The sequence below is a fragment of the Halobacillus karajensis genome (assembly GCF_900108515.1).
GTDB classification, from domain to species: Bacteria; Bacillota; Bacilli; order Bacillales; family Halobacillaceae; genus Halobacillus; species Halobacillus karajensis.
In genome coordinates, this window is sequence record NZ_FNWW01000002.1 from 1 (window position 1) to 57,671 (window position 57,671).

Annotated in this window: 56 protein-coding genes, 2 tRNA genes and 1 other annotated feature (1 of these 59 running past the window's edge); of the genes, 42 read left to right on the plus strand and 16 right to left on the minus strand. The window is 40.5% G+C overall.

All coding sequences use genetic code 11. The features are described from left to right. Positions 1 to 306 (minus strand): transposase (locus BLW54_RS04980; RefSeq protein WP_139254121.1); only part of this gene is annotated, 306 nt, incomplete at its 3' end. Between the two features lie 176 nt (positions 307 to 482). Continuing rightward, complete coding sequence (sspI, locus tag BLW54_RS04985) at positions 483 to 698, minus strand: small acid-soluble spore protein SspI (RefSeq protein WP_035509556.1); 216 nt, start codon at positions 696 to 698, stop codon at positions 483 to 485. 118 nt (positions 699 to 816) lie between these two features. Here sspI and BLW54_RS04990 point away from each other — a divergent pair, with 118 nt between their 5' ends. The 3 genes from BLW54_RS04990 (at position 817) to pheT (ending at position 5,418) form a co-directional block, all read left to right on the plus strand. Continuing rightward, positions 817 to 1,551, plus strand: a complete 735-nt coding sequence (locus tag BLW54_RS04990) for a TrmH family RNA methyltransferase (RefSeq protein ID WP_035509554.1) — start codon at positions 817 to 819, stop codon at positions 1,549 to 1,551. A 52-nt stretch (positions 1,552 to 1,603) separates the two neighbouring features. After that, positions 1,604 to 1,821: a binding site (T-box leader), on the plus strand. Positions 1,822 to 1,939: 118 nt separating this feature from the next. Continuing rightward, the gene (gene pheS, locus BLW54_RS04995) at positions 1,940 to 2,974 is read left to right on the plus strand and encodes a phenylalanine--tRNA ligase subunit alpha (RefSeq protein ID WP_074733399.1); all 1,035 of its coding nucleotides are present in this window, start codon (positions 1,940 to 1,942) and stop codon (positions 2,972 to 2,974) included. Positions 2,975 to 2,991: 17 nt separating this feature from the next. Then, the gene (gene pheT, locus BLW54_RS05000; protein WP_074733400.1) at positions 2,992 to 5,418 is read left to right on the plus strand and encodes a phenylalanine--tRNA ligase subunit beta; all 2,427 of its coding nucleotides are present in this window, start codon (positions 2,992 to 2,994) and stop codon (positions 5,416 to 5,418) included. 167 nt (positions 5,419 to 5,585) lie between these two features. On the opposite strand, the gene rnhC is transcribed toward pheT, so the two are convergent. Beyond that, positions 5,586 to 6,518, minus strand: coding sequence for a ribonuclease HIII (rnhC, locus tag BLW54_RS05005; RefSeq protein ID WP_035509830.1), 933 nt, complete (start codon positions 6,516 to 6,518; stop codon positions 5,586 to 5,588). A 148-nt stretch (positions 6,519 to 6,666) separates the two neighbouring features. Between rnhC and zapA the strand changes: the two genes are divergently transcribed. From zapA to uvrC, 12 genes are all read left to right on the plus strand, one after another. Then, entirely contained in the window at positions 6,667 to 6,960 is a 294-nt protein-coding gene (zapA, locus tag BLW54_RS05010; protein WP_035509547.1) for a cell division protein ZapA, read from the plus strand. Further along, entirely contained in the window at positions 6,953 to 7,495 is a 543-nt protein-coding gene (locus BLW54_RS05015; protein WP_035509545.1) for a CvpA family protein, read from the plus strand. Before zapA ends, BLW54_RS05015 begins: the two co-directional genes overlap by 8 nt. Before the next feature lie 107 nt (positions 7,496 to 7,602). Next, positions 7,603 to 9,327, plus strand: a complete 1,725-nt coding sequence (gene polX, locus BLW54_RS05020) for a DNA polymerase/3'-5' exonuclease PolX (RefSeq protein ID WP_074733401.1) — start codon at positions 7,603 to 7,605, stop codon at positions 9,325 to 9,327. A 15-nt stretch (positions 9,328 to 9,342) separates the two neighbouring features. Further along, positions 9,343 to 11,688 (plus strand): endonuclease MutS2, encoded by a 2,346-nt coding sequence (locus tag BLW54_RS05025; RefSeq protein WP_074733402.1) that lies wholly within the window; start codon positions 9,343 to 9,345, stop codon positions 11,686 to 11,688. 24 nt (positions 11,689 to 11,712) lie between these two features. Further along, positions 11,713 to 12,120 (plus strand): DUF350 domain-containing protein, encoded by a 408-nt coding sequence (locus BLW54_RS05030; protein ID WP_035509538.1) that lies wholly within the window; start codon positions 11,713 to 11,715, stop codon positions 12,118 to 12,120. 358 nt (positions 12,121 to 12,478) lie between these two features. Further along, positions 12,479 to 14,182, plus strand: coding sequence for a long-chain-fatty-acid--CoA ligase (locus BLW54_RS05035; protein ID WP_035509537.1), 1,704 nt, complete (start codon positions 12,479 to 12,481; stop codon positions 14,180 to 14,182). Positions 14,183 to 14,284: 102 nt separating this feature from the next. Beyond that, on the plus strand, positions 14,285 to 14,872 hold the full coding sequence (gene fadR / locus BLW54_RS05040; protein WP_035509535.1) for a fatty acid metabolism transcriptional regulator FadR: 588 nt from the start codon (positions 14,285 to 14,287) through the stop codon (positions 14,870 to 14,872). A 17-nt stretch (positions 14,873 to 14,889) separates the two neighbouring features. Beyond that, positions 14,890 to 15,663: an enoyl-CoA hydratase gene (locus BLW54_RS05045; protein ID WP_035509534.1), complete on the plus strand. Its 774-nt coding sequence runs from the start codon at positions 14,890 to 14,892 to the stop codon at positions 15,661 to 15,663. Between the two features lie 16 nt (positions 15,664 to 15,679). Continuing rightward, on the plus strand, positions 15,680 to 16,453 hold the full coding sequence (locus BLW54_RS05050) for an electron transfer flavoprotein subunit beta/FixA family protein (protein WP_035509532.1): 774 nt from the start codon (positions 15,680 to 15,682) through the stop codon (positions 16,451 to 16,453). 26 nt (positions 16,454 to 16,479) lie between these two features. Then, positions 16,480 to 17,460, plus strand: a complete 981-nt coding sequence (locus BLW54_RS05055; RefSeq protein WP_035509530.1) for an electron transfer flavoprotein subunit alpha/FixB family protein — start codon at positions 16,480 to 16,482, stop codon at positions 17,458 to 17,460. A 109-nt stretch (positions 17,461 to 17,569) separates the two neighbouring features. Next, the gene (trxA, locus tag BLW54_RS05060) at positions 17,570 to 17,908 is read left to right on the plus strand and encodes a thioredoxin (RefSeq protein ID WP_316245373.1); all 339 of its coding nucleotides are present in this window, start codon (positions 17,570 to 17,572) and stop codon (positions 17,906 to 17,908) included. A gap of 221 nt (positions 17,909 to 18,129) precedes the next feature. Next, positions 18,130 to 19,926, plus strand: coding sequence for an excinuclease ABC subunit UvrC (gene uvrC / locus BLW54_RS05065; RefSeq protein ID WP_035509525.1), 1,797 nt, complete (start codon positions 18,130 to 18,132; stop codon positions 19,924 to 19,926). Positions 19,927 to 20,098: 172 nt separating this feature from the next. On the opposite strand, the gene BLW54_RS05070 is transcribed toward uvrC, so the two are convergent. Continuing rightward, a complete protein-coding gene (locus BLW54_RS05070; RefSeq protein ID WP_035509522.1) occupies positions 20,099 to 20,542 on the minus strand; it encodes a YslB family protein in 444 nt (147 codons plus the stop codon). Between the two features lie 281 nt (positions 20,543 to 20,823). On the opposite strand from BLW54_RS05070, the gene BLW54_RS05075 reads away from it, so the two are divergent. The 17 genes from BLW54_RS05075 to BLW54_RS05150 all read left to right on the plus strand — a co-directional run bounded on the left by BLW54_RS05075 (position 20,824) and on the right by BLW54_RS05150 (position 34,948). After that, a complete protein-coding gene (locus tag BLW54_RS05075; RefSeq protein ID WP_035509519.1) occupies positions 20,824 to 21,444 on the plus strand; it encodes a succinate dehydrogenase cytochrome b558 subunit in 621 nt (206 codons plus the stop codon). Between the two features lie 62 nt (positions 21,445 to 21,506). After that, positions 21,507 to 23,258, plus strand: coding sequence for a succinate dehydrogenase flavoprotein subunit (sdhA, locus tag BLW54_RS05080; RefSeq protein WP_074733403.1), 1,752 nt, complete (start codon positions 21,507 to 21,509; stop codon positions 23,256 to 23,258). A gap of 14 nt (positions 23,259 to 23,272) precedes the next feature. Continuing rightward, the gene (gene sdhB, locus BLW54_RS05085) at positions 23,273 to 24,037 is read left to right on the plus strand and encodes a succinate dehydrogenase iron-sulfur subunit (protein ID WP_035509514.1); all 765 of its coding nucleotides are present in this window, start codon (positions 23,273 to 23,275) and stop codon (positions 24,035 to 24,037) included. A gap of 219 nt (positions 24,038 to 24,256) precedes the next feature. Then, positions 24,257 to 26,581: a sensor histidine kinase gene (locus BLW54_RS05090; RefSeq protein ID WP_035518852.1), complete on the plus strand. Its 2,325-nt coding sequence runs from the start codon at positions 24,257 to 24,259 to the stop codon at positions 26,579 to 26,581. Beyond that, positions 26,578 to 27,228: a response regulator transcription factor gene (locus BLW54_RS05095; protein ID WP_074733404.1), complete on the plus strand. Its 651-nt coding sequence runs from the start codon at positions 26,578 to 26,580 to the stop codon at positions 27,226 to 27,228. Before BLW54_RS05090 ends, BLW54_RS05095 begins: the two co-directional genes overlap by 4 nt. A gap of 94 nt (positions 27,229 to 27,322) precedes the next feature. Next, on the plus strand, positions 27,323 to 27,547 hold the full coding sequence (locus BLW54_RS05100; protein ID WP_008635211.1) for a helix-turn-helix domain-containing protein: 225 nt from the start codon (positions 27,323 to 27,325) through the stop codon (positions 27,545 to 27,547). A gap of 198 nt (positions 27,548 to 27,745) precedes the next feature. Next, entirely contained in the window at positions 27,746 to 28,174 is a 429-nt protein-coding gene (locus tag BLW54_RS05105) for a MarR family winged helix-turn-helix transcriptional regulator (RefSeq protein ID WP_051744302.1), read from the plus strand. Positions 28,175 to 28,204: 30 nt separating this feature from the next. Further along, entirely contained in the window at positions 28,205 to 29,026 is an 822-nt protein-coding gene (racE, locus tag BLW54_RS05110; RefSeq protein WP_035509506.1) for a glutamate racemase, read from the plus strand. Positions 29,027 to 29,296: 270 nt separating this feature from the next. Beyond that, positions 29,297 to 30,397 (plus strand): GerMN domain-containing protein, encoded by a 1,101-nt coding sequence (locus BLW54_RS05115; RefSeq protein ID WP_035509504.1) that lies wholly within the window; start codon positions 29,297 to 29,299, stop codon positions 30,395 to 30,397. A 142-nt stretch (positions 30,398 to 30,539) separates the two neighbouring features. Continuing rightward, on the plus strand, positions 30,540 to 31,298 hold the full coding sequence (rph, locus tag BLW54_RS05120) for a ribonuclease PH (RefSeq protein ID WP_035509503.1): 759 nt from the start codon (positions 30,540 to 30,542) through the stop codon (positions 31,296 to 31,298). A 2-nt stretch (positions 31,299 to 31,300) separates the two neighbouring features. Continuing rightward, on the plus strand, positions 31,301 to 31,894 hold the full coding sequence (locus BLW54_RS05125; RefSeq protein ID WP_035509502.1) for an XTP/dITP diphosphatase: 594 nt from the start codon (positions 31,301 to 31,303) through the stop codon (positions 31,892 to 31,894). A 16-nt stretch (positions 31,895 to 31,910) separates the two neighbouring features. Then, on the plus strand, positions 31,911 to 32,435 hold the full coding sequence (locus tag BLW54_RS05130) for a metallophosphoesterase (protein ID WP_035509501.1): 525 nt from the start codon (positions 31,911 to 31,913) through the stop codon (positions 32,433 to 32,435). A 114-nt stretch (positions 32,436 to 32,549) separates the two neighbouring features. Then, positions 32,550 to 32,623: transfer RNA gene (locus BLW54_RS05135), tRNA-Gly, on the plus strand. A gap of 23 nt (positions 32,624 to 32,646) precedes the next feature. Further along, positions 32,647 to 32,720, plus strand: a tRNA-Arg gene (locus BLW54_RS05140). 484 nt (positions 32,721 to 33,204) lie between these two features. Continuing rightward, positions 33,205 to 33,306 carry a putative holin-like toxin gene (locus BLW54_RS20930; RefSeq protein WP_222928632.1) on the plus strand — a complete coding sequence of 34 codons (102 nt, stop codon included), beginning with the start codon at positions 33,205 to 33,207 and terminating at the stop codon, positions 33,304 to 33,306. A gap of 603 nt (positions 33,307 to 33,909) precedes the next feature. Further along, entirely contained in the window at positions 33,910 to 34,173 is a 264-nt protein-coding gene (locus tag BLW54_RS05145) for a CD3324 family protein (RefSeq protein WP_035509500.1), read from the plus strand. A 139-nt stretch (positions 34,174 to 34,312) separates the two neighbouring features. Then, positions 34,313 to 34,948 (plus strand): FusB/FusC family EF-G-binding protein, encoded by a 636-nt coding sequence (locus tag BLW54_RS05150; RefSeq protein WP_035509498.1) that lies wholly within the window; start codon positions 34,313 to 34,315, stop codon positions 34,946 to 34,948. Between the two features lie 737 nt (positions 34,949 to 35,685). On the opposite strand, the gene BLW54_RS05155 is transcribed toward BLW54_RS05150, so the two are convergent. From BLW54_RS05155 to BLW54_RS20395, 3 genes are all read right to left on the minus strand, one after another. Then, positions 35,686 to 36,060: an ArsI/CadI family heavy metal resistance metalloenzyme gene (locus BLW54_RS05155; protein WP_139254104.1), complete on the minus strand. Its 375-nt coding sequence runs from the start codon at positions 36,058 to 36,060 to the stop codon at positions 35,686 to 35,688. A gap of 47 nt (positions 36,061 to 36,107) precedes the next feature. After that, positions 36,108 to 36,428, minus strand: coding sequence for an ArsR/SmtB family transcription factor (locus BLW54_RS05160; RefSeq protein ID WP_051744261.1), 321 nt, complete (start codon positions 36,426 to 36,428; stop codon positions 36,108 to 36,110). A 474-nt stretch (positions 36,429 to 36,902) separates the two neighbouring features. Then, complete coding sequence (locus tag BLW54_RS20395) at positions 36,903 to 37,049, minus strand: BA3454 family stress response protein (RefSeq protein ID WP_139254106.1); 147 nt, start codon at positions 37,047 to 37,049, stop codon at positions 36,903 to 36,905. 402 nt (positions 37,050 to 37,451) lie between these two features. On the opposite strand from BLW54_RS20395, the gene BLW54_RS05165 reads away from it, so the two are divergent. From BLW54_RS05165 to lpdA, 5 genes are all read left to right on the plus strand, one after another. Beyond that, positions 37,452 to 39,266, plus strand: coding sequence for a sigma-54-dependent Fis family transcriptional regulator (locus tag BLW54_RS05165; RefSeq protein WP_035509497.1), 1,815 nt, complete (start codon positions 37,452 to 37,454; stop codon positions 39,264 to 39,266). 178 nt (positions 39,267 to 39,444) lie between these two features. Then, positions 39,445 to 40,455: a thiamine pyrophosphate-dependent dehydrogenase E1 component subunit alpha gene (locus BLW54_RS05170; protein ID WP_074733405.1), complete on the plus strand. Its 1,011-nt coding sequence runs from the start codon at positions 39,445 to 39,447 to the stop codon at positions 40,453 to 40,455. 3 nt (positions 40,456 to 40,458) lie between these two features. Beyond that, positions 40,459 to 41,493 carry an alpha-ketoacid dehydrogenase subunit beta gene (locus BLW54_RS05175; protein WP_035509493.1) on the plus strand — a complete coding sequence of 345 codons (1,035 nt, stop codon included), beginning with the start codon at positions 40,459 to 40,461 and terminating at the stop codon, positions 41,491 to 41,493. Positions 41,494 to 41,550: 57 nt separating this feature from the next. After that, positions 41,551 to 42,777, plus strand: coding sequence for a dihydrolipoamide acetyltransferase family protein (locus tag BLW54_RS05180; RefSeq protein WP_035518850.1), 1,227 nt, complete (start codon positions 41,551 to 41,553; stop codon positions 42,775 to 42,777). Positions 42,778 to 42,792: 15 nt separating this feature from the next. Further along, positions 42,793 to 44,181, plus strand: a complete 1,389-nt coding sequence (lpdA, locus tag BLW54_RS05185) for a dihydrolipoyl dehydrogenase (protein WP_244153480.1) — start codon at positions 42,793 to 42,795, stop codon at positions 44,179 to 44,181. A 557-nt stretch (positions 44,182 to 44,738) separates the two neighbouring features. Here lpdA and BLW54_RS05190 read toward each other — a convergent pair. The 6 genes from BLW54_RS05190 to bioA all read right to left on the minus strand — a co-directional run bounded on the left by BLW54_RS05190 (position 44,739) and on the right by bioA (position 50,924). Next, complete coding sequence (locus tag BLW54_RS05190) at positions 44,739 to 45,173, minus strand: CHRD domain-containing protein (RefSeq protein WP_035509485.1); 435 nt, start codon at positions 45,171 to 45,173, stop codon at positions 44,739 to 44,741. Between the two features lie 674 nt (positions 45,174 to 45,847). Continuing rightward, positions 45,848 to 46,474, minus strand: a complete 627-nt coding sequence (locus BLW54_RS05195) for a biotin transporter BioY (RefSeq protein WP_074733407.1) — start codon at positions 46,472 to 46,474, stop codon at positions 45,848 to 45,850. A 106-nt stretch (positions 46,475 to 46,580) separates the two neighbouring features. Then, the gene (bioB, locus tag BLW54_RS05200) at positions 46,581 to 47,567 is read right to left on the minus strand and encodes a biotin synthase BioB (protein WP_035509481.1); all 987 of its coding nucleotides are present in this window, start codon (positions 47,565 to 47,567) and stop codon (positions 46,581 to 46,583) included. A 129-nt stretch (positions 47,568 to 47,696) separates the two neighbouring features. Then, positions 47,697 to 48,401, minus strand: coding sequence for a dethiobiotin synthase (gene bioD, locus BLW54_RS05205; protein WP_035509478.1), 705 nt, complete (start codon positions 48,399 to 48,401; stop codon positions 47,697 to 47,699). Next, on the minus strand, positions 48,401 to 49,579 hold the full coding sequence (bioF, locus tag BLW54_RS05210; protein ID WP_244153481.1) for an 8-amino-7-oxononanoate synthase: 1,179 nt from the start codon (positions 49,577 to 49,579) through the stop codon (positions 48,401 to 48,403). The genes bioD and bioF overlap by 1 nt, the downstream gene beginning before the upstream one ends. Continuing rightward, positions 49,548 to 50,924, minus strand: a complete 1,377-nt coding sequence (gene bioA, locus BLW54_RS05215) for an adenosylmethionine--8-amino-7-oxononanoate transaminase (RefSeq protein WP_074733408.1) — start codon at positions 50,922 to 50,924, stop codon at positions 49,548 to 49,550. Before bioA ends, bioF begins: the two co-directional genes overlap by 32 nt. A 533-nt stretch (positions 50,925 to 51,457) precedes the next feature. Here bioA and BLW54_RS21275 point away from each other — a divergent pair. Further along, on the plus strand, positions 51,458 to 51,592 hold the full coding sequence (locus BLW54_RS21275; protein WP_139254123.1) for a low temperature requirement protein A: 135 nt from the start codon (positions 51,458 to 51,460) through the stop codon (positions 51,590 to 51,592). Positions 51,593 to 51,874: 282 nt separating this feature from the next. Here the strand turns inward: BLW54_RS21275 and BLW54_RS05225 are convergent, their stop codons facing one another. Continuing rightward, positions 51,875 to 52,207, minus strand: coding sequence for a 2Fe-2S iron-sulfur cluster-binding protein (locus BLW54_RS05225; RefSeq protein ID WP_035509476.1), 333 nt, complete (start codon positions 52,205 to 52,207; stop codon positions 51,875 to 51,877). Positions 52,208 to 52,381: 174 nt separating this feature from the next. Further along, a complete protein-coding gene (locus BLW54_RS05230) occupies positions 52,382 to 52,771 on the minus strand; it encodes a thiol-disulfide oxidoreductase DCC family protein (protein ID WP_035509474.1) in 390 nt (129 codons plus the stop codon). Between the two features lie 387 nt (positions 52,772 to 53,158). Here BLW54_RS05230 and BLW54_RS20630 point away from each other — a divergent pair, with 387 nt between their 5' ends. Then, the gene (locus tag BLW54_RS20630) at positions 53,159 to 53,332 is read left to right on the plus strand and encodes a hypothetical protein (protein WP_155996932.1); all 174 of its coding nucleotides are present in this window, start codon (positions 53,159 to 53,161) and stop codon (positions 53,330 to 53,332) included. Positions 53,333 to 53,422: 90 nt separating this feature from the next. On the opposite strand, the gene sda is transcribed toward BLW54_RS20630, so the two are convergent. Continuing rightward, positions 53,423 to 53,560, minus strand: a complete 138-nt coding sequence (gene sda / locus BLW54_RS05235; protein WP_231622395.1) for a sporulation histidine kinase inhibitor Sda — start codon at positions 53,558 to 53,560, stop codon at positions 53,423 to 53,425. 352 nt (positions 53,561 to 53,912) lie between these two features. Here sda and BLW54_RS05240 point away from each other — a divergent pair, with 352 nt between their 5' ends. The 3 genes from BLW54_RS05240 to clpX form a co-directional block, all read left to right on the plus strand. Continuing rightward, positions 53,913 to 54,893 (plus strand): tetratricopeptide repeat protein, encoded by a 981-nt coding sequence (locus tag BLW54_RS05240; protein WP_035509471.1) that lies wholly within the window; start codon positions 53,913 to 53,915, stop codon positions 54,891 to 54,893. A 155-nt stretch (positions 54,894 to 55,048) separates the two neighbouring features. Continuing rightward, positions 55,049 to 56,335, plus strand: coding sequence for a trigger factor (tig, locus tag BLW54_RS05245; protein WP_035509469.1), 1,287 nt, complete (start codon positions 55,049 to 55,051; stop codon positions 56,333 to 56,335). 331 nt (positions 56,336 to 56,666) lie between these two features. Then, positions 56,667 to 57,671, plus strand: partial view of an ATP-dependent protease ATP-binding subunit ClpX gene (clpX, locus tag BLW54_RS05250; RefSeq protein ID WP_035509465.1) — the 5' portion only. Its footprint extends 273 nt past the window's final position; the window shows 1,005 of its 1,278 coding nt (coding positions 1–1,005); the start codon lies at positions 56,667 to 56,669; its stop codon lies off the right edge, out of view.

Consider the following 57,671-nt stretch of genomic DNA (forward strand, 5'->3'; position numbering starts at 1 on the left):
GAAACGCGTTCGGCGGTTCCAACTAATCGTGGAATGATGAGGCACTTTGTCGGTTAGGTTCACCCCTAAAAACCAACGATAAGCCACATTCGTTTGAATTTGCCGTTCCAATTCACGCTCAGAACGAATGCCATAAATATAACCGATAAACATCATCTTAAATAAAACCAGAGGGTCCAACGATGGACGACCGTTATCTTCCGAATAGAAGGGACGGACTTTTTCAGGAATAAAGGAGAAATCTATGTATTGATCAATCTTACGAAGTAAGTGGTCTTCAGGCACAAGCTCTTCAATAGTCACCATTTCCAGCTCATTTTGTCGATCTTTCCTTGATTGAAACAAATCATCACCGCCTAAAAGGATTTCTATCTTTAGGGTAACAAACAACAAAAGGTAAATTGAGACCAAAATCAAAAAAATAAGGCTGTCGAGAACTTTCTCGACAGCCTGAGCCAACCTTTTAAAAGGTTGGCTTTTTATTATTGGTTTTGTTTGAGACCTTGTTCTAATGTATCTAGGATTTCCTGTCTTTCTTGTTCATCGGACTCTTTCCATAACATTTCAAAGAAGACACCAAGTCCTGGAAGCATTTTTTCTTCTCCCTTTTGCAAGGCGTCATCAATTGTTGCTTCTAACTGTTCGGCATTATGACCACTGACGTTAGAGAGAATTGCTGCTCTTAAGTTTAAGTTCATCAGTCATCCACCCTCCTTTTCTGCAAAGCTTCGCAATTTATTCTTCTTTAGTTTGACCAACCATGCAGTCGCTATGTATGATGAATAAGAAATAAACACGCAAATGAGGGACTATAATATGCTGACTTCCTTACAAAATGCAAAGGTGAAGGAATGGAAGAAATTACATAAACGTAAATATAGAAATCAAATGGGGATGTTCATTGTTGAAGGATTCCACCTGGTGGAAGAAGTGTTAAATAGTGATTGGGAAATCATTGAGTTAATTATTCGGGATGGAACTGATTTCACAATTCCTGAGGGATTGCCATCTGTCTTAGTAAGTGACACTGTCTTTCGTGCAATAGCTGAAACAGAAACTCCACAAGGTATAGCGGCAGTCGTGAAGCAGAAAGATCACACGTACAACCCAGCCCGATTAACATTGATGCTTGATGCTGTTCAAGATCCTGGTAATGTTGGTACGCTCATCCGCACCGCTGACGCTGCTGGATTTGACCAAGTGGTTCTTGGGACTGGGACGGTTGATGCATATAATGACAAGGTGATAAGAGCCACTCAAGGTTCTATCTTTCATATTCCAGTAAGCACAGGGGATTTGAATGAATTCGTTCAGCAATCGATTGAAGCTGGAATTGAAATTTGGGCATCTGCACTTCAAGATGCTGTACCATTCCAACAACTGGAGTCTCCATCTAATGCTGCTTTGATTGTTGGCAATGAAGGACAGGGGATAAAGGAAAAGTTATTGGAGAAAGCAGATAAGCGTGTTTACATTCCAATTTATGGCCAGGCCGAATCATTGAATGTAGGCATCGCGGGTGCTGTTTTAATGTACCATTTAAGGGGATGAGGTTGCATCCATAGGCTTCTTTGACTATAATATATTCAGTTGAATAAAATCTTTAAAAGCGTTGAAAGAGCTAAGTAAATGCATGTAAATCGTTTACAGGGAGGAAGCATCTGAGACTGTAAGTGCTTCTAGCGTGGCATTCATTGAAATTTCACTCGGGAGCTGACCATTAGGTCCGGGTTTTAACCCGTTATTTCATCGAAGTGGGCACATGTAAATGTGTCAACAAGGGTGGTACCGCGAAACGACCATACAAGTCTCGTCCCTTTCTTAGGGAGGGGGCTTTTTTATTTTTCGGCTGTGTTAAAAAATCAAGATGAAGTCTGGGGTAATTCATCCAAGACCAAGGAGATATTCTAACAAAGCCTAATTTAAAGGAGGAACTAGCATGAAGGAACGTTTGGAGCAACTGAAACAGGAAGCTTTAACGAAAGTAGAAGAAGCTGACTCTGTTCAAGGCTTAAAAGATGTCAGAGTTGAGTACTTAGGTAAAAAAGGCCCGATCACAGAGGTTCTCAGAGGAATGGGAAAATTATCTAAAGAAGAGCGTCCGGTTATTGGTCAATTAGCGAATGATGTTCGGGAGAGCATTGCTAAAGCTATTGAAACGAAGCAAACAACATTGGAGGACGAGGCGTTAGAAAAACAACTGGAGGAAGAAAGTATTGATGTGACACTTCCAGGACGACCTGTTCAAGTAGGAGGTCCTCACTTACTCACAAGTATTGTGGAAGAAATAGAAGACCTCTTTATCGGTATGGGCTTTGAAATTAAAGAAGGGCCTGAAGTCGAAACTGATTATTACAACTTTGAAGCGCTGAACTTACCGAAAGGGCATCCGGCACGGGATATGCAGGATTCCTTTTATATCACAGAAGAGCTATTAATGCGTACACATACATCGCCTGTACAGGCACGAACGATGGGAACGAGAAATGGGAAGGAACCTGTCAAAATGATTTGTCCCGGAAAAGTGTATCGTCGTGATACGGATGATGCGACACACTCTCACCAATTCACACAAATTGAGGGGTTGTTGGTGGATAAAAACGTACGAATGAGTGATCTAAAAGGCGTTCTGAATGCATTTGCGAAACAAATGTTTGGCGAAGAGCGAGAAATCCGCTTGCGCCCAAGCTTCTTCCCGTTTACAGAACCGTCAGTAGAAATGGATATTTCCTGTAAAGTGTGTGGGGGAGCAGGATGTTCTGTCTGCAAAAAAACAGGTTGGATTGAGATTCTCGGTGGCGGCATGGTCCATCCAAACGTTTTGGAGATGGCTGGCTATGATCCGAAAGAGTATTCCGGTTTTGCATTTGGCATGGGACCTGAACGAATTGCCATGTTGAAATATGGAGTGGACGATATCCGCCACTTCTACACAAACGATATTCGATTCTTAGAACAATATCATAAGGCCTAAAAGGGAGGAATGGAACAATGCTCGTATCATTAAATTGGTTGCAGGAATATGTAGATGTCAGTGAATATACACCAGAAGAGCTGGCAGAAATTATTACAAAAACAGGGATTGAAGTTGAAAGCGTCGAACCGGTGGCAGAAGAAATAAAAGGTGTCGTTGTTGGTTACGTCCGGTCCTGCGAACAGCACCCGAATGCGGATAAATTAAATTTGTGTCAAGTAGAGGTAGGGAAAGAGACTCTGCAAATCGTTTGTGGAGCTCACAATGTTGCTCAAGGTCAAAAGGTAGCAGTTGCAACACCAGGGGCTGTACTTCCAGGTAATTTCAAGATTAAGAAGACGAAATTACGCGGAGAAGAATCTAATGGAATGATTTGTTCCTTACAAGAACTAGGTATTGATGAAAAAGATGTGCCAAAAGAGTTTTCTGATGGGATCTTTGTTTTCCCTGAAGACGTGAAAGTAGGCGAAAATGCCGTTTCTCTACTAAACCTTGATGACATCATTATTGAGCTTGGCTTGACACCTAACCGGTCTGACGCCCTTAGTATGGCAGGAGTTGCTTATGAGGTAGCTGCAGCCATTGATGGTACGTATGAGTTGGCAGAGGAAATGGTGCAAACCTCTGATAAGAGAGCTTCAAACTACCTATCTGTAGTAGTAGACGATGAAGAAGCCAATCCTTATTACGGGGCTTTTGTTATTGAAAATATCCATGTTGGACCATCCCCGCTATGGATGCGGAATCGCCTAACAGCTGCAGGTATTCGCCCGATTAACAATGTAGTAGATATTACGAATTATGTGTTGATGGAATATGGACAGCCATTACATGCCTTCGACTATGACCGTTTTGGTTCCCAAACCATAGTGACCCGTCGAGCTAAAGATGGAGAGAAAATAACAACACTGGATGATCAGGAACGTGTGCTGAATGCTGACCACCTCGTTATAACGAATGGAGAGAAAGCTCATGCTATTGCAGGTGTCATGGGTGGTGCAGAATCAGAAGTCCAAACGGATACAACGACGGTTATCCTAGAGGCCGCTTATTTCAGTCCTACCGTTGTCCGTGAAGCATCTAAGAATCATGGGTTACGCAGTGAGTCCAGTACCCGCTTTGAAAAAGGGGTGGATCCAAACCGGGTGGAACGTGCAGGCCTTAGAGCTTGTGAACTTCTGTCTAAATATGCTGGGGGAACAGTTCTAGAGGGTGTCGTTTCTCATGATAACCTGGATCGTTCTGAAAAACAGGTGGCTGTAAATATAAACACCATCAATGACCGTTTAGGTACAAAAATTTCTAACGAAGATATGTCAGATATTTTCCGTCGGCTGCAATTCACCTATGAACAAGAAGGTGATGTATTCGACGTTTCCGTTCCGACGCGTCGAGGAGATATTGCAATTTTTGAAGATATGCTTGAAGAAGTTGCACGGATCTATGGGTACGATAACCTTCCTTATACGCTGCCTGAGGGGGCTTCCCAAGCAGGAGGTCTGACACAGAACCAAGAGTTGAAACGCAAAGTGAAGAGTTACTTTGAAGGTGCTGGCCTTTATGAAACCATTACGTACTCTCTTACAAGTGAAGATAAAGCTCAGATGCTTGTAAGCCCTGAGGTGGCAGAAAAAGCGGTTAGTCCTGTTTCGTTGGCGATGCCAATGAGTGAAGATCATGGGACACTTCGTCTAAGCATGCTTCCTGAATTGTTATCCTCGTTATCGTATAATGTTGCCCGAAAACAAGAGAACCTGGCCTATTATGAAGTGGGAACGGTCTTTATCAGTGAAGAAGAACAAGTAACAAAACAACCGGAAGAAGTCCTTCGTGCATCAGGGGCTTTAACAGGAGAATGGGTAACCCATCCTTGGCAACAAGAGAAAAAGCCGATAGACTTCTTCGTTGCAAAAGGCATTTTGGAAGGCCTCAGCCAACAGCTGGATCTATCTTTCGGTTATGAAAAAGCTAAGCTTGATTACATGCATCCGGGTCGTACAGCCGTTGTGTCGGTTGACGATGAAACAGTTGGCTTCATTGGACAGGTTCACCCTAAGCTTCAGAAACAGCTTGGACTGAAAGAAACATATGTTTTTGATATTAATTTAGAAGTATTGTTTAAAAAGTATCAGAAAGAAGAAAAGTTCCAAGCTATTCCGCGACATCCTTCCGTTTCCAGGGACATCGCTCTCGTTGTAGATGAGGAAGTGACCTCTGGAACTATTGAAAAGACGATTGCTGATGCCGGAGATCCACTTGTGAAAGATGTGCAAGTCTTCGATCTTTATCAAGGTGAACACTTGGATAAGGGGAAAAAATCACTGGCCTTCCGTTTGCTTTACTTGGATCCAGTACGTACGCTTAAAGATCAAGAAGTAGAAGAAGCGCACAACCGTATATTAAATGCAGTTAAAGAAAAACATCAAGCTGAACTTCGAGGCTGATAACTAAATATGAAGGAAGAAAAAAGCTCAGAGTTAAATAAAACTCTGAGCTTTTTCAGGACTTAGAGAGTTTCTCAGCCGTCTTTTTTGTTTTTTATCGATATTCAATCTGAAAAAAGAGGTAACCTTAAAAGGTAACCTCTCACGTTTTCAAAAGCATAGGCTTTCTAATTGACAAGTTTTTTTGCTTTTTGAGTGTTGGCAAAGTGGACTTTTGCTATTTCTTCTAGTTTTGGTTCCCCATATGCTTCTAAAATAGCTGCTGCGGCACGGTCGACTTTGCCGGAAGCCCCTTTTGGTATCGGAAGTCCTGTATCGAATTCTATTTGGTCCATAGCTTTTACAAAAGAAGACCGTGCGATAATGGATGCTGTAGCCACAGCGATGGAATAACTTTCAGCTTTTGTCATAAAGTAAACATGTTCTTGAAGTTGTTGATTTTCACTTTGCAGGTGTTTCTGATATACGTGTGGTTCCGAGAATTGGTCAATCAAAAGGCCCTCGGGCTTTTCAGGGGCGATTTTTTTAAGCAGGCGATTTAAAGCCTGATGGTGAAGAAGAGTTTTTATCTTTCCTTGACTCCATCCCTTTCTCTGCCATTGGTTATATTTTTTATTGGGCAGACGGAGAAGGCTGTATGGAATCTTCATGGCTACAATATCTTTGGCGAGGTTGGTGATTTGCGCATCGGAAAGGTTTTTCGAGTCTTTGATACCGATAGCTTTTAACTGCGGGATTTGTTCTTTCGTAACAAAAGCAGCTGCAACCGTAATCGGACCAAAGTAATCTCCTGTCCCAGCTTCATCAGACCCTATATGAGAGCTTGTGAATAATGTATCATCAGGATAATAAGCATGACGTTTGCCAGAATTTTTCTTCTGAGGAGAATCTGATGAAGACTTTCCCCACTTTTCTGCTTCTACTTCTGGTTTCTGCCCTTGAAAGAGGACTTTTCCTGATCTGTAGGCAGTGATTGTACAATTGTTCGTTTTTGCAGCAAAAAGGGCGCTCGCTGGGGGAGTTGCTTTTTGTTGAGCGGCATAATAAGTTTTCATCTTCGCTATAGTAGGACTGGGTAATTTTAAAACAACTTGAGGCATATTGGATTCCTTTCTGTCTAAAAATGATAGGAACAGTATAGCAAACTGGATGACAAAAGAGAACATTTGCGAAAAACATCCATATTGGTTTCCTATTTGTCAACCTTCGTGTTAATATAAAGTTTAGGATTGAGAGAAACTAGGGGGTATGAATGTGTCGCAGTCAGACCAAGAGAAAAAAAGAATTACAGTGGAGATCAATAAACGGTCTTACACTATAGTTGGTCATGAAGAGCCCCATCATATCCGTATGGTATCTAGTCTAGTGGATCAGAAGATGCGTGAGATTCATGAAGCAAACCCTAGTCTGGATACAGCAAAGCTCGCCGTTTTGACCGCTGTGAATACTATGAATGAATATATAAAATTGAAAGAAGAATGTACAGAACTTATGAATTATATCGAGAAGAAAGAAAAAGAGGACAGAGGGAATCATGATTGATTTATTATTGTTGTTTATTTTGTTTATAGGTGTAATGACAGGACTAAAAAGAGGTTTTATCCTTCAGCTTTTCCATTTAATTGGTTTTATAATAGCTTTTGTGCTTGCCGTCATCTATTATGACGATTTATCTCCGAAGCTAACGCTGTGGGTACCTTATCCTGAATTGCCCCAGGATTCCTCCTGGGCGGTCTTTTTAGAGAATTTACCTTTAGAACAAGCTTTTTATAATGCTATAGCTTTTGCCATCATATTCTTTGGAGCTAAAATTATCCTCCATATTATTGCGTCCATGCTGGATTTTGTTTCGGAACTTCCAATCCTCCATTCTTTAAATACATTGTTAGGTGGAATTTTAGGCTTTATTGAAAACTATGTCATCTTATTCGTAGTGCTGTACATAGCGGCGCTTGTGCCTCTTGCGGGAGTGCAAAGTGCTTTGGATGGGTCGATTCTTGCACAGCTGATCATTGAACATACTCCAGTATTTTCAGAACAATTGAAAACACTGTGGATTGAGCATGTAGGCGGCTGAGCAAGGAGTTAGGATGAAGATGCAGATGGAGCCGCTATGATTATGATCATGGCGGCTCTTTTTTCATCTTCTGGAAATTTTGATAGGTAAGAAGGAGTAGATGCGAAGTGACGGTTGATAAAAAACAAGTAATCAAATTATTAGAGAAAATAGCGGTCTATTTAGAATTAAAAGGGGAGAATCCTTTTAAAATCTCTGCTTATCGAAAGGCAGCTCAGGCACTTGAACGCGATGATCGATCCCTTAATGAAATTGATGATTTCACTAAGATGAAGGGGATTGGCAAAGGGACAGCTACTGTGATTGATGAATACTTAGAAAATGAAGAATCCGATACCTTAAAGCAATTGCAGGCTGAAGTTCCCGCTGGTCTGGTGCCATTACTGGATCTTCCAGGCCTTGGCGGAAAAAAATTAGCTAAACTGTACCAACAGTTAGAAGTGACAGATGCCGAGTCATTAAAGGACTCCTTAGAATCTGGGAAAGTTGAGGAGCTCGAGGGATTTGGGAAGAAATCAGCAGAAAAAATCTTGAAAGCATTGGAAGAGGCAGACTCACGACCGGAACGTCTCCCTATTTCTCTTATGCTTCCACTGGCAGAGAAAATCGAATCATTTCTTCAAAAAGCAACGACCCTCAAGCGTTATTCAAGGGCAGGAAGTTTGAGAAGAATGCGGGAGACCATTAAGGATTTAGACTTTATTATTGCTTCAGACAATCCGGGCTTGACAAGAGACGAATTGCTTGCCTATCCAGATATAAAAGATATCATTGCATCTGGAGAGACGAAAGTTTCTATTGTTGTAAATGAAGGGTACGATATTGGTATTGATTTTCGTATTGTAGCTCCAGAAGAATTTGCTACGACACTCCATCATTTTACAGGTTCCAAGGACCATAATGTGGCGATGAGGCAGTTGGCAAAGAAAAATAATGAAAAAATTAGTGAGTATGGCATAGAAAATATAGATACAGGTGAAATGTATACGTTTGAATCGGAAGAGGAGTTTTTCAAACATTTCGGTCTGCATTTTATACCCCCTGAAGCACGTGAAAATCAAGGGGAAGTAGAAAAGTTCAAAGAGCCAATAGAACTCGTAGAAGAGCAAGATATTCGCGGGGATCTTCACATGCACTCGACTTGGAGTGATGGGGCCCAATCGATCAGAGAAATGGCAGAGAGAGCAAAAGAAAAAGGATATGAGTACATTGCGATCACAGACCACTCTAAATATTTGCGTGTAGCGAATGGGTTGAATGAGAAACGTCTGCGTTTGCAAAGAGAAGAGATTAATAAAGTCAATGCCGAAATTGATGATTTTCACATTTTTGCAGGCGTTGAAATGGACATCCTTCCAGATGGAACATTGGATTTTGATGATGAATTTTTAGAGGAAATGGACTTTGTTATTGCATCGATACATTCAAGTTTTAACCAGGCAGAGGAAAAAATAATGAAGCGATTAACCACCGCTCTTGAAAACCCACATGTAAACATGATTGCCCATCCAACTGGCCGATTAATTGGGCGGCGTAAAGGGTACGATGTGGATCTTGAGGCATTGATTGAAGGGGCGAAAAGGACGGGGACCATTCTTGAACTAAATGCGAACCCCAATCGTCTTGACCTAAGCTGGGAATGGTTGATGGAAGCACAAGAGCAAGGCGTTCAAATTGCTATTAATACTGATGCACATAGCTACCCTATGTTAGATCATATGAGAATTGGAGTCGGAGCAGCACGAAAAGGATGGCTGAGAAGAGAAACAGTCATTAACACATGGACGAAACAACAGTTGATGGATAAATTCAATATCCGTATGGAGCAATAAAGGAGACGGTTACACATGAATCAGCGCATCCTTCATGTACTAGAATTCAAAAAAATTACCGAACAATTAAATGAGCATGCAGCATCATCTTTGGGGAAAGAAAAAACATCTTCATTAAAGCCTTCCTCTGACTTGGAGGAAATCCGCCAATGGCAAAAAGAAACGGATGAAGCAGGTCAAGTGCTTCGTTTGAAAGGTCACGTCCCTCTTGGAGGGATTTTTGATATTAAGTCCAGCTTGAAGCGGACAACAATAGGAGGCACACTCAGCGCTCTGGAATGCCTGGATGTAGCCAGTACGATATATGGAGGCAGGCAGTTAAAACGATTCATAGAGGATATGGAAGAACCGGAAATGCCTATTTTAAGAGATATGGTCTCCCACATACATCCACTCAAGGAAGTGGAAACTGAAATTAGAAATTGTATTGATGACCATGGGGGAGTGATGGATGGAGCTTCCGAAAAACTCCGATCTATCCGTTCTAAAATCAGAACCTATGAAAGTCGTGTTAGAGATAAAATGGACTCCTTCACAAAATCGAAGACAAAAATGCTCTCCGATGCGATTGTTACAATTAGGAATGAGCGTTATGTACTCCCTGTAAAGCAGGAGTATAGGGGATCAATTGGTGGGATTGTTCATGACCAGTCCTCCTCAGGGGCCACTCTTTTTATTGAACCACAGACAGTTGTTGATTTGAATAATCAGTTGCAGGAAGCAAGAGTTCAAGAAAAGAATGAAATTGAAAAAATCCTGAAGGAGCTATCAGATTCGATAGCTGAAAACAATGAACCATTATATGAAAATGTGAATGTGTTAGGGAACATTGATTTTATGTTTGCCAGGGCGAAGTTAGGTAAGCAAATGAAAGCAGCCATGCCGGCTATGAATGATGAAGGACGTATTAAAATGAAACAAGCAAGACATCCGTTAATCCCTGTGGATGAGGTAGTTCCAAATGATATTGAAATAGGAACAGATTATACTTCCATCGTCATAACAGGTCCAAATACAGGTGGTAAGACAGTCACTTTGAAATTAGTCGGCTTATGTACGCTTATGGCTCAATCAGGACTCCAGGTTCCTGCTCTTGATGGATGTGAAATGGCTGTCTTTGATGAAGTCTATGCTGATATAGGAGATGAACAGTCCATTGAACAGAGTTTATCAACCTTCTCCTCCCACATGACGAATATTGTGGATATATTAGATAAAGTGGATGGGCAGTCCCTTGTCCTGTTCGATGAACTTGGAGCAGGCACGGATCCTCAGGAAGGGGCAGCACTTGCGATGTCTATACTTGATGAAGTCGTCAATCGTAAAGCACGTGTCATTGCTACAACTCACTATCCAGAACTGAAAGCCTACGGCTATAACCGACCGGATGTCATTAATGCTTCTGTAGAGTTTGATATTCATACTTTAAAACCAACCTATAGGTTGTTAATCGGAGTACCCGGACGCAGTAACGCTTTTGAAATTTCAAGGCGCCTTGGTTTAAACGAAGGGGTCATTGAATCTGCGAAAAGTCATATAGGTGTCGACTCTCAAAGTGTTGAGAATATGATCGCATCATTAGAAGAATCCAAGCGGGGAGCTGAACAGGATTACGAGGAAGCTGAACGTCTCCTTGCTGAAGCTGAAGAGTTGCGAAATGAGCTAAAACAGAAATGGGACCAATTTGAAAACCAACGTGAGAAGTTGTATGAAAAAGCAGAACAAAAAGCAGAAAAAGCTATACGGCAGGCAAAAGAAGAGGCTGAAACAATTGTGGGTGAGATTAGAAATATGAAATCTCAGGCACAAATGAAAGAGCATGAGTGGATCGAAGCCCGCAAGATGTTTGAGGAAGCACAACCTGAGCTTGTCCAAAAGAAACCAAAGAAAACCCCAGCTCCTAAAAAAGAAACAAAAGAACTTAATCCTGGGGATGAAGTGAAGCTGCTGACCTTGAATCAGCAGGGCACGATTGTTGAACAAACCGGTAAAAATGAATATCAAGTACAAGTCGGGGTCATGAAAGTAAAAGCGAAACGAAAAGAGCTGGAATTCGTTAAGGCGAAACAGCCATATAAAGAAAAACCCATGGCCACTGTGAAAGGTAAAAATTTCCACGTAAAGACTGAGCTCGACTTACGTGGTGAAAGGTATGAGGAGGCGTTAAATCGATTGGAGAAGTATGTTGATGATGCTTTATTAGCAGGGTACCCTCGTGTATCTATCATTCATGGAAAAGGAACTGGAGCTCTTCGTACAGCGGTCCAGAATTTCGCTAAGAACCATCGAAGTATCTCCAGTCATCGTGCTGGAGGAATGAACGAAGGGGGAAGCGGGGTAACGGTTCTGGAACTTCGTTAATTCAATGAAAAAGGGGGAGGAGTTATGAGTAGTTTTTGGGAAAATACGTTAATAGAAACCGCTGCCCGCTACAGCGTTGTGGTCTTGTGCCTTGTCTTGTTCATGGCCATTTTTGAAATTGTGACGTCTTATAATAATTGGCAGGAAATAAAAAAAGGAAATATGGCTGTAGCGATGGCTACGGGAGGAAAGCTTTTTGGAATTGCGAACATCTTCCGGTTCTCCATAGAACATAATGATTCACTTACACAAACGATGGGGTGGGGAGTGTATGGATTCCTCCTCCTCCTTTGTGGTTACTTTATTTTTGAATTCTTAACCCCATCCTTCAAAATTGATGAGGAAATTACAAACGATAACAGGGCGGTAGGATTCATTTCCCTTGTAATTTCTATCGGACTTTCATATGTGATAGGAGCTAATATTATTTAAGGAGAGAGTGTGTGGAAACATTAGCGAAAATACTAATGATCGTGGCCGCAGCCTTTTTAATCATAGGTGTTTTATTTTTTATGATTTAAGGATTCTTTTAGATATGTAGATCTCTTTAAAAAAGTTCAGAGAAATAACTCTGAGCTTTTTTTCATTTGCAAACCATACTTTTGGGATGCTTTCTTCTGAATAAGTATCAGGGAACACAGGTGTAAAAAAGGAGAACTATTCATAGTGAGGAGGAAGTGTCTTACAGCAGTTTTGCGCGAAATATTTCCAATTTTTCAAATTATAATTTGAATGTAATCCTTTAGTCGTTATAATAGGAGAGAAGACAATAATTAGGGAGGTCTGTCAAATGAGTGATTTTCAACGTCCTTGGCACAAGCTGTATCCACCAGAAGTCCCTGTTACCATTGATTATGAAGAGCGCCCACTCCATAATTACTTAAAGACTAGTGCTGAAGTTTATGGTGAAAAGAAAGCGCTTTATTTTATGGGGAAAGAGATGACTTTCAAAGAAGTGTATACACAGGCGAAAGCCTTAGCTAGTTACCTCCAGGATCTTGGTTTGGAAAAAGGAGATAGAGTTTCTGTCATGCTGCCAAACTGCCCTCAATCAGTCGTTTCTTATTATGGTGTGCTCATGGCAGGAGGGATTGTCGTTCAAACAAATCCTTTATATATGGAAAGGGAATTAGAGTATCAATTGAAAGACTCAGGTGCCAAGATGATTATTTGCCTGGATATCCTTTATCCTAAGGCTGCCAATATTAAACCTGAAACCTCCCTTGAACATATCATCGTAACAGGTATTAAAGATTATCTGCCATTCCCTAAAAATAAAATCTACCCTTTCATTCAGAAACGTCAATATCAAGTACTCGTCAAGCCTGAACAATCGACAGACACACATTTATGGACGCATATGTTGAAAAAAGCGAGCGGAGATGTTAAGGAAGTATCTATATATCCTAAAGAAGATTTAGCCCTATTACAATATACAGGCGGCACTACTGGTTTTCCAAAAGGGGTTATGCTTACCCATTTCAATTTAATCGTAAATACTCAAATGTCGAAGAAATGGTTGTATAAGTGTAAAGATGGGGAAGAAACGGTTCTTGCTATCCTGCCATTTTTTCATGTATATGGGATGACATCCGTGATGAACTTGTCTGTAATGATGGGGAACAAAATGATTCTTATGCCTAAATTTGAGCCGGAGGATGTATTAAAAATAATTGAAAAACAACGACCGACCCTGTTCCCAGGTGCCCCAACGATTTATATCGGCTTATTAAATCATCCTGATTTGATGAAGTATGATTTATCTTCTATAGAAGCATGCATTAGTGGCTCTGCTCCGCTACCTGTAGAAGTGCAAGAACGATTTGAAGCGGTCACTGGTGGGCGTTTGGTAGAAGGATATGGGCTTACTGAAACATCACCGGTCACTCACTCTAATTTAGTCTGGGGTCAGCGTATGAGCGGAAGTATTGGTATACCTTGGCCTGATACTGATGCAAAAATATTTAAAATGGATACAAAGGAAGAAGCGGAAAACGGGGAGATTGGAGAAATAGTTATCAAAGGCCCCCAAGTGATGAGAGGCTATTGGAACAGACATGAGGAAACAGCTCAAGTATTAAGTGAAGATGGCTGGTTCCATACAGGTGATATGGGTTATATGGATGATGCCGGTTATTTTTATATTGTGGATCGGAAAAAAGATATGATTATTGCGGGAGGATATAACATTTACCCACGAGAAGTAGAAGAAGTGCTATATGAACATTCTGAAATTCAAGAAGCTGTGGTGGTTGGGGTGCCGGATCCCTATCGAGGTGAAACAGTCAAGGCTTTCATTGTGAAGAAACAGGGAAGTGAAATTACGGAAGAGGAGTTAAATGAATATTGTCGAAAGAATATAGCAGCGTATAAAGTTCCGAGGTTATATGAATTCCGAAAAGAACTGCCGAAAACAGCTGTGGGTAAAATTCTCAGAAGAAATTTAATTGAAGAAGAAAGGCGGAAATATGAGGAATCTGAAAGTATGCAGTAAACTCTTTAAAAAGAAAGTTGACAGAATATTCCCTTGATTGTAGAATAATATATGAATGATGATTCATTCATTTTCAGTATGTAACAACAAGGGGACATAACAATGAAGAAAAACAAACCGAAATTTAAACAAATCATCGATGCAGCCGTTGAAGTTATTGCTGAAAATGGCTACCACTCCTCACAGGTTTCTAAGATTGCTAAAAAGGCTGGAGTGGCTGATGGAACCATCTACCTTTATTTCAAGAATAAGGAAGATATCCTTGTCTCATTGTTTCAGGAAAAAATGGGGCAGTTCATAGAAAAAATTGAACAAGAAACAACCGCTAAACAGACGGCTGAACAAAAGTTATTGACATTGATACAAACGCATTTTAAACAGCTTTCAGCTGATCATCATTTAGCGATTGTGACACAGCTGGAATTGCGCCAATCAAATAAAGAGTTGAGACAGAAAATTAATTTTGTATTAAAACGCTATTTAAACATTATTGACCAAATCGTTGACGAAGGTGTGGAAGAGGAGCTGTTCCGTAAGAACCTAGATCGCCGTCTTGTGCGTCAAATGATTTTTGGAACGATGGATGAGACGGTGACTAACTGGGTGATGAAAGAACAGCGTTATAACATAGAAGACCAGGCAAAAGAAGTCCATAGCTTGATTGTGAATGGATTAGCCAGAAATGTGTAACGAGAGGAGAGGTCATGTTGTCAACTTTAACTTCACAGCTAAAAGGAAATGTAGTTGAAATTACGATTCAGAGTCCGCCTGCTAATGCTTTATCAAGTACGATTCTTCAAGACTTATCGGACCAATTAGATAAGATTGAAAAGGATGCAGCGATTAAGGCCGTTCTTTTAAAAGGGGAAGGCCGATTTTTCTCAGCGGGCGCTGATATTAAAGAATTTACGTCTTTACAAGGAGAAGAGGATTACAAGGCCTTAGCCTCTAAAGGACAGCAGTTGTTCAATAGAATTGAAAACTTCCATGTACCGGTTATTGCCGCGATACATGGCGCTGCACTTGGAGGTGGACTTGAACTTGCGATGTCCTGTCATATTCGTTATGTAGCGGAAGACGCTAAGTTGGGTCTCCCTGAACTGAACCTGGGTATAATTCCTGGGTTTGCAGGAACTCAAAGACTACCTCGCTATGTGGGAACAGCACGTGCTTATGAAATGATTCTCTCAGGAGTTCCAATCACTGGTAAGGAAGCCGTTCAGATAGGGCTTGCTAATCAGAGTTTTTCCAATGAAGAGCTCTTTGCCCAGGCTGAGAAGTTAGCGTCTGCAATCGCTCAAAAGAGCGGTCCTACAATACATCACGTGATGAAGTTGATTCCATATGCTCATACATCTCAATTTGAATCAGGCATTAACGCAGAGGCGAATGCATTTGGAGAAGTATTTGGAAATACCGATGCTAAAGAAGGAATCCAGGCGTTTATTGAAAAAAGAAACCCAGAATTTAAAAATCAATAGTCCAGGAGGTATACACATGAATATCTATGTTTTGCTTAAAAGAACATTTGACACAGAGGAAAAAATCTCAGTAAATAATGGAGTTATTACTGATGATGGCGCTGAATATATTATCAACCCTTATGATGAATACGCGGTAGAAGAAGCGATTAACCTTCGTGATGAACACGGTGGAGAAGTAACTGTAGTCACCATTGGAGAAGAAGAGGCAGAGAAACAGCTAAGAACTGCTCTAGCCATGGGCGCGGATAAAGCTGTCTTAATTAATACGGAAGATGACCTTGAAGAAGGGGATCAGTTTACAACAGTTAAAATTCTCGAAGCCTTCTTTGAAGATAAAGAAGTTGACATTATATTAGGTGGGAATGTCGCTATAGATGAGGCAAGTGGTCAAGTAGGACCTCGTCTTGCAGAACGATTAGACATCGCTTGTGTAACAACCATTACAGACATTAAAGTTGATGGAACTACCGTGAATATAGAACGAGATGTGGAAGGGGATGTCGAGAAAGTTGAAACATCACTGCCATTGCTCGTAACTTGTCAGCAGGGACTAAACGAGCCGAGATATCCATCGTTACCTGGGATCATGAAAGCGAAAAAGAAACCGCTCGATGAATTGGAAATCGATGACCTAGATCTCGATGAAGATGAGGTAGAACCGAAGACAAAAACAACTGAAATTTTCCTTCCACCTGAAAAAGAAGCTGGTAAAGTGCTTGAGGGCGAAGTGGATGATCAAGTGAAGGAACTCGTATCATTGCTGAAAACAGAAGCGAAAGTACTGTAAATAGATAAGGGAAAGGAGAATCTTTTATGAGTAAAAAGGTTTTGGTGATTGGGGAAGCTAGAGAAGGATCTCTTCGTAATGTCACATTTGAAGCAATTGCAGCTGCAAATATTGTGAGTGACGGAGGAGAGGTTGTTGGAGTTCTTTGCGGGGATGGCGACTTAAATGAAATGGGACAGGAAATGGTTTATTATGGCGCCTCACGTGTCATTACTATTTCAAACCCGGATTTGAAAACGTATACATCTGACGGTTATGGCCAGGCTGTTTATCGAGTGATTGAAGATGAATCTCCTGAAGGGATCATCATGGGCCATACAGCCATAGGAAAAGATTTGACTCCAAAACTTGCGAGTAAGTTAGAATCCGGATTGATTTCTGACGCCACTGAGGTAGTTGCTGATAGCGGGAGGGTTGTTTTCACAAGACCCATTTATTCCGGGAAGGCATTTGAGAAGAAAGAAATTACAGACGGACTGGTTTTCGCCACCATCCGCCCTAACAACATCCCAGCTTTTACTCGAGATGACTCGTTGGCTGGGAACATTTCAGAAAAGGAAGTGGAAATTTCAAATATTCGTACCATCATTAAAGATGTGCTTCGCAAATCTTCTGATGGCGTCGACCTTTCTGAAGCAAAAGTAATTGTTGCAGGCGGTCGTGGTGTGAAAAGCTCAGAAGGTTTTGAACCACTTGAAGAACTTGCGAGCGTCCTGGGTGGCACGGTTGGTGCTTCCCGCGGAGCCTGTGATGCTGGATATTGTGATTATTCTCTCCAGATTGGTCAAACCGGTAAAGTGGTAACACCGGATTTATATATTGCCTGTGGAATCTCAGGAGCTATTCAACATTTAGCGGGTATGTCTAATTCTAAGGTCATTGTTGCCATTAACAAAGATCCAGAGGCTAATATCTTCAATGTAGCCGATTATGGAATTGTCGGAGATTTATTTGATGTTGTTCCTAAATTAATGGAAGAAATTAAACAGATGAAAGTTAATGCCTGATTTAAAAGCCGAAGCCAAATATTTGGCTTCGGCTTTATTACATGTTTAAATAAGGTATAAACAAATTGTTAGTCACTAAAAATAGATAGTGATATACTCTTAAAAGACTATTAGGTCGAGGAGGAATTATAGAATGGCAATTGTAAAAGCAACTGATCAGAACTTTACAGAAGAAACAAATCAGGGTCTTGTTCTAGCTGACTTTTGGGCACCATGGTGTGGACCTTGTAAAATGATTGCACCCGTACTAGAAGAATTGGATGCGGAAATGAGTGACCAAGTGAAAATCGTTAAGTTGGATGTAGACGAAAACCAAGAAACAGCTGGTAAATTTGGTGTAATGAGTATTCCGACACTTCTTCTTTTCAAAGATGGTCAAGTGGTTGATCAAGTTATCGGTTTCCAACCAAAAGAAGCTCTAGCTGAATTGATTCAAAAGCATTCCTAATGCCAAATTCACAAAAAGCCGCGTTGCCATGCAGCGCGGCTTTTATAATCTTATCTATTCATGGATTTAGGTATAAAGGGAGATTCGAGACCTTAAGCAGCTTCTTGCATGTACAACTCGAGGTGCTGCTTAAGTTTATCGATGTCTTCCACCTGCATACATTATCAAACGTTGTGGTATTTTCAATATATAATCTTCTCAGAGTAATGGAGTGAAATCACATGAACTCAAAAATTAAAGAGAAACTGGCAGTACTGCCGGATCAACCCGGTTGTTATTTGATGAAAGACAAAAATGGCACGGTTATTTATGTAGGAAAATCCAAAGTGCTGAAAAATAGAGTGCGTTCCTATTTTACAGGGGCTCATGATGGAAAGACGCAACGTCTTGTCCGTGAAATTGTGGATTTTGAATATATTGTTACGACTTCTGAAATCGAAGCTCTAATATTGGAAATGAACCTAATAAAAAAATATGATCCCAAATATAATGTCTTATTAAAAGATGACAAGACCTATCCTTATTTGAAAGTGACAGCAGAGCGGCATCCCCGGCTAATCGTTACAAGAAATGTAAAAAAGGATAAAGGAAAATATTTTGGCCCATACCCAAACGTTATGGCGGCAAGGGAAACCAAAAAGCTTTTGGATCGCTTGTATCCATTAAGAAAATGCAATACTATGCCGGACCGCGTCTGTCTTTATTATCACATGCACCAATGTCTTGGTCCTTGTGAATTTAAAGTTAGCAAACAAACCAATGAAGAGATAGTGCAGAATATCACGTCATTTTTAAATGGTGGGCATACGGAAATCAAGAAAGATTTAAAAAAACGTATGCTTGAAGCATCCGAAGAATTGGATTTTGAACGAGCAAAGGAATTAAGAGATCAAATCGAACATATTGAATCTGTTATGGAACAGCAAAAGATGTCGATGAAGGATCAAGTGGACAGGGATGTATTTGGTTATTCATATGATAAAGGTTGGATGTGTGTACAAGTTTTCTTTGTGCGCCAGGGAAAGCTTATAGAACGAGATGTTGCACTTTTCCCATTTTTTGATGATCCGGAGGAGACCTTTATCAGTTATATAGGCCGGTTTTACCTTCATCAAAACCACCCTTACCCTAAACAGGTCCTGGTGCCGGTGGCTACGGATGTAGAAGTTTTAGGGGGGGCACTGGATACAAAGGTCCTTATACCGATGAGAGGACGTAAAAAGGAATTAGTGGAACTTGCAATGAAAAATGCAAAAATATCTCTGGAAGAAAAGTTTGCCCTTATAGAGCGTGATGAAGAGCGGACAATTAAAGCAGTGGAAGCATTGGGAGATCATCTTCATATTGAGACACCACACCGCATAGAGGCATTTGATAACTCTAATATTCAAGGGGCCGATCCTGTTTCAGCTATGGTCGTTTTTATTGATGGCAAACCTCAAAAGAAGGAATATCGTAAGTATAAGGTCCGAGATGTTGAAGGACCTGATGATTACGAAACGATGAGGGAAGTCATTAGACGAAGATACAAAAGAGTTTTAAAAGAAGATCTCCCTCTCCCGGACCTAATAGTCGTTGACGGAGGAAAAGGTCAAATGACGGCTGCGTTGGATGTTCTTGAAAATGAGCTTGGTGTGGATATTCCATTGTGCGGTTTAGCCAAAGATGATAAGCATAAGACAAGCGAATTATTATACGGTGACCCTCCTGGACCGATAGATCTTGACCGTAAATCCCAAGAATTTTATCTTGTTCAAAGAGTTCAGGATGAAGTTCATAGATTTGCCATATCTTTTCATCGTCAACTTCGCGGCAAGGGAGCCATTCAATCGGAGCTTGACAACATCCCGGGGGTTGGGCAAAAAAGGAGAAGGCTTTTGCTTCGTCATTTTAAGTCTGTATCAGATATAAAAAATGCAGAAATGAGTGATATAACAAAACTTGGTATCCCAGAGCCTGTGGCTAATACAATACTCATTCACTTAAATCAGAATGAAGAAGAACCAGCTGAAGAGTAACAGCTGGTTCTTTCTGATTACAAGAGATTATTGGTTCCCTGTTTTGAAGAGGCTGCATCAAGTGTAATCAGTATCTCTCCCCGAGGGGGCCCATTTATTATGGATATCATGTGACGCTTCTTTGCTTGAGATTCTCGGGGGCAGGGCACCCGAATTATTGTTCTGTAGCTCTTCAACCTTTAAGGGCTTTAATTTCAACATGGTTTTCTTTAGAGTTCTTTTCTTCAAAGCATTCATATGTATGTTCAGTGATTTGACCGATAATTTCGGCTAAGAAACCACATTCAAGCCGGAAGTCAACCTCCAGAAGTTTTTGATTAAGGCGTTTTTGGATGATGTGGCCGCTCAATTGAAAAATCATTTCTTTTCTTTTTTCTTTAACGAGATGCAACTCTCCCCAGCCCATGTACTGGAAAAATTCATAGAGTTCTTCCATCGAACTGATACTCGTCTGTCTCGCCATGTTTTTCCCCATATAATAAAGGAGGTAGGGGGCATCCTTCCCTAAGAAGTCAGGAAGTGTGTAATAGCGCATCAGATCAAAGCCTGCGCCTGTCCCTACAAGCGATGAAATGTTGCTTGTTGTTAGCTTAGTAGATTCTTTCAATACGCTCATTCCTTTCTTCCCTTATTATTACTCGAAATTTAGAATGGTGCAATATAAATTAACTCTTTTTACCGAAAGGAAATAATTGTGTAATTTTGTGATATTTATAAACGCGCTTTCTTGACGCTAATACGGGATAGAAGTACAATAAACATGTCACAAATTGTACATTGGTCAGACACGTACTAGGGAAGAGGGGCTTTTCCTATTATTTTTATCGCTTCATTAAAGCGCTTAACTGTCTGAAAAATGTTCATATTCTTAAAGTTATCATCTTGAGGGGGGTAAATATGGCGGGAACACGCGGGTACGTTAACCGAAGATTACATTCATTATTAGGAGTTATTCCAATCGGGATCTTTTTGATCCAACACTTAACTGTGAACTTCTTTGCAACACGTGGTCCAGAAGCATTTAACACAGCAGCTCACTTTATGGAGAGCTTGCCATATCGCTATGTACTGGAGACTTTTATCATCTTTTTGCCACTGTTGTTTCATGCTATTTATGGTGTGTATATCGCATTCACAGCAAAGAGTAACTTATCAAACTTCGGTTATTTCAGAAACTGGATGTTCATCTTCCAACGGATCACTGGTATCATTACACTCATATTCATTGCTTGGCATGTATGGGAAACTAGGATTGCCATTGGTTTTGGCTGGGCGGAATTGAACTATCAATTGATGGAAGGCATCCTTACTGAGCCGTTCTTTTTCTGGTTCTACATAGTAGGTGTCATTTCAACGACTTTCCACTTCTCTAATGGACTATGGTCGTTCTTTGTAAGCTGGGGAATTACAGTATCCCCTCGCTCACAGAAAATTATGACCTATGCAAGCATTATTATTTTCCTTGCGATTTCTTATGTCGGTGTCCGTACACTAATTCAGTTCGCATATGGCATATAATCAATGAAATTTATAGTAAAGAAACGATAGATTTTTAGTATTCAAGGGAGTGAGCTTCAATCATGACAAATCGTAATATTGTTGTTGTCGGTGGTGGTTTAGCCGGCCTAATGGCAACAATTAAGGCAGCCGAACAAGGGGTTCACGTGGATCTGCTTTCCATTGTTCCTGTTAAGCGTTCTCACTCCGTATGTGCCCAAGGCGGTATAAACGGGGCAGTTAATACGAAAGGGGAAGGAGATTCCCCGTGGGAACACTTTGATGATACAGTTTATGGAGGAGACTTCTTGGCGAACCAACCTCCAGTTAAAGCAATGTGTGAGGCAGCGCCAGGAATCATCCACCTATTGGACAGGATGGGTGTGATGTTTAACCGTACACCGGAAGGGTTGCTTGATTTCCGTCGTTTCGGGGGAACTCAACACCACCGGACTGCCTTTGCAGGTGCAACTACAGGCCAACAGCTTCTGTATGCCTTAGATGAGCAGGTACGCCGCCATGAAGTTAATGGCCTTGTTACAAAATATGAAAACTGGGAGTTCCTCTCCGCCATTGTTGATGAAAAAGGTGTTGGACGAGGCATTATTGGTCAAAACCTCAGTGATCATGAAATTAAGGCGTTTCCGGCAGATGCTGTTATTATGGCTACTGGTGGACCTGGAATCATTTTCGGTAAATCAACAAACTCTGTAATCAACACTGGATCAGCCGCTGGTGCTCTTTATCAGCAAGGGGTCGATTATGCGAATGGGGAATTTATACAAATCCACCCAACGGCAATCCCGGGAGACGATAAATTACGCCTCATGAGTGAATCTGCTCGTGGTGAAGGTGGTCGTGTCTGGACATATAAAGACGGGGAACCGTGGTATTTCCTAGAAGAAAAATACCCGGCCTACGGAAACCTTGTCCCACGTGATATTGCCACACGTGAAATTTTTGACGTGTGTGTAAACCAGAAGCTGGGGATCAATGGTGAAAACATGGTATACCTCGATCTTTCTCATAAAGATCCTAAAGAACTTGATGTCAAACTTGGTGGTATTATTGAAATCTATGAAAAATTTGTCGGAGAGGACCCACGTAAGGTACCGATGAAGATTTTCCCTGCGGTCCACTATTCCATGGGTGGCATGTGGGTCGATTACGACCAGATGACGAATATTCCTGGTATCTTTGCGGCAGGAGAATGTGATTATACTCAACATGGAGGAAACAGACTTGGTGCCAATTCCCTTCTTTCCTCTATTTATGGAGGAATGGTTGCAGGACCGAATGCTGTCAAATACATCGATGGCTTAGATGAACTCTCTGAAGATATGACGTCCAAACTATTTGACGAGAAAGTAAAAGAAGAAAAAGCTAAATTTGACGAGATTATGAATATGGATGGAGACGAGAATGCCTATCAAATTCATAAAGAGCTCGGAGAATGGATGACAGATAATGTTACTGTTGTGCGTGAAAATGAAAATCTTCTTAAAACCGATGAGAAAATCGTAGAGTTGATGGATAGATACAAGCGTATCAATATAAACGATACATCCCGGTGGAGCAATCAGGGAGCTATGTTTACGCGCCAACTTTGGAACATGCTTCAACTCGCACGTGTCATTACTCAAGGGGCTTATAATCGTAATGAAAGCCGTGGCGCTCATTTCAAGCCAGAGTTTCCAGAACGTAATGATGAAGAGTGGTTGAAGACAACTGTGGCTAGTTATGACAAAGAAAACAATAAGCCTGTTTTCCGTTATGACGAAGTTGATACATCCTTAATCGAGCCTCGTAAACGTGACTACTCGAAAAGTAAATAAAGGAGGTAACGATCATGAGCGAAAATAAAACAATCACGTTGATTATCACTCGTCAGGATCATCCGGATGAGCCATCATATGAAGAAAAGTTTGAGATTCCATATCGTGAAAATATGAATGTCATTTCTGCGCTTATGGAAATTCGTCGTAATCCTGTCAATGCTGATGGCAAACCGACAACTCCTGTGTATTGGGATATGGGTTGTTTAGAAGAAGTGTGTGGCGCATGTTCCATGGTTATCAACGGCACACCACGCCAATCTTGTACAGCTCTTGTTGACCAATTAGAACAGCCAATTCGGCTGGCTCCGATGACGACTTTTCCAGTCAACCGTGACCTTGCTGTCGATCGCAGCCGGATGTTTGATTCCCTGAAGAAGGTTAAGGCATGGATCCCAATTGATGGGACTTATGACCTTGGACCTGGACCTAAAATGCCTGAAAGTAAACGGCAGTGGGCCTATGAGTTGTCTAAGTGTATGACATGTGGGGTATGCTTAGAGGCTTGTCCAAATGTTAACAGTAAATCTGACTTCATTGGACCGGCACCATTGTCCCAAGTTCGTCTTTTTAACTCTCATCCGACCGGTGAGATGAACAAAAGTGAACGTCTACAGACAATCATGGATGAAGAAGGTCTTATGGGATGCGGGAATGCTCAAAACTGTGTTCAATCATGTCCGAAAGGGATACCGCTTACTACATCCATTGCTGCTCTTAACCGTGATACGGCAATTGAATCATTCAAAAGCTTTTTCGGAAGCGATCAGCGCGTATAATCTTCCAAAAGCCACCATTCTTTTTAGAATGGTGGCTTTTTTAGTTTTTAACGTTAACCTTTCAATCTTTTCATGAAACTTCCTTGTCTTGAATAGCGGTTTAATTTTTTTGAGAGGGTTTTAAATATAGAATCTTTTATCATCAACCAGGGGGGCTGTAGGCTATAAGTTCCATAGTATAATAGACTTGTTGAATAATGGGTGAAGGTGGATGTATGTATGTTTAATTTTAAATGGTCACAGTGGATGGTATTGTTATTTTTCATTCTTTCTGCATGTTATATGATTATACTGTCTGTTACTCAGCCATATCTTGGGATCGATGTGAAAGAAAACCACGGAGAGTGGACCATTATTAATATTCAAAAGGGAAGTTGGGGCGACCGGCATAATGTTCCTCTAGGCGGAGTCGTGCGTTCGATTAATGACACTGATCCAATAGAACATCGGTCTATTTCCATGTTTAAGGAGTTGGAGCGTGCAGATTCATTTGTGGTCCAGCACGACGGGCAGGAATTCCGTTATGATAATATCGATAATTCAAGTCCAATTCACTGGTTATTATATATCGTTCTTCCCGTCTTGTTTTTTGTTGTGATTTTGAGTATTTCTTATCTAGTCCATAAACGGGTGCCGAAAAGGTATTCAGCAGAACAGTTAATCCTGTTCTTTTTGGCTATTGCGACAGGCTATCTAAGTAACAGTGGGGCGGTTAGAGATGATTTATATAGCCTGTTTTTGAATACCAGCTTATTTTTATTTTCCCCTGTTATACTCATCCATTTCTTATATAATTACTTTCAAGAACTGAATATTTATTGGTTTTCTAAAAAAATTGTTTATTTGTTATACCTTACTGTTACTTTAGTGTCGATCGCGGAAGGGTATTTTTTGATAAAGGAGCAATATCCTGATTACTTTAAGCCTATACCAGGCGGTTTATTATTAGTTTTATATATTATTTCTTTCTATATTATTTACCGGGGGCTGTATATTCATAAACGATCAGCTGTTGGTCCTATTTTTAAGTACATGGCTATTGGGATGACGGTGGCTTTCTTTCCTTATATATGGCTTTACTTGATTCCTTCTCTCGCTTTCGGCGTGAATGTGATATCGCTTGAGGTTGGAGCAATGTTTCTAATCGCTTTACCGATCACTTTTATGTATTTGGTCACCAGGGAGAGATTGATTGATATAGATTTTGTGATGTCCCGGGTGCGTTATTATATTATCCTATCGGTGATACCCAGTATTGCCCTCATGTTTATCATTGGTTGGATGATTAAAAGCGATTTGTATTTAGTCAGTTATATTCAAATCTTTTTGCTCCTTCATGTATCTTTAGTTTTGTTTCTGTCATTAAAGGAGTTTTTAGACTTCAAGTTGCAACGTTTTTTATTTACAGCACGCTATAGTTATCAAGAAAGTATGCATAGAATGGCGCAGGACATGAAAGAGCAATCCAATGCCGTTGATTTAATGAAAGTCATGCGTGACGAAGTGAAAAACGTATTGAATGTAAGAGATATTTACATTTATTCTAAACATAATAAACGGAATATGTATTGTGTTTATGAGCAAATCCCTCAGGATATTATTGAGCATTTTGATCCCTATTTGAACGATCAGCATTATGATATTGGCTCTGTAATTGAGACAGAAAAAGGTTTTGGTTTGATTGTAGGTTACTCTTTAGAAAAACTAACAATGATGTGGTGCAAAGGGAAAAAGGATTTTACTACGTTGAATCATGATGAAAGAACCTATTTGCAGACGATTTCTCATAATGCCAATATTGCTATTCAGAATATGAACACGATTGAAGACTTATTGAAAGAGCTACGGAAACTGAGAAATGATCAAACACAAAAATATCCGACTTGGCTTTCCAGGTTATTATTCACCATTGCTGAAAACCAAAGGAAACAGCTTTCTATCGATTTACATGATACAGTTTTGCAGGAGCAGCTGTATCTTTATAGGAAAATGGATGACTTGATTCGACAACGTACGGACTTAACACCAAGCTTGCATGCAGAGCTTATGGTATACAAGGAGTCACTCCTTGATAGTATTCATCTCATCCGTGAGACATGTAATGAATTACGACCTGCTTTTATAGAAGAAATGGGATTGGTCCAGTCGTTAAAAAATTTGATTCAACAATATCAACTCAGATCAAACTTCACTGTTTATTTTTCAAATGAGCGCTTTGATGCTGAACTAGACCAGGAAAGAATTTTGGCGATTTTCAGGATTGTTCAAGAATTGTTAACCAATGCGATGAAGCATTCTGAAGCTAAGATTGTAAAGCTTTCTTTATCCAATAAGGGAGAACACATCATGCTGCTTTATTCAGATAACGGGAAAGGGATGGATTACTCTGTCCAACGGGATTTATTTTCCCATATTGGATTGTCGGGGATTGAACAGCGGGTGAATGGTTTGAATGGCCATTTAGAAATTGAAACAGCTCCAGGGGAAGGGTTTAAGACGATCATTACTTTCCCAGTTGGAAGGAAGAAGGAGGTCCAAGTATGATGAATATACTAATTGTTGATGACCATCCTGCTGTGGGAGCAGGAACAAAAGCGATGTTAGAACAAGAAGGAGATATGCAGGTAGATGTTACCCATGAGAATGAAAATGTAAAATCCCTTTTAGAAGAAAATGCATACGATGTTTTATTATTAGATCTATATATGCCCGGGATGAATGGCATTGAGCTGGCTAAAAAAATAAGAAAATCTTACCCGGACTTGAAGCTCCTCATTTATACAGGGTTTGATTTAAATACTCATTTCAATATGATTGTAGAAGCAGATATTAATGGTTTCGTAAGTAAAACGGCCACGAGTGAACAACTGGTGACAGCTATCCGCTGTGCATTAAGGGATGAAGTTGTCATTCCCCTTCATTTATTAAAACAATTGAGAAGATCAGAAGCTTGCGTGAGTACAACTTCAGAATCAGATGAAGTGAACGGGTTTTCTTTAAATGAAAAAGAACAATCGATTTTACAGGAAGTGGCCTCAGGTTTTACGAACAGGGAAATTGCCCAAACGCTGCATATGTCACAGCGCAGTGTGGAATACACTTTAACCGGAATTTTCAATAAGTTGAATGTCCGGTCACGCACGGAGGCACTCTTTAAAGCTCAAGAACTCGGGCTTGTGTCTAAATCTTGAAACAGTAGCACAGGGTAGCCATTTCAGTCATACGATACAATGACTAAATAATTCCCCTCATATAAGCTCAGGAACAACAAGGAGGGGTACGCTTGTGAAGGAGGACGGCTATCGGCCAACACAAATTCTTACCAAGCGGGAGCGAGAAGTTTTCGAGCTTCTAGTACAGGATAAAACGACAAGGGAGATCGCAAAAGAGCTCTTTATTTCAGAGAAAACTGTGCGTAATCACATCTCAAATGCAATGCAAAAGCTAGGAGTGAAAGGACGCTCCCAAGCGGTTGTAGAACTGCTGCGTATGGGGGAATTAGAATTGTAATCTCCGTAGAACAGCATACCATTGCTTTGGGGTGGAAGAGGTCCTTTCAGGTAGGTCACGTATAACGGGACGATACCTGAAAGGGTTTTCCATATAAAGAAAGCTACACTTGAAATTTCTCGTCGAAAACATGAGAATGGAAGTTATAAAGTATTTTCGTTAGGAGTGCTGAATGTGACAAATTCGCAACAGACGTCCATGATGGCAGATGTAGAGAAAGAGCTAAGGTACATATCTGGGATCATCAAACAAAGAGGACGAGTCATTTTGAACCATTATCCAATTACAGCCCCTCAATTCGTCGCCCTTCAATGGTTGCTTGAAAAGGGGGATATGACGATCGGGGAGCTTTCTAATTATATCCATCTAGCATGTAGTACAACGACAGATCTTGTAGATCGTATGGAAAAGAACGAGCTTGTCGAAAGGGTGCGCGATCCTAAAGACCGCCGTGTTGTAAGAATTCATGTGTTAGAAAAAGGAGAGCGTATCATTCATGAGGTGATTGAGAAACGCCAGCATTACTTGAATGAGGTATTGAAGGATGTCTCCAAAGACGATGTAGAAACTTTAAACCGTCTGCTTCATGTTCTTCATGAGAAAATGAGAGAAACAGACCAGGATTAAGACAACTAAGAAATAAAAGAGGGATGCAAATTGAAACAACCAATTGGAGTCATTGATTCAGGAGTAGGCGGTCTAACGGTAGCGAGAGAACTGATGCGGCAATTACCTAAAGAGACATTTCTTTACTTAGGGGATACGAAAAGGTGTCCATATGGTCCTCGGACCGAAGAGGAAGTACGTGCTTTCACTTGGCAAATGGTCAATTATTTACTGCGAAAAAATATGAAGATGCTCGTGGTCGCTTGCAATACAGCCACTGCCTATACACTTTCAGAACTTCAGGAATCATTGGATATTCCTGTCATTGGAGTTATTGACCCAGGAGCGCGAGCGGCAATCAAGGTGAGCCGTAACAAAAGGATTGGGATCATAGGCACCGAAGGAACGATTGAGAGTCATGCTTATCCTGACGCGCTGGTTTCCATCGACCAAAAAATACGAGTGAATGGCTTGGCCTGTCCGCCTTTTGTACCAATGGTCGAAGAAGGTATTCTATCTGGACCCAAAGCGGAAAGAATTGTTTCCCATACGCTTCAACCATTAAAAGATCGGAATCATATCGATACTCTTATTTTAGGTTGTACTCATTATCCGTTAATCAAGGACCTTGTCCAAAAGGAGATGGGAAATCATATTCAGGTTATTAGTTCAGGAGAAGAAACAGCTAGGGAGGCAAGCTTAATCCTAGCGTATCATAAACTCCTTGAAAAAAATGACTCTACTCCTGTCCATGAATTTTATACAACAGGGGATATTGAGAAATTCCGTTTAGTAGCTAACAGTTGGTTTGATGAACCTGTTCAAATTCTTAAATCCATTGAATTGGAACACGTGCCAAGCTCTGCCTATTAAGGCAGAGCTTTTTTTCTAGAAAAGGATCATCTCCTTCTCTCCTTGACCTTTTGTGTGATTGAACGGTGGTTCTATGCGTAAGCTTTATTAGGAATCAACAAAGCCCTCGCGCTTCTTTTACTCCCAGGTGTTATGTGAAAAGGAGTGTACCCAATAATCCTTTAGCTAGTGTGCGGGTCTGTTCATGAACCTTACTTTCAAAATTCTCTGGTCTAATCCTCTGTGGGGCTCGTATATATGGTAGTACAATCTATCTCAGGAGGGAAAACTATGAAGAAGTACGGCTATAAACCCCTCATCCTCACAGTATTTTTAGTGTTGTGTGCAGGGTTACTTTCAGGCTGCCTTTTTGAAGGAGAGCAATCATTAGAGAAAATGGACACACCAGAAGAGGCGGCTTCGACGCCGCCAGATCCGAGTAGTGATGAACCTCAATCTAAAGGAGAAGGAGAAGAAGCTGAGGGCACTGGAGAAGCAGGAGAAACAGAAGATGAATCTGCTGGCACGGTATCAAGAGAGGTCTATCTGTTAGACGCAAATGGAATGGTCGCCCCACAAACCTTAGAACTTCCGGCTTCAGAGGAAGTAGCTACACAGGTACTTGAATATATGGTGAAAGACGGCCCTGTAACGAACCTTCTCCCCAATGGATTTGAAGCTGTACTTCCAGCCGGTACAGAAATAAACGGGGTAAATGCTAAAGAAGATGGTACTTTAGTTGTCGATGTATCCGAAGACTTTAAAAACTATGAAGCGAAAGATGAAGAGAAAATTCTTCAAGCGATGACCTATACCCTTACCCAATTCGATAATGTAAAACGGATTAAGCTATGGATTAATGGTCATGAACAAGACGTTATGCCTGTTGACGGGACCCCAATTTCTGAAGGGGTCTCCCGTTCAGACGGGATCAACAACCAGGTAGGCATGGAAACAGATATCATGAACAGTGAAGCGGTAACGGTTTATTTCCCAGCGCAAAATGGGGAACAAGTATACCAAGTTCCAGTAACGACCCGTGTTTCAAAAGGTGATGATGAATATGCTGCTATGGTACAGGCATTACTGGAAGGTCCTGAGGTAGGAAGTCCTCTTATGAATCCGTTTAATGAAGGGTCTGAGATGGTCAAATCGAAATTAGAAAATGGGGTCCTTGCGCTTTCATTTAATGAAAATATCTTAACAGGTACAGACGAGCCGTCACTGTCTGATGCGGCCCTTGCTAGTCTAGTCATGAGTCTTACAGATCTTGCTGATGTAGAATCTGTCGAAGTCCATGTGGACGGCACAGAACAAGTATTTAACGAAGCTGGAGAACCACTTGCAGAACCAGTTTCAAGACAGGATATTAATGGGGCAGAAGAAATGTAAGAACGACACATTGACAATCAAAGCGCTTCAAAAGTGTGACAACTTTTGAAGCGCTTTTCCAATTGATCTTTAACTACCGAGTAGATGTATTTTGTGTTAAGATGGGCAAGGATAATGGTGTAGGAAAAGGAGGTCGTTATCGATGAGAAATGATCATCGTGAAGTTAATGAACTAAGAACAGTGACGATAGAAACAGACTATGTAAAACATCCAGAGGGTTCAGTACTCATCAGTTTTGGAGATACAAAAGTAATTTGTAATGCCAGCGTAGAGGATCGTGTACCTCCTTTTTTACGTGGACAGGGGAAAGGATGGATCACAGCTGAATATGCTATGCTTCCACGTGCAACGGAACAGCGTAATATTCGTGAGTCATCCAAGGGGAAAGTCTCAGGTCGTACGATGGAAATTCAACGATTAATTGGACGCTCCCTGCGTGCAGTGGTTGATTTAGATAAGATAGGTGAACGGACGATTTGGGTTGATTGTGATGTTATTCAGGCAGATGGCGGAACACGTACTGCATCCATCACTGGTGCGTTTGTAGCTGTTGTGATTGCACTTGGAAAGCTGGTCAAGAAGAATACACTTAAAGAGCTGCCCATTACAGACTTCTTAACCGCTATCTCTGTGGGTGTCCTGCCGGATGGCAACGAAATTCTCGACCTTTGTTACGAAGAAGATAGCAAAGCCCAAGTGGATATGAATGTCATTATGACAGGCAAAGGTGAATTCGTAGAATTACAGGGGACAGGCGAAGAGGCCACGTTCTCCATGCAACAGCTGCAAAAAATGCTTTCACTTGCCGAAGAGGGCGTAACTAACTTGATTAAAGTGCAAGAAGAAGCAATTGGAGATTGGGCCAACGTCATCCGTTCGAAAGCAGAGGCGGCTGAATAATTATGAAAGAATTGATTGTGGCTACAAAGAACGAGGGAAAAGTGGAAGAATTCCGTTCTATGTTTTCTAAATATAATATTGCTGTAAAATCATTGCTCGATATTGATCGTTCTATAGAGATTGATGAAACAGGTAGCACGTTTGAAGAAAATGCAACGATTAAAGCGGAAGAAATGTCTGAATACCTTGGCCTGCCTGTCGTTGCGGATGATTCCGGGCTTGAAGTAGATGCCCTGAATGGTAAACCAGGTGTTTACTCTGCTCGTTATGCAGGAATAGAGAAAGATGACGACAAAAATACGGAAAAACTCCTGAAGAACTTAGAAAAAGTAGATGATCAGAAGAGAACAGCGCGATTCGTATGTGCTGTAGCAGTAGCTCGACCTGGAGAAAAAACTTTTGTCGAAAGAGGAACATGTGAAGGAACGATAGCCCGAGACCCCCAAGGGACGAATGGATTTGGATATGATCCTGTTTTCATTCCAGAAGGATCAACACGAACGATGGCAGAGCACTCTTCTGACGAAAAGAATGCTATCAGTCATCGTTATCATGCCATTGAGAAAATTGAAGAGTGGCTGAAAACTCAATCATGAGCGAGGTGAATGAGTCATGCCTAAAATATTAATTGTCAGTGATACACACGGATTAAAAAAAGAAGTCAACGCAATAAAAGAAAGACATGCGGATGTAGACGCGATGATCCACTGTGGGGATTCAGAACTTTCTTTTGATTCAAACGAGCTTGAAGGTTTCTACTACGCTAAAGGGAATTGCGATTTCGAAAGGGAGATGCAAGAAGAGCAAATCCTTCAAGTGGGGGAATTGACGTTTATTGTGACTCATGGACATTTATATCAAGTGAAAATGACTTTGATTCCTCTCTCCTATCGGGCTGAAGAAGTAGGCGCCCAAGTTGCTTGTTTCGGTCATTCCCATATCGCAGGAGCAGAAAAGGTCGGTGACACCCTCTTTATCAATCCGGGAAGTGCACGACTTCCAAGAGATCGAAAAGAACCGACTTATGCCATCTTGGAATGGGACAGTTTAAAACAGGTCCGCTTGCAGTTTTATCACATAAATGGAGAACACCTCCCAGATTTAAGCATGACAACAGAACTTGCAGTAAAGAATTAAATTCTTTGCTGCAATCCTGTTGACAAAATTGCGGATTCTTAATATAATAATTCTTGTCCGCTTCACAAGATGGAATTAAGAGATTTTCACTTTAGAGGTAAGGAATTTTTAAATGCGGGTGTAGTTTAATGGTAAAACCTCAGCCTTCCAAGCTGATGACGAGGGTTCGATTCCCTTCACCCGCTCCATACATATTTAAAATAAAAAGCATGTCCCAGTAGCTCAGCTGGATAGAGCAACAGCCTTCTAAGCTGTGGGTCGGGAGTTCGAATCTCTCCTGGGACGCTAACTATGAAAAAGCTGAAACCTTTGATAGACAAAGGATTCAGCTTTTTTCTTATTTCCTTATAGAAGTGGGAATGGTCTTGACCGGGTACTATAACCCCGTTAGAGGCAGAAGAGGGGCTGGATTTTACTTTGATTTATGAGTATCTGGTTCTCATTGAATTGATGGGGAAAAATACTCTTATACGATCAGAAGTATAACGAAATGGAAGCCTACATTTAAAATGGAGAGATCAGGATGATTGATTCAGCAGCCCCATAATCAAAAGGATTTTAGAATCGTACTAACCAATACACATTCAGGAAGATGTAATGAATAATGCCCCTCCAAACGTTGGTATGAAAGGTTTTTCTTATTTGAAAATTATGGAATGAAAGGTATTTTAAGGACAATTATGTTATAATCTTAATAGATAGTCATTCATTCAACACCATGATTGATTACGATAGGGCGGTTGAGATCACCCGGAAAGGGGGTGATTTCATGACGATCTTTGAGGCGATTTCAATAATGATCTCTTTTTCTACGATGATCATTACACTAATCGCTGTGATTGTCGCTATTTTTTCAGCAACAAAAAAGTAGCCCCCCTGTCGGCTAACGGGTAAGGGCTACTTTTCGATTTAGATAACGCCAATCCCCTATCAAAGAATGGCTATCATTGGACCACAGTTCGCGCTGTGGTCTTTTTATTATATGATTTGTTACCCCTATAATACCACATTTCAGAAATTTTCACACGTTCACAATGCATTTTTTTATATTATCCAAGAAGATCCAAACAAGAAAAATGTTTAAAGAGATCTAAAATAAATGCAAAAACACGTTGAAGAGACCACAAGGGTCTCTTCTTTTAATGAAGAAAACCTCAACTTTTCTCTGTTCACTCTTTACTACTATAGTTCTTCGTGATTCCATGCACGGCGCAAAGAAATCTCTTCTCTTTGAGAAAATGTTAAATAACCTAGAAAACCTAACCTGAAGTGGGATATAATAAGCGTATTATAAATAAGAGGGTGATAATGGCATGATAATGCCTTCTAATGCAACGGCTCATGCAAAGTCTATGGATTAGGCGAGCGATGCTTTGCATGAGAGGGATCATTCACTTGCGCACGCTTTTACAAATCTAACCCTAGACTTTGCTTCCTTATTGTTTATCAAAAATAAATATAAGGAGCTGTTTGCATGAACTATGTAAAAGCTGATGATGTGTTACCAGAGGAACTTGTTTATGAAATACAGAAATACGTCCAGGGAAGGACGCTTTATATTCCTAAACCTAAAGCTGCTTATAAAAAGTGGGGCGCTTGTTCAGGGGCAAGAGCTTACATCAACGAGCGTAACTGTTTGATCAAAGCTGACTTTTCAAATGGTGAAACCATCGAAAAATTAACAAATAAGTATTATCTTTCAGAGGATACCATTAAAAAAATTATCTATTCGAGGTAACTGAAATTAACTGAAGATCTTAGCCAAAGGTCTTCAGTTTTTTATGCTCCATTTGTTTCTAAATAGAATTTGGCATAGGAATGTGTGAGCCGTTTCCATACACTAATGAATAGATATTGGTATATATGGAGGGAGATAAATGCAAGCATTCATTCGTCCAGAGCAGTTTAATTTGCTGCGTTTTCAAGCTTTCAAGCTGATTAGAGCCCGCAGCACGTCCCATGATCAAAATGTGATTCAGGCAGTTACCTCTTTAGTTAAGGAGAAGACGATGGGCGAATTCCGACATTGCTCTGAAGAAGAACTGTCGCTAATCAAACCATTATTTCAGGTTAGGGAAGAGGAACAGGTGGAAGAGGTTTTATCGCAACTTAAGCTGTATGTTATTCCTTTTCGGATTACTGAAAAGGAAGTGAAAAAATTATTTCCAAAAACAAAAAAAATGAAAATTCCTAATCTTGATACTATGGATGTAAGAAGACGTTCTTATTTAACCTGGCGGGACCCAGGAGCACAGAAGAAATATCTGGTCATAATGCGTAATGAGAAATGGATTGGGATAGAAGGGTCCTTTAAGAAAGAAACGCAAAAAGGCATATGTACAATATGCAACAGTTACCAATCTATCGGCTTGTTTTTAGTAGAAATCAAAGGAAAAGAAAAGGGTACGTATAAGAAAAAAGGGAATTATATTTGCAGCGATGGGGAGGTTTGTAATCATAACTTGTCATCTCTAGATTATTTATATGATTTCGTTGATCGCCTTCGAAAATGACTATCAAATCAATGAAAGATAAGAAGTATTATAGGAATAATGAATCATTAGCGGGAGGAGTTTAGCAGGTTTAGTCTATTCTACCCCTGCAAATTTGACCATGGATATGTATGACGTTTGTTATAACTATTTCATCGATTTTATGATAGAGGAAGCAAAATGAGATGAGATCCAGTTGCTCTATCTATTTTTCAACTAAGCTTATTTGATGTCAACCTAAGAAAAAGGACTTATCAGGACTCATGATTCCACAAGGGAATTAGTGGTTCTACGGCTGTTTTACGTACGAGTAGTTATACCATTATGTCTGAATAATTACAAACGCTCCAATATTTGAAAACACAAACCTTGGTGGCAGACTCTTTCTATTTCTATAGTTAAAAGCATGTTTGACGACATTTTTAGACCTCGAAACTGAGTCTTCAACAATAGGACAGTTATCTAAAGACTCAGTTTCAAGAGAATAGGGTTTTTCTTGGAAAAAAGGAACATTACGATTAAACGTTCCTTTTTATAAATGGTTATCTTATTACTAGCAACATGAAACACAGCATGAGTGTGATCTTTCACTTTTCCAAAGAACTAGCTTATAAAAGCCCCATTTCTTTTTGGTAGCAGGAGGAATAGGAGGAGAATACATTTTATCATGATTCCTTTTTATTTCTTCTAATCGCTTTTCTATAGCATAAATATTATTCATACAGTTTCCTCCTTAGTTGCAGCAAGACTGCTCCTTTTTAATTTCCTTCAACATCTTTTTTCGTATAGAAAAATTCCCACTCATTGCCGTCTGGATCCGTTATCCAGAATTTATCTTGAAAGGCATAGCAACAGTTTGTATCCTTTTCTTCACGGGTGAAAAACCCGAGTTTCTCGAGACGCTGCTTATGTTCATCAATATCTTCTTGCTTTTCAACTTGAATCCCAAAGTGACCTACCTGATTACCAGATACTTCTGGTGTTACATTAAGGGTGAAATTAAGTTGAAGACCTTTAGGTAAGTATTTTGCATAATCACTTTTCTGTTTTACTGGTTTTTCCTCAAAGACTTTATTATAAAATTTAATCGATTTCTCCATATCTACTACATTTAATCCAACATGTACATTCATTTTCATACCTCCATTAATCAATTTTTTTTGATTTATTGTATAAAAAGTTAATCTCGCCGAAACAGGCAGCAAAGCTCCTCAGATAAAATATGGTTGATTTCTGAATGATTTAATGTGTAATAGCTCCAAGTTCCTCTGGCTTCTTTTTCAATGAGCCGAGCGTCCACTAAGATTTTCAGGTGGTAAGATAACTTCGATTGAGGAAGTTGCAATTCCTCTGACAAGTCACAAACACAAACCTCACCATGCTCTGTGATTTCATGTAGAATATGAAGGCGTTTTTGATCTGCTAAAGCCTTAAATTTCTTTTCATAGAGGCTAAAAGTGCTTTTTAAGGATGTATCTGTAAATGGAATGGTTTTATCCACATCATCCCCTCCTTAAATCAATTTTTTTTGATATATAAAGCTTATGTCAGCTTATTCAGAAAGTCAAGCATCGCTTCCTTACTTAATCTAGACTCAGAAAGTAGTGTGCAGGAGTAAATTTTTACTTGTGTTCTGTTGAATAAACCATATTTTAAAGGTTGGCACATCAGTTTATAGATTTATTTGAATGAGTTGAAAAACTAGGAAGTCAATTTACTATAAACTCTGACTCTCAACTAATTCGTAACTTTTAATAATCAAGAATATCAAGAAGCTTCTTCTATTTTGGGCAAATAAGCGAAAAAGTCCTTGGATTGTTGACGCTGCGATGTTAAATAAGATCCAATAAATATATTATTTTATTTAACCATGTCCTTTAAAGACTTGCTATGACCACTTATCGTGAATATTCGTTATGTAGAATATGAATAGGGGAAAGGAGTAAGACCCCCTCTAATCGTTGAAATTATTAACTTATGTTGTTGTTTGGCCTGCCCATTGTTTCAAGACTTGTTTTTTTGCAATTTGATACACTTCTTTTTCTGATTTGTTTTTGTTAGCTATTACATTGGTTTGATAAATTTTCCCTTTGAATGTAACGTTAATAAAATACTTGTACATTTTATTTTTCCTCCTCTCTTTATACTTTTATTGTAAATGTGATTTTTTAAGCTTTGATAGGTTTTATGTAAAGGTTTATTGAAAATTACTGCCCAAATGAACTCTTTATTCTAACCAGCCAAACATTCCAAGTATCGAGTCTCCCCCGATCCAGAGGCAAATTGCAACACGATTTGTTAGAGACCCACCGTAGTGAGAGTCACCCATGCGTGCAAGAAAAAGTTTTGTCGAAGCCAAAATGAAAATTCATACTAACTAAGTTTTGTTTACATGCCCTCATCTAATGAACTTCCAGAATTTAATAGTCAGAAGGAAGGAAACAATAAGAAATAAATTGAATGTTACATAAAAAGGTCATTATAAGTTCTAGCTCAATTTTTTATAGAAGAGGTGAAGAATCTCGTGCTCGGACAGATCACTAAAGCAGACTGGAAACGGTTTGTTCAAAAAGGTGTGTTGGATGATTCCCGGATAAGTGACCGGATTGCCGCATCATGGAATAAATGTATGCAGATTGGTGTCGATCCTTACAATGGTAAAGGCTCTCATTTGTTATCCGGAGAGGAATTTAAGAAGCGACGGAGAGAAAATAAGCATCTAATCGACGTGGCTGAACCTTTTATCAACAAATTGGCAGTGATGTATCAAAACTCGGATGTGATTTTAATGCTTGTAGATCGTGATGGGTATGTTCTTCGGATGATTGGCGAAAGTAAAGTGAAGGCTGTCGCGGAAGATATCAATTTTACAGAAGGTGTGAAATGGACGGAAGAGCAAGTTGGGACAAATGCCATCGGGACGACGTTAGCAATTCAAGAACCGATCACTATTAACGGCATGGCCCATTTCTCGATCGCTTCGCAAAGTTGGAGTTGTTCCGCATCCCCTATTAAAGATGAGCAGGGCGAGATCATCGGAGCTTTGGATATATCAAGTCCACATGTTCCATCCTATCACGAGCATTTACTAGCTACGGTGGTCACGACCACGTACGCCATTGAAAGTAGCTGGAAGAGCAGGATCAATCAAGAAAAGTTGGAACTCATTAATTATGGATTGAAAGTACAGCAAGAGAGTTCAGAACCATTCATGATTTTCAATCGCCATGATCAGATGATCTACCAGTCTCCATCGATTGACGTGATTCCGGAGTTTCCTAATCAAGGTCTGCCCGAGGGCGTGAAGAAAACTCCTGTTTACTCGGAAGAGTCCCCTGAAATAATCGGCCATTATGTATCCTGGTCAGGAAAAAGCAAGGAAGCTAGCATTCCAGGATGGAATCCAGCGTTTTCTTTTCAAGGGGTCACAGGAAAGAGCCAATCATTTCAATCGGTGTTACAACGGGCGGAAAAAGCGATGCATTCAGATGTGACCATTCACATCTCGGGAGAAACAGGGACAGGAAAAGAAGTGATGGCCCGCTCCCTTCATGACTGTACGGAATGTGATACGCCTTTTGTTGCAGTAAACTGTGGAGCATTGCCGGAAAATTTGCTAGAAAGTGAGCTATTCGGCTATGTGGGAGGAGCTTTTACCGGTGCGCAAAAAGGCGGGTATGACGGGAAAATAATCCAAGCGAATGGGGGAACTTTATTCTTGGATGAAATCGGGGATATTTCATCGAAGACCCAAATCGCTCTTCTCCGTACATTGCAGGAAAAGCAAGTGATCCCGATAGGAGGCAAAAAGGCGATCCCGGTGTCATTTCGGCTGATTACAGCGACTAACCAGCCATTAAGAGAACTGGTGAAAAACGGAACGTTCCGGGAAGATTTGTACTACAGGATTTATGTTTATCCTATAAAAATGCCTCCATTGAGAGAAAGACTGGAGGACCTCCCTGATTTGATCCGCTATTATTTTCACAAGCAAAACTGGCGCTTCAACTGGTCTAAAGAAGCAGTAAAGGCTTTACAACGTTACCATTGGCCGGGAAATATTCGCGAATTGTTTAATGTTCTGGAAGGTCTTCAGACAGAAACAGATACCTATGCTCCGGATCCAAGGCAAATTGAGTCATACATTCGTCAAATTACTCCCTTTGAATTCAACCAACCGCTTCCCGAATCATTATCTTATCGTGAACAAATGGAAAAAGATTATATCGTCAAAGCCCTGAAACAGCATGGGGGGAAGGTTTCAGCCGCAGCTCAGCAGCTCGGCATCCCGCGCAGCACCTTTTATCGGAAATTGAAGAAATATAAATTGGACCGCTGAGAAAAAATGAGACAGAATGAGAGAATTTATCTTTTTGTCCCATATTCTACCTGAAAAATCATAACAGACGATTGTTAAACGCTCATTTTGTGGGCGTTTTCTTTTTTGGTATGAAACTTGCATGTAAGAAAATAGAACGCTCTATAGGGCGTTACAAAAAATAAGGATGGTGACAAGTATGAGAGCATCACAAGTCCAGCAGGAGTCGTTAACATCAGAAAAAGCCAAGTGGATGTATCAGAAAATGGTAGAAATTCGGCAGTTTGAGGATCAAGTACATGAAACCTTCAGTACAGGTGTGATTCCGGGTTTTGTCCATTTATATGCTGGTGAAGAAGCGGTGGCTGTAGGGGTTTGTGCTCATCTGGATGACAAGGACTTCATTACGAGCACCCATCGTGGTCATGGCCATTGTATTGCCAAGGGATGTGATTTGAAAGGCATGATGGCCGAAATCTATGGGAAATCTACGGGCCTATGTAAAGGTAAAGGCGGATCTATGCATATTGCCGATGTCAGTAAAGGGATGCTTGGGGCAAATGGGATTGTCGGCGGAGGATTCCCGCTTGCTACCGGGGCAGGTTTGACTGCCAAATTAAAAAAGAACGGCGCGGTTGCGGTTTGCTTTTTTGGTGACGGGGCCAATAACCACGGTACGTTTCATGAAGGGATCAACCAGGCGGCCATTTGGAACCTTCCTGTCATTTTCGTGGCCGAGAATAATGGCTATGGCGAAGCTACCCCTTTTGAATATGCGTCCAGTTGTAAATCTATTGCTGACCGGGCGACATCTTACAGCATTCCAGGTGAAACAGTGGATGGAAAAGATACCATTGCTGTCTATGAAGCGGCACAACGGGCAGTCGAGCGGGCCCGTAACGGAGAAGGGCCTAGCTTGATAGAATGTAAAACGTACCGTAATTACGGACACTTTGAAGGGGATGCTCAAACTTATAAAACATCAGAAGAACGCGATGAACACCTGACCGCTTTAGACGCGATCATCCGTTTCCGCGAACATTTGGTAGCGAATGAACTATCAACAGAGGAGGAGTTGCACGGGATTGATGAACAGGTCCAAGAGGCGGTGCGTGACGCAGTGGAATTTGCGGAGAAGAGTCCGCTGCCTGAAGCCGACCAGCTGACAACAGATGTGTATGTGAATTATAAGTCTGGTGAGGAGGAATAAGTGATGACTAGAGAAATTTCCTTTGCTGATGCGGTAAATGAAGCAATTAGCGAAACGATGAGAAAAGATGACGATGTCATTCTGCTTGGAGAAGATGTCGCCGGTGGAGCGGATGTGGATCACCTTCAGAATGATGAAGCATGGGGCGGCGTTATGGGAGTCACAAAAGGACTGATCCAGGAATTCGGTAAGAATCGGGTACTGGATACGCCGATAGCCGAAGCCGGGTATGTCGGAGCGGCTGTTAGTGCTGCTGCTACAGGCATGCGTCCGATTGCTGAGTTGATGTTCAATGACTTTATTGGAAGTTGCCTCGATGAAGTGATGAACCAGGGTGCTAAGCTGCGGTATATGTTCGGCGGACATGCCAAAATTCCACTTGTCATTCGTACGATGCATGGGGCCGGATTCCGTGCCGCTGCCCAGCACTCCCAAAGTCTTTATGGCCTGTTCACAGCGATTCCAGGGGTGAAAGTCATCGTGCCATCCAATCCGAGAGATGCCAAGGGCTTATTAATCTCCGCTATTGAAGATGATGATATGGTGGTTTTTTTTGAGGACAAAACCCTTTATAACGTCAAAGCGGACGTACCAGAAGGCTATTACACAATTCCGATCGGTCAAGCGGATATCAAGCGTAAAGGGGACGACCTGACAATTGTCGCCATAGGAAAACAAGTCCAGATTGCGCTTATGGCGGCCGAGAAACTCGAGCAAAAAGGAATCCAGGCCGAAGTCGTCGACCCACGAAGCTTGTCACCGTTAGATGAAGATACAATTCTAAAGTCAGTACAAAAAACGAACCACCTGATCATTGTGGATGAAGCTAATCCCCGATGCAATGCCGCCACAGATATATCAGCTTTAGTAGCAGATAAAGGGTTCGATTTTCTCGATGCCCCGATCAAAATGGTTACAGGACCACACAGCCCGGTACCGTTCTCGCCATCATTAGAGGATGTCTATTTACCATCTCCTGAAAAAATTTTAGCCGTCGTCGCGGAAATGATCGATGATGAATCCATCGTTGCTATTTGAGGCACCCCGTATCAATGATATTACCGTTCACCCAATTTATAAAGGAGAGTGAAAGCGATGGCCGAGAAAGTGGTGATGCCGAAATTCGGAATGAGTATGCAGGAAGGCACCATTGCCGAATGGTTGAAAAAGGAAAATGATGTCGTAGAAAAAGGGGAACCTCTGGTGACCATCAGTTCTGAGAAGATCACCAATGAATTAGAGGCCCCGTCGTCAGGTGTCCTGAAAATCGAAGCTGTAGAAGATGAAACTATTCAAGTCGGTCACACATTAGCTTATATCGGGGAAGAGGGAGAAAATCTCCAAGCTGGCTTATCTAGCTATTCCTCGCCATCCAAACAAGAGAAATCGGTACAAAAGCAAGAAGATAGCGCAGTGATGACCAAAACCACACCTGCAGCTATTGAGAAGAAAAGGGTCAAAATATCACCGGCTGCAAAAAAATTAGCAAAAACCAATGATATAGACTTCACTGAGTTGAAAGGGACCGGACCAAAAGGGCGGATTACCAAGCAAGATGTGCAAGATTATTTGGGCTGGGATGCGTTCACGGAAAAAAGAGCGGAGAAAAGGGATGCAGAGAAAGAAACAATCAATCAGGCGATTCCTGTTAAAGGAATGCGGAAGGTGATAGCAGACCGGATGCAGCATAGTCTGCAGGAAAGCGCCCAGCTTACCTTAATGAAAAAGGCCGATATCACCGAGCTCCTCGAAATTCAAAAACAGGCGAAGCAAGATCTACAAGCGGGACGTTCTTCCTTTACTTTGACACTGACCGCTTTTATCGCGAGAGCCACCGTGAAAGCTTTACTAAAACACAAAGCTGTCAATAGTGCGTATTTGGATGGTGTCATCCATACGTATAATGATATTCACCTGGGGATGGCCACATCTCTCGACGAAGGACTCGTTGTTCCTGTTGTATTCCATGCCGAAAAACAGGGGGTGTTTGAGCTAGCAGAATCGATCCATTTACTCAGTCAAAAAGCGAGGGCTCAGAAGCTCTCCAATGATCAACTGAAAGGGTCCACTTTTACGATCACCAATCTGGGGGCTTCAGGCATAGAGTTTTTCACTCCGATCTTGAACTCGCCTGAAGCGGGAATCCTAGGTGTAGGAGCCTATCAGCAGTCTCTTGTATTAGCAGATGACGAAGTAGAAGAGCGGAGCGTGCTGCCGCTTAGCTTGACCTTTGACCATCGCACTCTTGATGGTGCCCCGGCGAGTTCCTTTTTAAAGGATATCGTCTTTTATTTGGAACATCCTTATCAGATGTTGCTGTAGGAAAGGATGATCGGAATGCATACAACGGATGTTCTCATCATAGGAGCAGGACCAGGTGGTTATGTAGCAGCACTGAGGGCTGCTCAATTCGGCAATCGGGTGACTATTGTAGATAAAGCAAATTTGGGAGGCACTTGCTTGAATGTCGGATGCATCCCATCAAAAGCTTTGATAGAAGCTAGTCATTATGCTAATATGCACAAGAAAGCAGCCCGTGCAGGGGTTCGCTTTTCCGATGTCTCAGTTGATTTTCAAGCCTTGCAAGATTGGAAAAATTCCTTGGTCGATCAATTGACTAGTGGTATCGAAGGATTACTGACACATAGAGAAATTATGATCCTACAAGGCGAAGCTTCTTTTCAGGATCGCTATACGGTGAAGGTGGCCGGGGAGGAGGAACATCTCGTGTCCTTTTCTTCCTGCATCATAGCCACCGGATCCCGCCCCGTACAAATCCCAGCTTTACGCTTCGGAAATAGAGTGCTTACTTCCACCGAGGCATTAGCTTTACAAGAAAAACCCTCGTCACTGGCAATCATCGGCGGCGGGTATATCGGAGTCGAATTAGGCACCATGTTCGCTAACTTCGGAACCCATGTAACCATATTCGAAGGCATGGATACGATTCTCCCTGGCTTTTCCACCGACATGTCATCTATTGTTTTTGAACAGCTGACTTCTAGGGAAAATGTTAGGGTTCATACAGGGGCGAAAGTGACGAGTGTCGAGCAGGGGCCTCAGGGAGTGAACATACATGCGGACATTAATGGCAGTGTTAAACAAGTGGAATCCGATTATGTCCTGGTGACGGTAGGGCGAAAACCGAACACTGGCGATTTGCATTTGGAAAACGCAGGAGTGAGGGTATCAGAACAAGGTTTTATCCCTATTGATGATAGTGGTCGCACAAACCACCCTCATATTTTCGCCATAGGTGATATTACCCCAGGACCAGCCCTAGCCCATCGTGCGACCCTGCAAGGAAAAATTGCTGTAGAAAGTCTTAATGGAGAGGTTGGCGATGGATCAGAGTACGTTATTCCTGCGGTCGTGTACTCTGATCCACCTCTCGCGTCAGTTGGTCCATCGGAAGCCGAATTAGTCGCAGCAGGATATACAGTGGATGTTCATAATTTCCCGTTTGATCACAACGGAAGAGCCTTGACACTGGGGATGGCCAAAGGGTTTGTCAAACTGATCGTCGATTCTTTTGATCAAACGATTCTAGCTGCCGAAGTCGCGGGAGAAGGAGCACCTGAGCTGGTTAATGAACTAGCTGTCAGTATTCAGTCCGGCTTGACCCCTGAAGATGTCTCCCTTGTTGTACATGCTCACCCTACTTTAGGGGAAAGCATAATGGAGGCAGCTGATAAAGCCATCGGTTTACCAGTCCATACGTTATGACTTATCTAACATTTCACATCAGAAACAGCTTATCGTCGATAGCTCAAAAGAATAAATTATTTCCTTGAAACTAAGTCTTTCGGTATAAGGCTAATCCAGCGAAACTCATGAGCCTTTTTACAAAATCAATAGTAAACATTGGGACGTCATATACAAAAAATATGACGTCTTTTCTTATAAGTATTGAGTAATGGTTAAAAATTTTAAATAATTGGAATGTTAGTGGTTCTAGAGAAGTCCATGGAAGAAGAGAGAAGGGGAAGATAGAGAGGAATAATAATCTCTATAAAAATTAAAAAGAGGTTGAAATGAATGAGAATAGAATTATTATGAAGAAGATTTTTAATTAAATTATCACCGACTCCAAACCGGTAATTGGAGAGAAACAAAAGTGGAACGACTTGGATGTAAAAAGTTCATGCCATTTAAACTAAGGTGCAGCGTGCAGCATATTTCAATATATTCTTTGTGCTTGCTTTATGTTGAAGAAGCATTTACATAACACAGGCCCTTATCGTGAGGATAAGAGCCATTAGAAAAGGAAAGTGAGACCTTTACTATCTTTTATCAAGAGGGATGATTTGGCCCCTGATTTCTCCACCAGGATTTTGCTCGGTATGAGCGTTAACGTACGTAAGTTCTTTTCGCATAAATTTTAGCAGGTCACCGACATCGTCTATACCCACATCATTGGCTTCAATATCTTTATCTGTAATGGCTCCAATAATTTTTCCTCTTCGAGTGGTTATCCCTTCTTGCTCTTCTAAAGTCATTAAATTAGCTCCGAAAAGGAACGCAATGACCGGACCATTTTCATCACGAGCACCAAAGTGAATATGTGCTTGAACGAAATTTCTGATATCCTCGACTTCGAGCTGAAATTTAATTTTTGTACAATTTTTATTAGGAATGAATTTAGCTACTCCAAAAGCATCTGTATTCACAGGAGGTATTTCATTTTTACCTTTCAGCTTTGCAATAAATCTTTCCATATTTTCACCTCCTAAATGAGTAAACTACGTTATTGTATGTTAAAAGAAATAAGCTTGTATAGGTGAGAGGATTAAAGCGTGATAAAACACCTTCTACGTTATAAGTGTATACCTTGAAATCATGTCTTCTGTTATAGAGGCGAGATGCCTTAATAAAGTACTCTTCTATCACATAGGCATAGTAAAAAGTAGGAGAGAATTGCATTTTTAACTTACAAAGCAGTTATTTTGAAAATGGAATATGAATGAATTTAGGAGAGGATGATAGGCACCGCAAGATTTCGGTAGTATTTCTGTTTTATTATTACTACTGCAGCTTGTAGCTTTAAGAGCTTTATTTTTTATGGAGGGACGGAAAACAGGTCAGTCAGTAAAAGCTAATCAAACCAGTAATGAAATGGTGGAGCATCAAAAGTGATTAGATGGGAGGAGTAGAAGTAACTCAGATGCGGCGTAATGTGATAACAACAATAATCCTTTTTAATTAGGGACATACAGTTAATATCTGGATTATCCCAAAGTAGACTTAAAAAAGCCTCTCATAAGTGCATTGAGCTCGTGAGAGGCTTTTCTTAGAAAAGTATGACCTTAAAATCAGCAGATGTAATCTTGCCTTTTCTTTTATCCTTACTAAGAGAATTGATGCGAGATCGCAGAATAATGGGAAAAGCCATTTAAGTTGATTTTTTTTTATTAAGTTTAGTTCCGTAAAGGACACTTTTCTTCGTTTTCAAATCACTCTTATTTGGGGAATGGATAGTTTTAAAAACAGGGTATAAACGCACGGCCAACAGACTGGTAAAAATAGCGAGTGCTATATCTATCCCTATAGTACTAAACAATCCAGCAGCTAGTACATGTGACAAATTAGTAGGCACGCCTAGCCAGAAATTTAATGCTAAATAAAGATAAGGGACACCTATGGTGTAAATAATAACCGTTCCAATTAGGTTGGCGGCAATGAAATGTTTAAAAGAAGGCTGTTGTATGCGTTCTATAAGGAAACCGATGGCAAAAGCACCTGCAGCAAAGCCAATTAAATACCCGAACGTTGGCTGCAAAACATACATAAGCCCTCCGCCTTGTGTAAATACAGGGAGTCCAGCTAAGCCAACGAACAGATAGACCAATTGACTTTGTAATCCCTGCTTGCTTCCTAATAATGAACCCGCTAAAAACACCACGATAATCTGCAGTGTAAAAGGGACAATGGGCAACGGAACTTTTATAAAGGCGCCAATCGCAGTCAGTGTTGCAAATATTGCTACTAATGTAAGCGATAAAGTGCTGAAGTTTTTCAATTTATTCACTCCTTTCCTTCTCAAAACTCGCGAAAGGAAACGAATTTACGTCAATGAGCTGTGGCGTCTTAATTAAGACAATAACAACTTTTTCTCCATATCCCTGTTATACTTTTTCCGGTGCATATTCAACTTCGAACCCTAGATCCTCAAGCATTTGATGGTCTTTTGTACCTTCTTGACCGGTAGTTGTAAGATAATCACCTACAAAAATTGAATTGGCAGGGTAAAGGCTAAATGGTTGAAGGCTTCTCAAATTAACTTCTCTTCCACCTGAAACGCGAATTTCTTTGGTAGCGTTAATGAAGCGGAATAGACATAACACCTTTAAACAATAAGTTGGTGTCAGTTCATTTGTTCCTTCTAATAATGTTCCATCAATGGCATGTAAAAAGTTAACTGGAATTGAATCGGCGTCCAGCTCTTTTAACGCACGAGCCATGGCAATTACATCTTGTTTTGACTCCTTCATCCCAACGATTACCCCTGAACAAGGGGATATTCCAGCTTCTTTCGTATAATTAACGGTAGCAACCCTATCATGGTATGTGTGACTTGTAGTGATCTGATCATGATGCTGTTCTGAGGTGTTGATATTATTGTTGTAGCGGTCGACTCCAGCTTCTTTTAACTGCCGAGCTTGTTCAGGCTTCAGCAAACCAAGGCACGCACAAACTTTCATGTCGTATTTATTTTTAATTTCTTTTACGGCCGAGGTGACAATGTCGATTTCACGTTTTGATGGACCCCGCCCGCTTGCTACGATGCAATAGGTGCCTGATTTCAGACGGTGGGCTTGCTTGGCCCCTTCAATGATCGTTTCCTTGTCCATCATTCGGTATTTTTGAATGGGGGCAGTCGAATCCCTTGATTGGGCACAGTATCCGCAGTTTTCAGGGCAAAATCCTGATTTTGTATTAATAATCATGTTTAATTTGACTTGGTTCCCATAGTAATGTTTACGAACCTGATACGCACTATGTAACAACTCTAGCAATTCCTCTTTTGGACACTCTAAAACAGCGAGTGCCTCTTCATCCGTTATTTCGTTCCCCTGAAGGACTTTTTCAGCTAATAGATTCCAATTTTGCATCTAATCCCACCTTAAGATTTAATATATTTAAAATTTGCTCTTTAGCAACGATAGCTTTAACAAGTTGGCAGGTCCGAAACATGATTATTCTACCTTTAAATGATCACCTCTTAATGATGTCAATGCAGGCTAAAACTTATGGACACTTCCTTTGAAAAAGGAAAGATCTACCTTGGTTTGAAATAGATCCGACAGGGTCTGACGGTCCTTCTTTTCAATTCGTGGAATGATCCCAAGCACCGGAACCTTACAGAATTGCTCAATCAGTTCAGGGTTCGTCTGTTCAACCACTTCTTCTTTTTCAGGATTTGAACCATTGAGGATCACCCCGGCTACATTTAATCCGCATCTCCGTGCAAAATCTACTGTCAAAAAGGTGTGGTTGACGGTACCTAAGTTTGGACGTGCGACTACAATGATAGGAAGATTGATCTCTTTAATCACGTCGCTCACAAGAAAATCTTCGCCGTAAGGTACCGCAATACCACCAGCTCCCTCAACGATCATAAAGGAATGGTTATCTTTTATTTTGTTCCAGTTATGCATCACATTTTGTTTTGTTACGTGTACATTCTGCCGTTTAGCAGCTAAATAAGGGGCCAATGGTTCATCAAATTGATAGGGAGTAATGTCTGATGGTGGGGATTCATCACCAGCCATAGTTTTTAATATCATCGTGTCACTTCCTGGATCTTCTCTGCGATCACCGCTTAACATTGGTTTGAAGACACCGACATCAATATTTTTATCAGATAAAGCGGCTGCGATGCCGGCTGCGACAAACGTTTTTCCTATTCCGGTGTCCGATCCGGTAATGAAAACACCTTTTTCCATTAGATCACCTCAAGTTCTTTTCCAACCTGATAAAAAGCCTTGGAAATTTGTTGAATATCCCGCTCTGTATGTGTCGCCATGATTGTCAGTCGGATTCGGCTTTCTCCTTTAGGCACACTTGGGGGGCGGATAGCCGGAGCGAAGATCCCTTCTTTTTCAAGGCGCTTTGAAAAATCTATCGTTTTATTGGTATTCCCAATAATTATAGGGAAGATAGGGGTTTCTCCACCCCTCAAGTCAAAGCCAAACTCTAGCAATTCATCTCTAAGGAGGTGGACTTTTTGCTGTAATTCCATTTGCAGTTCAAGTTTACTTTCGATAATGTCGATAGATTTCAGTGTTGCTGCAATGGTACTGGGAGGGAGAGCGGTTTGAAATATAAAAGACCGTGCTTTGTTTCTCAAATAGTTAATAAGAGCCCTTGATCCGGTGACAAACCCACCTTGAGTACCGATGGCTTTACTAAAGGTTCCTACGGTTACATCAACAGGAACTTTTAGGTGGTCAGCTGTCCCGCTGCCATTTTCACCTAAAACCCCTGTAGAATGAGCATCGTCTACAATGATATATGCCCCATATTTCTCGGCCAGTTCCTTGATCTCACCCAGTGGAGCAATATTGCCGTCCATGCTAAAGACCCCATCGGTAATAATGAATTTTCGTTTGTAATGTTGACTATAAATGAGTTTCTCTCTTAGGTCTTCCATATCTACATGACGGTAAATTATTGATTTCGCATGACTGAGTCTGCATCCATCAATGATACTAGCGTGATTGAGTTGATCGCTTAAAATGACATCTTCCTTTCCTGCTAAACTGGATAATGTCCCAATGTTGGCTAGGTAGCCGCTAGAAAAGACAATGGCGGCCTCATCATTTTTGAAGGCAGCGATACGCTTCTCCAGTTTTTTATGTAAATTTGTATTACCTGTTGTTAGCCTTGAACCAGTACTGCCTACACCATAACTTTTCAAAGTTTTAATTGCTGTATCCACTAGTCTCCTGTCTTTCGCTAAGCCTAAATAATTGTTGGAGGAGGCCATGAGGTATTCCACTCCATCAACATTAGCTTTATTAGAAGAACCGGAAGGGGAGATGGTTCTAAGTTGCCGGTATAATCCTTTTTCTTTAATCAAATCAACTTCCTTATCGAGCCACTTGTGAGTTTTTCCTATCAATTTGAAGAGCCTCCTCAGCAGATACACACTTAATAGCTTCTTTTATAATTTCAATCATTGCTTTTAAATCTTCTTTTGTAGAGGCAAGCGGTGGCATAAAGACGACAACATCTCCGGTAGGTCTTGTTAAAAGCCCTAACTCCCGCATTTTTAGAGATGATTTATAGGCCACTCGGCTTTCGAAAGGAAATGGACTTTTCGTTTGTTTATCATAAACAAGCTCGATTCCACACATAAAACCCAGCTGACGAATGTCACCGACATGTGGCAGGTCTGCCAGATCTTTAAATAATTCATTTAGGTATTCGGATTTTTGTGCTATCTGCTGAACGATTTGGTCTTTTTTGAATAGGTCTAAATTAGCTAGGGCGACTGCACAGCCAAGCTGATTTCCAGTATAGGAATGTCCATGGAAAAGAGTTTTTAGATTTGTATAGTCATCATAAAAGGCCTCATAAATCTTTTCGGTTGTATATGTAATAGCAATAGGTAAGTACCCGCCGGTAATTCCTTTTCCAGCCGCCATGAGATCTGGTTCGACCTCTTCATGTTCGCATGCGAACATCTTACCTGTACGTCCGAAGCCAGTAGCTACTTCATCAATAATCATCAGGACATTATATTTAGTGCACAGTTCCCTTACACCAGATAAGTAACCTTCAGGCATAACAATCATACCGCCCGCTCCCTGTACCATTGATTCAATGGTTAAGCCAGAGATTTCTTCATGGTGGTCCTTTAGTATGGACTCAAGTGTTTCAAGTGCTTCATCACGGCATTTTTTAGGGTTCTCAGCAGGATAACGATACACATTGGGAACGGAAGTTTTAAACCCTTTAAACATTAGAGGTCCGTATACTTTGTGAAATATATCGATGGATCCGACACTAACTGCCCCAATCGTATCCCCGTGATACCCATTTTTAATCGAAATAAACTTTTGCTTGTTTGTTTTACCGATATTCTGCCAATACTGATAAGCCATTTTCACTGCAATTTCCATCGCTTCTGCACCGCTGTCCGAATAAAAAACTCTACTTAACGAATGAGGAGCTATCCCTACTAAATTTTCGGCCAATTCTGTAGCGGGTATGTTCGTCATTCCCAGCAAAGTGGAATGTGCAATCTTATCCAGTTGTTCTCGGATCGCATCATCTAACTCTTTTTTTCTATGTCCATGTACATTTAGCCAGACGGAAGAAAAAGCATCGTAGTATTCTTTTCCATCAATATCCTTCACTTTTATTCCTTTTCCACTTTCAATTATTAACGGGTTCTCATCATAATCTTTCATTTGTGTAAATGGCAGCCATAAATACTTTTTGCTTTTCTCAATTAAATCCATACTTTTCCTCCATTTCTATCACTCCAGCAATGTTCTACTTCTAATAGGTTTATAGCTTTTTTACTGACGTAATTGTGTAATTCTGTAGAGGTCCCAATTTTCCACAGTAACTGAATAAGGACCTTGTATCTTTTTGAAAATAAGTATAAGAGAAAATAATTGGTAATGTCAACCCTTTTTATAATAGGTTAACGAGAGGGTTATGCTTTACACATTTATAGAGTGTTGAGGCTAAAGGGAATGCTCGGGTAGGGGGGACTTGCTCTATGGACCGGAATAATGACTCTCCATCAAATATTTGGCTAACTATTAGAATATTTATGGAAGTTTGTATGAATCCTGATTCCGTTTTGATGGGCATGGGGGCCAAATTTTATATATAAACCGATTTGATGAGGATGAGGTGATGCAAAACGTTGGTTTTATGTTCATTCAAATGTTTTTTATCATTTGATAACAGTCAGTCTATCTGTGAACTTTAAACGTATTATATGCCATTCCTTATAGGGAGTATTGGAGTATAGACGAATACTCTGCATCTATTAGAGCGGTTTGATCTTTTTACCATTATTCTGCTTGGGGAATCGATTATTAGTCTAATTGCCGTTCTACATCTTGAACCTGATAATTGTATGGGGGGTTACCGTTATATCGTTATTGCCATGTGATGGAAATATTTTGATAATATCGAAAAAAGGGGAAAACTACAGGGGAAGTACACATTTATGGGGCTATTAACGGTGTTTATCTTCATTGATTTGGTTGGTATCGTCCAAGAATATTATCATTTTTATTTTAGTTAACTATTTTTTATGGAAAAGGTACGACAAAAGTCCTTCTTTTTAAATTAAAATGATTAAGAGAGGATGGATTCATGCATCTGCTGTAAATCAAAACGTTCCCTTCTTTGAAGTGAAGGGAACGAAACAAGAATAATTGGGGGAATTTTTTTAATCTGACGGTCTTGGGCCGGTTTTTTTTCCGGTTCTTTCCACCGTTAACATAGGACGAACAGTGATATCTCCCTCTACACGAACTTGACATGATAAACGTAGGTTATCTTCAAAAATACCTTCAATTCCTTTACTTGCAAAGGCCTCCTGTTCAATATTGGATAAATCGCAAAATTCACCTTCTAACACTTCTACTCTGCATGTGGTACACTTTGCTCTCCCCCCGCACTGGTGAAGAATTTTAATACCATTATCTTCGAGAGCTAAAACTAATTTTTTTCCTTTTTCAACTTCAAACGTTCCTTCACCTGGGATGGTTACTTTGGGCATTGTATTACCTCCTGTAAACTTATTATTTAAATTTTTATTAGAACAAATGGGAATTATAATATGGATTTACAAGCTGGAAGTAGTACTTATAATAATGCCATCACATAAAAAGTATTTAAAAGTCTAAAGTAAAACATGGTACTCTATAAATTAGATGGTATTTCTCACTATGTTTCATAAGAAGCGATTTCTAATCTCAGGGGAAGGCAGTTGGCAATGATCGTTTTTACCAAACCATTTCAGTCGATTTTTAGCGATAAAATTATACACTCGGTCCCGTATTGGCTTTGGTATCCCTATCAGTCCATAAGAAAGTTTCCAAATCCCTCTTAAATGCTTGCTTATTTTTAGAGCAGCGGTGGATTTTAAATAATAAGCATCGTCTTCAATCAATATCATACTATCTGTGTCCGCTGGAATTTGATGATAGTCCCGCAAGGATTTGCCAATCTTACCTTGTTGAGAAGCAAATTTAAATGTGCCGTTTCTGTCTCTTTTTATAATGAATTGTACACTTCGATTACAAAAATTACATTCCCCATCAAAAAGAATAATCCGTTCCATTTCCATCCCCTCCTAAAGACAGGATAACATGTGCCGGTGGGATAGCTTCTATAATTTTGTTGTTTGAAGAATGGCCGGTATGAGGGACACGATAAGCGAATATTTCATAAGCTATCCTTGTAAAGGAGTGATTCGCTTGTTAGCCTTCACATACATTCTGGTCGGTGTGTTTTTCTGTTTTCATCAAAAGGAGCCGGTTAATCAGACAAGGGAAGAGCGATCCGCGTACATGTTCTTTTTATTAGGATGGATCATCTTTTGGCCGCTATACCTTCTCAATAAATTAATAAGAGGAAAATAACAGTAAAAAAAGGTGGATTTAACTGTAATACTACACCTTATCCTTCACATAATAGGAGTGGCTCTTAAGCCAAGTGATTTGAGGAGTTGATCAGGATGGAAAAGAGAAATGTACAGTGGTTGCCTGTTGTCGCTTCTATCGGCATCGGTGCTGCCACATACAGTATGATGACTGGTCAGGCAGGGCAATTGCAAAACGTGATCCCGAGTTTAGCGAAAATGTCGGGGCAACGTCAAAACAATTCAACCTCTAATCAATAACAAAAAGGGAGCGCCGGCATGGGCGCTCCCTTTTTCATCTAAAAAACGTTACTTGATAATAAGTAACGTTTGGTGTCTGTTCATGTATGTTTAAAGGCTTTCAGTTGGTAAATCAATGGATCGCTTATCGATTTCCTTTGTGATTAGATGAACGAATTCATCATCCAATTGGAGTTTAACGGACTCTATGTACGTTTCCAGCAATGTTTGATCATCAAGCAGTGACAAAACGATACATCCCCTTAAAAATTTAATTCGGTGAACTTTTATTCACATTCATTAATTTTAGCAAAAAAAATAAATACATCATGAGTAAAAAGACCTGTTTTTTGCTAAGATCATACATATTCAGATGGTATCGCAGAATAAAACTTAGAGAAGGTGTTTATATTTGTAAGTTGGTGTCATAAGAACACAAATAACAAAGTGGAAAGTAAAGGGGAGCTTTATATGAGTAAATATCTTTGTGTTTGGTTTGAATATACTTTAGTATATCCTAATAAGCTGTGTTACTAGAGGTTTGAAAATCTTACGTTAAGGTAAGACTGTGTAAAGTATAAACTCTAGGGAAGGGTGTCTTATGGAAAATAATAACGGGAACTTAGTTATGTTCCCAAAATGGAAAGTTACTCTTGAACGGGTCGGGTTGGAAGCATTGAAAGAAAAAAGATATAAAGATGCTTCGGAAGCATTTGAACCTTTGGTTGAGTATGGTGCCGCAAATATTGATGTGATTACAGGCTTGTTAATGAGTTGGATCGAGCTTGGGTTATATGATGAAGCAGAAGAGTTATGTCAGGAGCAAATGAAGGAAGATTTCGAACAATATTATCACTACTTACATATTTATATAACGATTTTGTTTCAAAGTAATCAGTATGAAGAAATTGTTAACCTATTAGATGAAGTTTTTGAATCTGAGGATATCCCTCATCAAAGCAGAACGCAACTTTGGCAAATGTATGAGGTTAGTCGGAAGTTGCTTGAAGATCGCCATAAAGAAGAAGGTACTAAATTTTTTGATGAGTTAATGGATGCCTTGAATACGGATGACATACATAAGCAGTGGCTGGCAATCGATCAACTGAAGAAACAGTCGCCAGAACCTTTCCTGGGTGATGTTCGAAAAATATTGATGGAAGAATCGGTCCATCCGCTTATTAAGTCTTCCATTATAGAATGGTTCCGTGACGGTGGTGTGGAAGAGAGCGTCTCTATATTAAAATTCGGGCAGACCTCGACAGTCGTTCCTTCCGAGTTGACCCAGCTTCATTCGGATTACATTATCAAACAGATCCAGATGCGGCTAGGGCAAATTGAACAAAACAATCCAACTATGTATGAAATGATTAATCGTCTATTATACCACTATTGTTACGTGCGTTATCCAATTTTCCCAGATGAGAAGGAGGTTCCGATTCTTGTTGAAGCTCTTAAGCAGTTGGGACATGAATATTTGCAGTTGCCATTCTCCATAAATGAAGAATTGGATAACGTCGATCAATATAAATCGGAAATTGAATTATGTGAACAGCATTATGTATTTATAGTAGGGGATTAAGGTTAGGAAAATGGAAAAAGGTCACGTCTTGAAAGGCTGTAGGATTATGTTATAATATAGTGGTTGCAAACGAGATTCGTATGTAAAAAGAGTCATAGAATCATCAGATCGTCTTCGGACGAAAATGAATGAATAGATGTTGGAGGGAATTTTTTATGTCAGCAAAATGGGAAAAGCAAGAAGGCAACCAGGGTACTTTGACAGTAGAAGTACCTGCGAGCGAGTTCGATCAAGCTCTTGACCAGGCCTTCAAAAAAGTAGTTAAACAGGTACAGGTGCCTGGATTCCGTAAAGGTAAAGTGCCTCGTAAACTTTTTGAACAGCGTTTCGGCGTAGAATCTCTTTATCAAGATGCTCTTGATATTGTACTTCCACAAGCGTACACAGAAGCTGTTGAAGAAACAGGGATTGAGCCTGTTGACCGCCCTGAAGTAGACGTAAAGCAGATTGAAAAAGGCCAGGACCTTGTATTTACAGCTGAAGTTACCGTGAAGCCTGAAGTAACGCTTGGCGATTATAAAGGTCTTGAAGTAGAAGAACAAAGCACAGAAGTTACGGATGAAGATGTTCAAAATGAATTGACGCAAATGCAAGAACGTCAAGCTGAGCTTGTTGTTAAAGAAGACGCAGCTGTTGAGAACGGAGATACAGTAGTAATGGACTTTGAAGGTTTCGTTGATGGCGAAGCATTTGAAGGCGGCCAGGCAGACAACTACTCCCTAGAAATAGGTTCCGGTTCTTTCATCCCTGGTTTCGAAGAGCAGCTTGTAGGTAAGAAAGCTGGAGAGGAGACAGATGTTGTCGTCACTTTCCCTGAAGAATACCATGCTGAAGATTTAGCTGGTAAAGAAGCGACATTTAAAGTTAAAATTCATGAAGTAAAAGGAAAAGAGCTTCCTGAACTTGATGACGAATTCGCTAAAGATGTGGACGAAGATGTTGAATCTCTTGAAGAACTTCAAACTAAAACCCGTGAGCGTCTAGAAGAGCAGAAGAAAACGGATGCTGAAAACAGCAAGCGTGATACTCTTGTTACAAAAGCTTCTGAGAATGCAGAAGTTGAAATTCCAGACGCTATGGTAGATACGGAACTTGACCGCATGGTACAAGAATTCGAACAACGTCTTCAAATGCAAGGCATGACGAAAGATATGTACTTCCAGTTCACAGGTCAGGATGAAGACGCTCTTCGTGAACAAATGAAAGAAGATGCAGCGAAGCGAGTGAAAACAAACTTAACACTTGAAGCAATTTCTGAAGCTGAAAATGTTGAAGTTACGGATGAAGATGTAAATGCAGAACTTGAAAACATGGCTTCCACGTACCAGACAGATGTTGCACAACTAACACAAATGCTTGGCGGCAACACAGATATGATCAAAGAAGATCTAAAAGTGCGTAAAGCGATTGATGTTCTAGTTGCAAATAGTAAAGCTGAATAATAAACTAAGAAGACAAGGTGCTTGAATGTGCCTTGTCTTCTCATATATTTCGATATGATGGAGTATAGTAGGTTAGGATAATGGAGAAGATAATTGATACTTCTCTTCATTATTACATACAATAATAATGGTGTTTCATTTGTTTGACTTATTTAGTAGTTGAATTACATAATGAGGTTGGTGTATGAGAAGTTTGACACACCTCTGAAAAGGTATTGCTTTTTTGTTTGAAGTTAATTTGGTATGATGGGCAAAAGAAGCGGAAACGTTGGCGTCGTATCATGTAACTTCAGTCGCGACGATTGCGTCATTATTATAAGGGGTGAAACGTATGTTTAAATTTAACGATGAAAAAGGACAATTGAAATGTTCTTTCTGCGGTAAAAGTCAGGAACAAGTCCGTAAACTCGTTGCAGGACCTGGCGTATATATATGTGATGAATGTATTGAACTTTGTACAGAAATCGTTGAGGAAGAGCTTGGGAATGAAGAAGAAGTGGAATTCAAAGAGGTTCCAAAGCCTCAAGAAATCCGTGAAATTCTTAACGATTATGTGATTGGGCAGGACCAGGCGAAAAAGAATTTGTCCGTGGCTGTTTATAACCACTACAAACGGATCAATGCAGGTGTGAAAAATGATGAGGTTGAACTTGCTAAAAGTAACATTTTGATGCTTGGACCAACAGGTAGCGGTAAAACGCTTCTCGCGCAAACCTTAGCGCGTATCCTCAATGTTCCATTCGCTATTGCTGATGCTACTTCCCTTACAGAAGCTGGATATGTGGGTGAAGACGTTGAGAATATCCTGTTGAAATTGATTCAAGCGGCTGACTATGATGTAGAAAAAGCTGAAAAAGGAATTATTTATATCGATGAAATCGATAAAGTCGCTCGTAAATCAGAAAACCCTTCCATCACTAGGGATGTTTCCGGTGAAGGTGTTCAACAAGCGTTGCTGAAAATCCTTGAGGGAACACAAGCAAGTGTACCGCCACAGGGTGGTCGAAAGCATCCTCATCAAGAATTCATCCAGATCGATACAACAAATGTGTTGTTCATTGTTGGAGGGGCATTTGATGGCATTGATCAAATTATCAAGCGTCGTCTTGGTAGAAAAGTGATCGGCTTTGGTTCCGAACAAGTGGCTGATGAAGCAGAGAAGAAAGAACTGCTTACAAAAGTCCTACCGGAAGATTTATTGAGCTATGGATTAATTCCAGAATTCATCGGTCGCCTACCGGTTATCGGAAGCTTGGAGCAACTTGATGAAGAGGCACTTGTAGAAATTCTTACAAAACCGAAGAATGCACTTGTCAAGCAATATCAGAAGCTTTTC

Bases quoted from the DNA above. Each gene is read 5' to 3' on its own strand.
- BLW54_RS05035 (WP_035509537.1), top strand. From the start codon at position 12,479: ATGAGTGATTTTCAACGTCCTTGGCACAAGCTGTATCCACCAGAAGTC.
- BLW54_RS20930 (WP_222928632.1), top strand. From the start codon at position 33,205: ATGACGATCTTTGAGGCGATTTCAATAATGATCTCTTTTTCTACGATG.
- lpdA (WP_244153480.1), top strand. From the start codon at position 42,793: ATGCATACAACGGATGTTCTCATCATAGGAGCAGGACCAGGTGGTTAT.
- tig (WP_035509469.1), top strand. From the start codon at position 55,049: ATGTCAGCAAAATGGGAAAAGCAAGAAGGCAACCAGGGTACTTTGACA.
- BLW54_RS05105 (WP_051744302.1), top strand. From the start codon at position 27,746: ATGATGGCAGATGTAGAGAAAGAGCTAAGGTACATATCTGGGATCATC.
- BLW54_RS05150 (WP_035509498.1), top strand. From the start codon at position 34,313: ATGCAAGCATTCATTCGTCCAGAGCAGTTTAATTTGCTGCGTTTTCAA.
- BLW54_RS05155 (WP_139254104.1), bottom strand. From the start codon at position 36,060: ATGAATGTACATGTTGGATTAAATGTAGTAGATATGGAGAAATCGATT.
- BLW54_RS05170 (WP_074733405.1), top strand. From the start codon at position 39,445: ATGAGAGCATCACAAGTCCAGCAGGAGTCGTTAACATCAGAAAAAGCC.
- fadR (WP_035509535.1), top strand. From the start codon at position 14,285: ATGAAGAAAAACAAACCGAAATTTAAACAAATCATCGATGCAGCCGTT.
- sspI (WP_035509556.1), bottom strand. From the start codon at position 698: ATGAACTTAAACTTAAGAGCAGCAATTCTCTCTAACGTCAGTGGTCAT.
- BLW54_RS05075 (WP_035509519.1), top strand. From the start codon at position 20,824: ATGGCGGGAACACGCGGGTACGTTAACCGAAGATTACATTCATTATTA.
- sdhB (WP_035509514.1), top strand. From the start codon at position 23,273: ATGAGCGAAAATAAAACAATCACGTTGATTATCACTCGTCAGGATCAT.
- BLW54_RS20395 (WP_139254106.1), bottom strand. From the start codon at position 37,049: ATGTACAAGTATTTTATTAACGTTACATTCAAAGGGAAAATTTATCAA.
- pheS (WP_074733399.1), top strand. From the start codon at position 1,940: ATGAAGGAACGTTTGGAGCAACTGAAACAGGAAGCTTTAACGAAAGTA.
- bioD (WP_035509478.1), bottom strand. From the start codon at position 48,401: ATGGAAAAAGGTGTTTTCATTACCGGATCGGACACCGGAATAGGAAAA.
- pheT (WP_074733400.1), top strand. From the start codon at position 2,992: ATGCTCGTATCATTAAATTGGTTGCAGGAATATGTAGATGTCAGTGAA.
- BLW54_RS05090 (WP_035518852.1), top strand. From the start codon at position 24,257: ATGTTTAATTTTAAATGGTCACAGTGGATGGTATTGTTATTTTTCATT.
- rph (WP_035509503.1), top strand. From the start codon at position 30,540: ATGAGAAATGATCATCGTGAAGTTAATGAACTAAGAACAGTGACGATA.
- BLW54_RS04990 (WP_035509554.1), top strand. From the start codon at position 817: ATGCTGACTTCCTTACAAAATGCAAAGGTGAAGGAATGGAAGAAATTA.
- BLW54_RS05050 (WP_035509532.1), top strand. From the start codon at position 15,680: ATGAATATCTATGTTTTGCTTAAAAGAACATTTGACACAGAGGAAAAA.
- BLW54_RS05115 (WP_035509504.1), top strand. From the start codon at position 29,297: ATGAAGAAGTACGGCTATAAACCCCTCATCCTCACAGTATTTTTAGTG.
- rnhC (WP_035509830.1), bottom strand. From the start codon at position 6,518: ATGCCTCAAGTTGTTTTAAAATTACCCAGTCCTACTATAGCGAAGATG.
- BLW54_RS05070 (WP_035509522.1), bottom strand. From the start codon at position 20,542: ATGAGCGTATTGAAAGAATCTACTAAGCTAACAACAAGCAACATTTCA.
- BLW54_RS05230 (WP_035509474.1), bottom strand. From the start codon at position 52,771: ATGGAACGGATTATTCTTTTTGATGGGGAATGTAATTTTTGTAATCGA.
- BLW54_RS05225 (WP_035509476.1), bottom strand. From the start codon at position 52,207: ATGCCCAAAGTAACCATCCCAGGTGAAGGAACGTTTGAAGTTGAAAAA.
- BLW54_RS05180 (WP_035518850.1), top strand. From the start codon at position 41,551: ATGGCCGAGAAAGTGGTGATGCCGAAATTCGGAATGAGTATGCAGGAA.
- BLW54_RS05125 (WP_035509502.1), top strand. From the start codon at position 31,301: ATGAAAGAATTGATTGTGGCTACAAAGAACGAGGGAAAAGTGGAAGAA.
- bioB (WP_035509481.1), bottom strand. From the start codon at position 47,567: ATGCAAAATTGGAATCTATTAGCTGAAAAAGTCCTTCAGGGGAACGAA.
- BLW54_RS05190 (WP_035509485.1), bottom strand. From the start codon at position 45,173: ATGGAAAGATTTATTGCAAAGCTGAAAGGTAAAAATGAAATACCTCCT.
- zapA (WP_035509547.1), top strand. From the start codon at position 6,667: ATGAATGTGTCGCAGTCAGACCAAGAGAAAAAAAGAATTACAGTGGAG.
- uvrC (WP_035509525.1), top strand. From the start codon at position 18,130: ATGAACTCAAAAATTAAAGAGAAACTGGCAGTACTGCCGGATCAACCC.
- BLW54_RS05175 (WP_035509493.1), top strand. From the start codon at position 40,459: ATGACTAGAGAAATTTCCTTTGCTGATGCGGTAAATGAAGCAATTAGC.
- bioA (WP_074733408.1), bottom strand. From the start codon at position 50,924: ATGGATTTAATTGAGAAAAGCAAAAAGTATTTATGGCTGCCATTTACA.
- BLW54_RS05015 (WP_035509545.1), top strand. From the start codon at position 6,953: ATGATTGATTTATTATTGTTGTTTATTTTGTTTATAGGTGTAATGACA.
- BLW54_RS05145 (WP_035509500.1), top strand. From the start codon at position 33,910: ATGAACTATGTAAAAGCTGATGATGTGTTACCAGAGGAACTTGTTTAT.
- BLW54_RS05025 (WP_074733402.1), top strand. From the start codon at position 9,343: ATGAATCAGCGCATCCTTCATGTACTAGAATTCAAAAAAATTACCGAA.
- BLW54_RS05240 (WP_035509471.1), top strand. From the start codon at position 53,913: ATGGAAAATAATAACGGGAACTTAGTTATGTTCCCAAAATGGAAAGTT.
- BLW54_RS05055 (WP_035509530.1), top strand. From the start codon at position 16,480: ATGAGTAAAAAGGTTTTGGTGATTGGGGAAGCTAGAGAAGGATCTCTT.
- sdhA (WP_074733403.1), top strand. From the start codon at position 21,507: ATGACAAATCGTAATATTGTTGTTGTCGGTGGTGGTTTAGCCGGCCTA.
- BLW54_RS05095 (WP_074733404.1), top strand. From the start codon at position 26,578: ATGATGAATATACTAATTGTTGATGACCATCCTGCTGTGGGAGCAGGA.
- BLW54_RS05130 (WP_035509501.1), top strand. From the start codon at position 31,911: ATGCCTAAAATATTAATTGTCAGTGATACACACGGATTAAAAAAAGAA.
- BLW54_RS05030 (WP_035509538.1), top strand. From the start codon at position 11,713: ATGAGTAGTTTTTGGGAAAATACGTTAATAGAAACCGCTGCCCGCTAC.